The 57,671-nt window shown below is 27.6% G+C and carries 55 protein-coding genes, 1 tRNA gene and 1 pseudogene; 19 read left to right on the top strand and 38 right to left on the bottom strand.

The annotated features are described in order from the left end of the window. Positions 1 to 282 precede the first annotated feature (282 nt). The gene (hmdC, locus tag BM020_RS04360; RefSeq protein ID WP_074798367.1) at positions 283 to 1,791 is read left to right on the top strand and encodes a 5,10-methenyltetrahydromethanopterin hydrogenase cofactor biosynthesis protein HmdC; all 1,509 of its coding nucleotides are present in this window, start codon (positions 283 to 285) and stop codon (positions 1,789 to 1,791) included. A gap of 678 nt (positions 1,792 to 2,469) precedes the next feature. Here the strand turns inward: hmdC and BM020_RS09815 are convergent. From BM020_RS09815 to pth2, 9 genes are all read right to left on the bottom strand, one after another. Next, complete coding sequence (locus tag BM020_RS09815; protein ID WP_067145424.1) at positions 2,470 to 3,729, bottom strand: type II secretion system F family protein; 1,260 nt, start codon at positions 3,727 to 3,729, stop codon at positions 2,470 to 2,472. A gap of 82 nt (positions 3,730 to 3,811) precedes the next feature. After that, on the bottom strand, positions 3,812 to 5,221 hold the full coding sequence (locus tag BM020_RS04350) for a TadA family conjugal transfer-associated ATPase (protein ID WP_067145422.1): 1,410 nt from the start codon (positions 5,219 to 5,221) through the stop codon (positions 3,812 to 3,814). An 86-nt stretch (positions 5,222 to 5,307) separates the two neighbouring features. Then, the gene (locus BM020_RS04345) at positions 5,308 to 6,558 is read right to left on the bottom strand and encodes a tripartite tricarboxylate transporter permease (RefSeq protein ID WP_074798365.1); all 1,251 of its coding nucleotides are present in this window, start codon (positions 6,556 to 6,558) and stop codon (positions 5,308 to 5,310) included. 331 nt (positions 6,559 to 6,889) lie between these two features. After that, complete coding sequence (locus BM020_RS04340) at positions 6,890 to 7,951, bottom strand: NAD(P)-dependent alcohol dehydrogenase (RefSeq protein WP_074798363.1); 1,062 nt, start codon at positions 7,949 to 7,951, stop codon at positions 6,890 to 6,892. 391 nt (positions 7,952 to 8,342) lie between these two features. Next, positions 8,343 to 8,612 (bottom strand): elongation factor 1-beta, encoded by a 270-nt coding sequence (locus tag BM020_RS04335; protein WP_067145418.1) that lies wholly within the window; start codon positions 8,610 to 8,612, stop codon positions 8,343 to 8,345. Between the two features lie 179 nt (positions 8,613 to 8,791). After that, on the bottom strand, positions 8,792 to 8,953 hold the full coding sequence (locus BM020_RS04330; RefSeq protein WP_067145415.1) for a zinc finger domain-containing protein: 162 nt from the start codon (positions 8,951 to 8,953) through the stop codon (positions 8,792 to 8,794). Positions 8,954 to 9,092: 139 nt separating this feature from the next. Beyond that, a complete protein-coding gene (locus tag BM020_RS04325; protein WP_268765970.1) occupies positions 9,093 to 9,731 on the bottom strand; it encodes an amino acid kinase family protein in 639 nt (212 codons plus the stop codon). 222 nt (positions 9,732 to 9,953) lie between these two features. Then, complete coding sequence (locus BM020_RS04320) at positions 9,954 to 10,865, bottom strand: bile acid:sodium symporter family protein (RefSeq protein ID WP_234970513.1); 912 nt, start codon at positions 10,863 to 10,865, stop codon at positions 9,954 to 9,956. Positions 10,866 to 11,082: 217 nt separating this feature from the next. Then, positions 11,083 to 11,421 (bottom strand): aminoacyl-tRNA hydrolase, encoded by a 339-nt coding sequence (pth2, locus tag BM020_RS04315; RefSeq protein WP_074798357.1) that lies wholly within the window; start codon positions 11,419 to 11,421, stop codon positions 11,083 to 11,085. A gap of 383 nt (positions 11,422 to 11,804) precedes the next feature. Between pth2 and BM020_RS04310 the strand changes: the two genes are divergently transcribed. After that, a complete protein-coding gene (locus BM020_RS04310) occupies positions 11,805 to 13,580 on the top strand; it encodes a ribosome biogenesis/translation initiation ATPase RLI (RefSeq protein ID WP_067145407.1) in 1,776 nt (591 codons plus the stop codon). Positions 13,581 to 13,881: 301 nt separating this feature from the next. Here BM020_RS04310 and BM020_RS04305 read toward each other — a convergent pair whose 3' ends face one another. From BM020_RS04305 to BM020_RS04295, 3 genes are all read right to left on the bottom strand, one after another. After that, the gene (locus BM020_RS04305; protein WP_067145405.1) at positions 13,882 to 15,042 is read right to left on the bottom strand and encodes a pyridoxal phosphate-dependent aminotransferase; all 1,161 of its coding nucleotides are present in this window, start codon (positions 15,040 to 15,042) and stop codon (positions 13,882 to 13,884) included. A gap of 310 nt (positions 15,043 to 15,352) precedes the next feature. Then, positions 15,353 to 16,051 carry a DNA repair and recombination protein RadB gene (gene radB / locus BM020_RS04300; RefSeq protein ID WP_067145403.1) on the bottom strand — a complete coding sequence of 233 codons (699 nt, stop codon included), beginning with the start codon at positions 16,049 to 16,051 and terminating at the stop codon, positions 15,353 to 15,355. Positions 16,052 to 16,371: 320 nt separating this feature from the next. After that, on the bottom strand, positions 16,372 to 17,007 hold the full coding sequence (locus BM020_RS04295; protein ID WP_074798355.1) for an L-threonylcarbamoyladenylate synthase: 636 nt from the start codon (positions 17,005 to 17,007) through the stop codon (positions 16,372 to 16,374). Positions 17,008 to 17,255: 248 nt separating this feature from the next. Here BM020_RS04295 and pgsA point away from each other — a divergent pair, with 248 nt between their 5' ends. The 4 genes from pgsA to BM020_RS04275 all read left to right on the top strand — a co-directional run bounded on the left by pgsA (position 17,256) and on the right by BM020_RS04275 (position 19,402). Continuing rightward, positions 17,256 to 17,852: an archaetidylinositol phosphate synthase gene (gene pgsA, locus BM020_RS04290; RefSeq protein ID WP_074798353.1), complete on the top strand. Its 597-nt coding sequence runs from the start codon at positions 17,256 to 17,258 to the stop codon at positions 17,850 to 17,852. Positions 17,853 to 17,874: 22 nt separating this feature from the next. Further along, positions 17,875 to 18,117 (top strand): DUF357 domain-containing protein, encoded by a 243-nt coding sequence (locus BM020_RS04285; RefSeq protein ID WP_067145398.1) that lies wholly within the window; start codon positions 17,875 to 17,877, stop codon positions 18,115 to 18,117. Between the two features lie 319 nt (positions 18,118 to 18,436). Continuing rightward, on the top strand, positions 18,437 to 18,634 hold the full coding sequence (locus tag BM020_RS04280; RefSeq protein WP_143743953.1) for a hypothetical protein: 198 nt from the start codon (positions 18,437 to 18,439) through the stop codon (positions 18,632 to 18,634). A gap of 252 nt (positions 18,635 to 18,886) precedes the next feature. Continuing rightward, complete coding sequence (locus BM020_RS04275) at positions 18,887 to 19,402, top strand: GNAT family N-acetyltransferase (protein ID WP_074798351.1); 516 nt, start codon at positions 18,887 to 18,889, stop codon at positions 19,400 to 19,402. 165 nt (positions 19,403 to 19,567) lie between these two features. On the opposite strand, the gene fbp is transcribed toward BM020_RS04275, so the two are convergent. The 3 genes from fbp to BM020_RS09315 all read right to left on the bottom strand — a co-directional run bounded on the left by fbp (position 19,568) and on the right by BM020_RS09315 (position 22,574). After that, entirely contained in the window at positions 19,568 to 20,668 is a 1,101-nt protein-coding gene (fbp, locus tag BM020_RS04270) for a fructose-1,6-bisphosphate aldolase/phosphatase (protein ID WP_067145387.1), read from the bottom strand. Positions 20,669 to 21,084: 416 nt separating this feature from the next. Next, positions 21,085 to 21,303 carry a hypothetical protein gene (locus tag BM020_RS04265; RefSeq protein WP_074798349.1) on the bottom strand — a complete coding sequence of 73 codons (219 nt, stop codon included), beginning with the start codon at positions 21,301 to 21,303 and terminating at the stop codon, positions 21,085 to 21,087. Positions 21,304 to 21,434: 131 nt separating this feature from the next. Then, positions 21,435 to 22,574 (bottom strand): TMEM175 family protein, encoded by a 1,140-nt coding sequence (locus tag BM020_RS09315; protein ID WP_083405370.1) that lies wholly within the window; start codon positions 22,572 to 22,574, stop codon positions 21,435 to 21,437. Positions 22,575 to 22,974: 400 nt separating this feature from the next. On the opposite strand from BM020_RS09315, the gene BM020_RS04250 reads away from it, so the two are divergent. Then, positions 22,975 to 23,940 carry a DUF2156 domain-containing protein gene (locus tag BM020_RS04250; RefSeq protein ID WP_074798347.1) on the top strand — a complete coding sequence of 322 codons (966 nt, stop codon included), beginning with the start codon at positions 22,975 to 22,977 and terminating at the stop codon, positions 23,938 to 23,940. An 88-nt stretch (positions 23,941 to 24,028) separates the two neighbouring features. Beyond that, entirely contained in the window at positions 24,029 to 24,574 is a 546-nt protein-coding gene (locus BM020_RS04245; RefSeq protein ID WP_074798345.1) for a GNAT family N-acetyltransferase, read from the top strand. Between the two features lie 103 nt (positions 24,575 to 24,677). On the opposite strand, the gene BM020_RS04240 is transcribed toward BM020_RS04245, so the two are convergent. From BM020_RS04240 to BM020_RS04180, 13 genes are all read right to left on the bottom strand, one after another. Next, complete coding sequence (locus tag BM020_RS04240) at positions 24,678 to 25,277, bottom strand: DUF998 domain-containing protein (RefSeq protein WP_074798343.1); 600 nt, start codon at positions 25,275 to 25,277, stop codon at positions 24,678 to 24,680. Positions 25,278 to 25,385: 108 nt separating this feature from the next. Further along, on the bottom strand, positions 25,386 to 26,534 hold the full coding sequence (gene thiI, locus BM020_RS04235; protein ID WP_074798340.1) for a tRNA uracil 4-sulfurtransferase ThiI: 1,149 nt from the start codon (positions 26,532 to 26,534) through the stop codon (positions 25,386 to 25,388). 281 nt (positions 26,535 to 26,815) lie between these two features. Continuing rightward, a complete protein-coding gene (alaS, locus tag BM020_RS04230; protein WP_200781243.1) occupies positions 26,816 to 29,542 on the bottom strand; it encodes an alanine--tRNA ligase in 2,727 nt (908 codons plus the stop codon). Between the two features lie 363 nt (positions 29,543 to 29,905). After that, the gene (locus tag BM020_RS04225) at positions 29,906 to 30,661 is read right to left on the bottom strand and encodes a zinc ribbon domain-containing protein (RefSeq protein ID WP_074798336.1); all 756 of its coding nucleotides are present in this window, start codon (positions 30,659 to 30,661) and stop codon (positions 29,906 to 29,908) included. A 242-nt stretch (positions 30,662 to 30,903) separates the two neighbouring features. After that, positions 30,904 to 31,848: an Ig-like domain-containing protein gene (locus tag BM020_RS04220; RefSeq protein ID WP_074798334.1), complete on the bottom strand. Its 945-nt coding sequence runs from the start codon at positions 31,846 to 31,848 to the stop codon at positions 30,904 to 30,906. A gap of 311 nt (positions 31,849 to 32,159) precedes the next feature. Beyond that, a complete protein-coding gene (gene rpl12p, locus BM020_RS04215) occupies positions 32,160 to 32,477 on the bottom strand; it encodes a 50S ribosomal protein P1 (protein WP_074798332.1) in 318 nt (105 codons plus the stop codon). 142 nt (positions 32,478 to 32,619) lie between these two features. Then, positions 32,620 to 33,624: a 50S ribosomal protein L10 gene (locus tag BM020_RS04210; RefSeq protein ID WP_067145370.1), complete on the bottom strand. Its 1,005-nt coding sequence runs from the start codon at positions 33,622 to 33,624 to the stop codon at positions 32,620 to 32,622. 1 nt (position 33,625) lies between these two features. Next, entirely contained in the window at positions 33,626 to 34,264 is a 639-nt protein-coding gene (locus BM020_RS04205) for a 50S ribosomal protein L1 (RefSeq protein WP_067145368.1), read from the bottom strand. A gap of 364 nt (positions 34,265 to 34,628) precedes the next feature. Then, positions 34,629 to 35,111 (bottom strand): 50S ribosomal protein L11, encoded by a 483-nt coding sequence (locus tag BM020_RS04200; RefSeq protein WP_067145366.1) that lies wholly within the window; start codon positions 35,109 to 35,111, stop codon positions 34,629 to 34,631. Then, a complete protein-coding gene (locus tag BM020_RS04195) occupies positions 35,111 to 35,602 on the bottom strand; it encodes a transcription elongation factor Spt5 (protein ID WP_074798330.1) in 492 nt (163 codons plus the stop codon). The genes BM020_RS04200 and BM020_RS04195 overlap by 1 nt, the downstream gene beginning before the upstream one ends. A gap of 534 nt (positions 35,603 to 36,136) precedes the next feature. Continuing rightward, a complete protein-coding gene (locus BM020_RS04190) occupies positions 36,137 to 36,316 on the bottom strand; it encodes a protein translocase SEC61 complex subunit gamma (protein ID WP_067145361.1) in 180 nt (59 codons plus the stop codon). A gap of 463 nt (positions 36,317 to 36,779) precedes the next feature. Continuing rightward, positions 36,780 to 37,946 (bottom strand): cell division protein FtsZ, encoded by a 1,167-nt coding sequence (ftsZ, locus tag BM020_RS04185; RefSeq protein WP_067145359.1) that lies wholly within the window; start codon positions 37,944 to 37,946, stop codon positions 36,780 to 36,782. 454 nt (positions 37,947 to 38,400) lie between these two features. Continuing rightward, entirely contained in the window at positions 38,401 to 38,970 is a 570-nt protein-coding gene (locus tag BM020_RS04180; protein WP_067145357.1) for a pyruvate kinase alpha/beta domain-containing protein, read from the bottom strand. A 261-nt stretch (positions 38,971 to 39,231) separates the two neighbouring features. On the opposite strand from BM020_RS04180, the gene BM020_RS04175 reads away from it, so the two are divergent. Next, positions 39,232 to 40,137 (top strand): coenzyme F420-0:L-glutamate ligase, encoded by a 906-nt coding sequence (locus BM020_RS04175; protein WP_074798328.1) that lies wholly within the window; start codon positions 39,232 to 39,234, stop codon positions 40,135 to 40,137. A gap of 157 nt (positions 40,138 to 40,294) precedes the next feature. On the opposite strand, the gene BM020_RS09310 is transcribed toward BM020_RS04175, so the two are convergent. The 7 genes from BM020_RS09310 to BM020_RS04140 form a co-directional block, all read right to left on the bottom strand. Continuing rightward, entirely contained in the window at positions 40,295 to 41,440 is a 1,146-nt protein-coding gene (locus BM020_RS09310; protein ID WP_234970512.1) for a hypothetical protein, read from the bottom strand. 411 nt (positions 41,441 to 41,851) lie between these two features. Further along, positions 41,852 to 42,355: a TrpY family transcription regulator gene (locus tag BM020_RS04165; protein ID WP_067145351.1), complete on the bottom strand. Its 504-nt coding sequence runs from the start codon at positions 42,353 to 42,355 to the stop codon at positions 41,852 to 41,854. Between the two features lie 288 nt (positions 42,356 to 42,643). Next, positions 42,644 to 42,718 (bottom strand) — tRNA-Ile (locus BM020_RS04160). Positions 42,719 to 42,847: 129 nt separating this feature from the next. After that, positions 42,848 to 43,138 (bottom strand): iron-sulfur cluster assembly protein, encoded by a 291-nt coding sequence (locus BM020_RS04155; RefSeq protein ID WP_067145350.1) that lies wholly within the window; start codon positions 43,136 to 43,138, stop codon positions 42,848 to 42,850. Positions 43,139 to 43,473: 335 nt separating this feature from the next. Beyond that, positions 43,474 to 44,385 carry a DUF5591 domain-containing protein gene (locus BM020_RS04150; protein ID WP_074798326.1) on the bottom strand — a complete coding sequence of 304 codons (912 nt, stop codon included), beginning with the start codon at positions 44,383 to 44,385 and terminating at the stop codon, positions 43,474 to 43,476. A 234-nt stretch (positions 44,386 to 44,619) separates the two neighbouring features. Further along, positions 44,620 to 45,114, bottom strand: coding sequence for a TIGR00295 family protein (locus tag BM020_RS04145; RefSeq protein ID WP_067145347.1), 495 nt, complete (start codon positions 45,112 to 45,114; stop codon positions 44,620 to 44,622). A 174-nt stretch (positions 45,115 to 45,288) separates the two neighbouring features. After that, positions 45,289 to 45,537, bottom strand: coding sequence for a HypC/HybG/HupF family hydrogenase formation chaperone (locus BM020_RS04140; protein WP_067145345.1), 249 nt, complete (start codon positions 45,535 to 45,537; stop codon positions 45,289 to 45,291). Between the two features lie 431 nt (positions 45,538 to 45,968). Between BM020_RS04140 and BM020_RS04135 the strand changes: the two genes are divergently transcribed. The 5 genes from BM020_RS04135 (at position 45,969) to BM020_RS04115 (ending at position 50,187) form a co-directional block, all read left to right on the top strand. Then, the gene (locus BM020_RS04135) at positions 45,969 to 46,634 is read left to right on the top strand and encodes an energy-coupling factor ABC transporter permease (protein ID WP_067145343.1); all 666 of its coding nucleotides are present in this window, start codon (positions 45,969 to 45,971) and stop codon (positions 46,632 to 46,634) included. Between the two features lie 10 nt (positions 46,635 to 46,644). Beyond that, positions 46,645 to 46,932 (top strand): energy-coupling factor ABC transporter substrate-binding protein, encoded by a 288-nt coding sequence (locus BM020_RS04130; protein ID WP_067145341.1) that lies wholly within the window; start codon positions 46,645 to 46,647, stop codon positions 46,930 to 46,932. 35 nt (positions 46,933 to 46,967) lie between these two features. After that, positions 46,968 to 47,663, top strand: coding sequence for a cobalt ECF transporter T component CbiQ (cbiQ, locus tag BM020_RS04125; protein WP_067145339.1), 696 nt, complete (start codon positions 46,968 to 46,970; stop codon positions 47,661 to 47,663). A gap of 1 nt (position 47,664) precedes the next feature. Further along, positions 47,665 to 48,498 (top strand): ATP-binding cassette domain-containing protein, encoded by an 834-nt coding sequence (locus BM020_RS04120; protein ID WP_067145337.1) that lies wholly within the window; start codon positions 47,665 to 47,667, stop codon positions 48,496 to 48,498. Between the two features lie 306 nt (positions 48,499 to 48,804). Continuing rightward, positions 48,805 to 50,187 carry an FAD-dependent oxidoreductase gene (locus BM020_RS04115; RefSeq protein ID WP_234970511.1) on the top strand — a complete coding sequence of 461 codons (1,383 nt, stop codon included), beginning with the start codon at positions 48,805 to 48,807 and terminating at the stop codon, positions 50,185 to 50,187. A 179-nt stretch (positions 50,188 to 50,366) separates the two neighbouring features. Here the strand turns inward: BM020_RS04115 and BM020_RS04110 are convergent, their stop codons facing one another. The 3 genes from BM020_RS04110 to BM020_RS04100 all read right to left on the bottom strand — a co-directional run bounded on the left by BM020_RS04110 (position 50,367) and on the right by BM020_RS04100 (position 53,228). After that, a complete protein-coding gene (locus BM020_RS04110; RefSeq protein ID WP_067145335.1) occupies positions 50,367 to 50,912 on the bottom strand; it encodes a nitroreductase family protein in 546 nt (181 codons plus the stop codon). 146 nt (positions 50,913 to 51,058) lie between these two features. Next, the gene (locus BM020_RS04105) at positions 51,059 to 52,015 is read right to left on the bottom strand and encodes a cell wall biosynthesis protein (RefSeq protein ID WP_067145333.1); all 957 of its coding nucleotides are present in this window, start codon (positions 52,013 to 52,015) and stop codon (positions 51,059 to 51,061) included. Between the two features lie 151 nt (positions 52,016 to 52,166). Continuing rightward, on the bottom strand, positions 52,167 to 53,228 hold the full coding sequence (locus BM020_RS04100; protein ID WP_067145331.1) for an mRNA surveillance protein pelota: 1,062 nt from the start codon (positions 53,226 to 53,228) through the stop codon (positions 52,167 to 52,169). Between the two features lie 278 nt (positions 53,229 to 53,506). Here BM020_RS04100 and BM020_RS04095 point away from each other — a divergent pair, with 278 nt between their 5' ends. The 5 genes and pseudogenes from BM020_RS04095 to BM020_RS10015 form a co-directional block, all read left to right on the top strand. Beyond that, positions 53,507 to 54,814, top strand: a complete 1,308-nt coding sequence (locus tag BM020_RS04095; RefSeq protein WP_067145330.1) for a prephenate dehydrogenase — start codon at positions 53,507 to 53,509, stop codon at positions 54,812 to 54,814. Between the two features lie 195 nt (positions 54,815 to 55,009). Further along, complete coding sequence (locus BM020_RS04090; protein WP_067145328.1) at positions 55,010 to 56,590, top strand: ClC family H(+)/Cl(-) exchange transporter; 1,581 nt, start codon at positions 55,010 to 55,012, stop codon at positions 56,588 to 56,590. 55 nt (positions 56,591 to 56,645) lie between these two features. Then, positions 56,646 to 56,984: a NifB/NifX family molybdenum-iron cluster-binding protein gene (locus BM020_RS04085; RefSeq protein WP_074798324.1), complete on the top strand. Its 339-nt coding sequence runs from the start codon at positions 56,646 to 56,648 to the stop codon at positions 56,982 to 56,984. A gap of 144 nt (positions 56,985 to 57,128) precedes the next feature. After that, positions 57,129 to 57,416 carry a flavin reductase gene (locus tag BM020_RS04080; protein ID WP_074798322.1) on the top strand — a complete coding sequence of 96 codons (288 nt, stop codon included), beginning with the start codon at positions 57,129 to 57,131 and terminating at the stop codon, positions 57,414 to 57,416. 89 nt (positions 57,417 to 57,505) lie between these two features. Then, a pseudogene (locus BM020_RS10015) lies at positions 57,506 to 57,671 on the top strand (ISNCY-like element ISM1 family transposase); the annotation flags it as partial.

Raw genomic sequence — 57,671 nt, 5'->3', positions numbered from 1 at the left:
ATTTTTTAAATTTAAACTAATATTTCAACTATAACTAAATTTAAATCCTTTTTAAAACTTTATATTTTTTAGCAGATATCTAATTTCATGCTAAAAAGGATTTCAACAAAGTGAAAAATTAAAAAAAATAGTTAAAAAATAGCAAAATTTTTATATCATATAAAAATTAAATAGAAAAATAGAAATAGTAATAAAATTTTATAAAAAAATATTACTTTTTTATGGATTTTTTGATTATAGTAATAATTTTTAAATAATCATAAAAAAAATATGAGGGAGAAAATGTACGAACTTATTAAAGAATCAATTAACAGTGATGAAAGTGCTCTAGAATTAGCAAAATCAAAAAAAGATGTAGAATCTGTTGTAGATGCTATATCTGAGCTAAGCTTTAAAGAAACCATGAAACTTGGAACACGTTTTAAAAAATTTCCAATTGGATGCGATTTAACTGAAATAGTAGTTGGAACCTGTGCATCAGATTTAGAGAAGATGGATTTATTTGGCAACTGCTTACTTGCTAATATGATTGGAGCACCAATACACATTTGTGCATATGCATTCTCAGACATTGCAGAAAAATATGGCCAAAGAGGTGTTGAAATAATGGAAGAGGTTTATAATATCACGGATGTTCCATTAGATCTCGACCACTTTGGAAAATACGGTGCAATGAGATTCCCAAAGCATATAGTGGGATGTGGAGGAGACTGTTATAATCAAGGCCCTAACTTTACAGAATGTCCTAGAGGAAGAATACATGAAAGATTGATTGATAAAGAAAAATCTGAAGAGCTAGATAAAGAAACTTGGGTTAAGCTATCATCTTCTGTTGCAATTAATCTAAGTAGCGAACAAGGAAACGATGGACATGCTGCACCTCTAGAGGAAGCTAAAGATTTGGCAGCCCTTGCTAAAAAATATGGAAAAGGTTTAGAGGCTATAATGTTTGTTGGTGATGGATACGATGAGCTAATCACTGGATTTAAAAGAGCAATTGAAATGGAGGTAGATGTTTTTGTTATTGAAGGGGGGCCATTTAACCGTTGTGAAAATACTAACGAAGGTTTTGCAAAAGCAATAGCTATGAGCAGAATCCTATGTCCTGGAAAGGTTGTTGCTACTAATGGAGCTTATGAAAGTGAATGTAGAGCAGGGCTTAAATCTGGATTAAATGTAATAATTACCGGTTTTCCAAAAAACCACCATGGATATATGTGTGGCTTTGAACCTAAAACTGCAAGAAGAGGGAAATTTGGATTGCCTAGAGTAATTAAAATTATGAATGAAGAAAGTAAAGCAGGTCCTACAAGAGTCCCTATTCAAAGAGAAGAACTATTAGCTTTAACTCATGCAGTTAAACTTGCAGGTTCTGAAAATATATACCCAAAAACAATCGGCTCATTTGCAATAGGTGATGCACATTGGGTAACAATACAAAACTCTAAAATGTATAAAGAGATGAATATACCTATAAGTTTAGAAGAAATATCAAATAAGATTAATGGAGATTCAGTTTCATTACATGGAGGAAGATTCATTTCATGGCTTGTTGCAAAAGAATTAGATAAAAAAGGAGTTGAAGAGATTATAATTACTGACAGTGATCCATGGGTTGAAAAAGTTAGTGTTAACAATTTACAAGAGGAATTAAATGCAACAATCATCCCTGGACATAAAGATGATAAGAGTGTAGGGCTTATAGCTAAAGAATCCGTTATAACCACAACAATTCCTAAAATACATAATGCTATAAAGTCTAAAATTCCCCATGCAATAAATATTATCTAAAAAGATGAAAACTATTATAGAGAAATTAGATGAAAAAGATGAAAAGTATTTAAAAAAATAGTTTTATAGTTAGATGAAAAAGATGAAAAAAGCTAAAAAATAATACTAAAAAAGAAAAAATTATTAAAAAAGTAATACTTTTTTATATAAAAGTAATAAAGTTTTTATATGAAAAATTATAAAGTAAAATATGTGTTTAAAGAGAGCTATTTTTTAAACTTTATCGCTCAAATTAAAAAAAAAAAAAAATTACTCTTTAAACCTATAAGAACAATGTGTCACCTAAAACAAACATTGTTCTTACCCTTTTTAATAATACATAATAAAAATAATATTGAAAAAATATTAAAAAACCTATAAAAAAAATAATTAATTTATAATTAAATTACTAAATCAAACAAGCCAATTGCCCTCCATCGCTTTATTTTAAAATTTTAAGCTCATAGTTTTAATAAATCCCTAAAACTATTAATTAAATGTTTTTTAATTAAAATTTTGACTTTGTTGAAATCCTATTTTTTAGATTTATTTAGATGGATAAAATTCTTTTAACTTATAAAATAATAATTTTTATTTTAAAATTTTAAAGGACTTCAACAGAATCAAAATTTTTTAAATAATCTAACTTTTTTTAAACTATAACCTAAGCTATTTTTAATCATTTGATTTAAATACACATCAGATTTTAGGTTCTAATTTTTTAATAGCAAATCCTAAAAATACAATTATCATAGGGAAAAATAGAGAATAAAGAATTAAAATTAAGTCACTTGGTACTAAATCACCTATAATAACAGAAGATGCCAATAAGATTGTTAAAAGAATTACAGGTGCTAGAATAGCTAAAAAAGTATAAATCATAATAAATGCATTTAATTTTTCACCATGCTCTTTTAATTTCATCCTAATATCAAAATTAATATCTTCAGCAATTATACTTAAAGAACTTGATAAATTAGCACCAACCCTTAAGCTTGTTAAAATTTCATATATCACTCTTGATAAAGCTTGTGAATTAACTCTCTTTTCTAAGTTTAAAAATGCATTTTCTGTACTTTCACCGTATTTTATCTCTTCCAAGACCCTTGAAAACTCTAAAGACAGTACTTCATAATCTGAACTTGCAATAGAATCTAGAGAATCAAATAAGCTTTTTCCAGATCTTAACTCAGTAACTAATTGCCTTAAAGCGTAAGGTAGTTCTTTAGAAAATGAAGAGTGATCATTTTGTTTTTTAATCTTTGGATAATATAATATTCCAAAGGCAATCAAAGCAAATAAAAGAAGGATAGCTAATCCTAATTCTAATGATATGAAATAGCTGATTAAAGCTGCAATCATGGTTAGAATTGAAAATATTATTAGAATTATTCTTAAAATAAAGCTATAAAAATTAAATTCATTTATATTATTATATTGCTTATTTAGTAACTTATCATATCCATTATTTACTAAAAAACGAATAGTTTTTTCTTTAATATTTACAAAGAACTTATTTTGATAATTGTCAATATTTTCATTGGAATTGTTATCATTAATTTCTTTATTTAGATTATTTAGATTACTTACATTATTTATGCTTGAAAATATATTTTTAGACTTTTTAGGTGAGTTAGATATAGTTGAAGAAGAATTGCTGAAATATTTATTTTCTAATTCTTCAAAAATACTATCATTTTTAAAGAAATTATTAATTCTTGATTTAAATGATAAGTTAGCTAAATCATTTTTAGGGTAGTCTAAGTTGTTTTTATTATTTTCCCCAAAGACTACTTTAGAATCCTCTTTAAAGTCACCTTCATAATTCTCTTTATTTACAAAATTGTCTCCATCATTAAATTTATTTAAACATAAAAGAATTAAATCAATGATTTTTAAGAAAAGACCTATTAATAAATCACTAATTTGAATAAAAAATTCATCAAAAATAATAATCACCTAAACTCAAAAATACCTAGATAAATTAACTATTAAAATATAAAAAATACAGATAAATAAAATTAAAATTTTATATAAACTATCAATTTAATTTAAGGCAAATCTCATTTAACACATAGTCTGGATTGAGATAATAATTTTCAAGAATATTAGATATATCTTTTTGTGAAGAAATATCATTTTCAACTAAATAATTCAAAACTAATTGTCTATTTTCCCACTCTTTATTGAGAACTGTAATATTAACTCCTTTTAAATTAGCTATTTCTTCTAATGTTTTGCTAACTATAGTTAGATTTTGAAACTCATCCTTTTCACTATCCCACTGAAACAGTTTGCTTAACTGAATAGTTCCTTCTTCAATGCCAACAAGCTCTGCAATTTCTGTAATTCTCCTAAAAGAAATTCCATCCGAGCGATAAATTCTCCTTTCCATAATTATAAAATCAATTGAAGAAATCATTATTTTAGGAACATTCATTGGAGCATTTGTGAGCCTTGTAATAGTTTCACGAGAGTTATTTGCATGTAAAGTCCCAAAACCAGAATGCCCAGTATTTAATGCTGTAAACAATGTAATAGCTTCCTTTCCCCTAACTTCCCCAACGATGATTCTATCTGGCCTTTGTCTTAGAGAGTTTTTAACCAAATCTTCAATAGTTATTTCACCTTGATTTTCAATATTTACAGTGCGTGCTTCCATTCTTAATATATGTTTATGTGGAATTTGAAGCTCTAAAGTATCTTCAATTGTAATAATACGTTCTTTTGGATTAATAAATATTGATAAAGCATTTAATAAAGTTGTTTTACCAGAACTTGTTCCACCAGAGACTATAATATTTGCAGGTTTTACACCAAGCCCATCAACACACAGCCATAAAAATGCAGCAATTTCACTATTTAAAGTGTTGTATTTAATTAAATCAACAATAGTTAAAGGATTTTTTTTAAATTTGCGAATTGTAATAGTTGGGCCATTAGCAGATAAAGGAGGAATAGTTGCATTTACCCTTGAGCCATTAGATAGTCTTGCATCTAAAATAGGTGATTGCTGATCTATTCTCCGATTAGTTTCACGAGCTATTGAATCGATAATATTCATTATCTTTTCTTCATCTTCAAAGAATAAGTCTGTTTCCATCATACCATAATTTCTATGATAGACAAAAACAGGTTTATTTACACCGATAACCATTATTTCCTCTAAATTATCATCATTTATTAGAGAGCTAATTTCCCCATAGCCAATAAGCTCTTTAAGCATATTTTTAGCTAAATTTTCTTTATACCCATAGTCAAATCTATTTTCTAATCGATTATCTAAAAAACGAATTATATCTTTTAATATTAATTCTTCATTAAAAGAAGACATCTGCTGTGAAATAGCTAAATCAATCAAATCCTCTCTTAAGTCTTCTAATATGAGTTCCTCTTCATCTGAAAAGTTAAATTTTAAAACCTTATAAAGTGGAATGAAATTATTTTCCATAAAACCACCAAACCATCTAAAAACAAAATCTCACTAAAAACCACCAAACCATCTAAAAACCAAATAAAAGTGTTAAATCTTTTCTATTAAATGTACATTTGCATATAAACTATAATGGCAGGTAAAATTAAAACTCCCATTAAATGTGATTTGCTTAGTCCTAAATAATGAGGAACTAAACCCATAGCAGTTGTAGTTATTAAAGCAAGGGTAAGGTATAATATTGGTCCTTCGTAAATTACAGCAAAAGAATACAGTATTAAAATCATTAGTAAAATTACTACAATTGAAAGCTTTTTATAATCTATTCCCTCCATGAGATTTGAAAAAATATCTCCTAATCTTAAACAAATCATCAAAGATATTGAAACTGCAATTAAAGAAGCAAAAGTGAAAATCAATAAATGAGATAAAGTGAATTCTGATATTAAATAAGACATATAAACAGCAATTCCGCTCCTAGGATTACCAATTAAATAAATAGCTATTAGTGAGAAGAGAGTATCTGAAGTATTTAATCCACTATTAGCTAAAAGGAAATTTTTTGTATCATCACTTTCATCACTTCTTCCACATGCTCCTTGAGCTATAATACTTCCTTGAGCAGGACCGAATCCTGGTAAAAATCCTAAAATAGCTCCAGCTGTTCCTCCTGCAAAAATACTTTTAATAGCATCTTTATCTATAACTAAATCATAGAATCTATTTTGATGAGGAATTGAAGAGCTATCATTTAAACTAAATAAAATTGTACTAATCCCGAACAATCCGCTGAAGAGGAACATTAGAGAGATTCCAGAAGATATGGGGGTTTGAAGCATTAGCCAACCTAATATACCAGATAAGACAAAAAGGAGGAGTGACCATAGAAAGGCAATATTACCTGAACTAAGCCTATGAATCATATATATTGATACTATGGTTAAAATAATCCAAGTATATGGTTTAGATATTCCCTGTAGAAAAGGCAGTGCCAATGCAAAAATAGGCATCATTATAATTACTACAAGAATAGCACCAAACCCTCCAACTGAAACTATGCGAATAGCTTCCTTAGATCTTCCTTCTAAAACCATCCTATGTCCTGGAAGAATGGATGTAGCGGTTCCTTCCTCAGGAACACCAAGTAACATTGATGGAACAAATTCGATTAAAGCATGAGCTATTGACATCGAAACAAAAACAACACATAAAAATTCTGCAGATATGTAGCTTAATAAAAGTGCAGAAGATGCAAACATGATAGCACCTGCAGTATTAACATGTATTCCTGGAATCATCCCAGTGCAAGTTCCTATTACTATGCCAATGAAAGATGCTATAATCAAATCGAACATTTAAACACCAAATTTATTTTGCTAATTTAAGCAGTTCCAATACAATAAGTAATTTATACGAACTTATATTTAAATTAAACGGTTAAAAATGACTTAAATATTAAAATAACATTAGAAAATTAATATTATTTTAAAAAAATGATTTTTAGTTATTAAATTTATTAAAAAATAGAAATTATAATGAATCAGCTAAATTGTTTTAATATTAAAACAATACGACTAAGAAAATGAAAATCACATTTAAATAGAAAATTATATGAAACTATAAAAATATAGAAAAGAAATTATTAAAAAAAGAGAATGAAATAAAAAAAGAAAAAGAATAAATTAATTATTCTAAAATAACAGCTGGTTTAATTAAATCACGTGGTTTATCTCTCATGATAATCATTGCTTCATAAATATCATCAAAGTTAGTAAATCTGTGAGTAATTAATTTACTTGAATCAAAACGGCCGTATTCTACTAATTTTACGAGCTGTTCCATTCTAGCACGTCCACCAGGACATACTCCACCACGGATTGTTTTATCAGCAAGTCCAGCACCCCATGCAAGTGCAGGTAATGGAATAGATTCAACACCATCATAGTGGTTTACATTACCAATGATACCACCAACTTTTAAAACTTCTAAAGCTTCTCCAATAGTATTTGCATTTCCACCTGCTACAATTACTTTATCTACACCTTCACCATCAGTTAAATCCATAATTTGCTCTACGGTATCTCCATCATGATAGTCAACAATTTCAGATGCACCATATTCTTTTGCAACTTTAACTGATACTGGCCTACTTCCTACAGCAAGAATCCTTGATGCACCCATAAAGTGTGCTCCTGCTACACCCATAAGTCCTACAGGTCCAATACCAAATACAGCAACAGTTTCTCCAGGTTTAATTTCTGCAAGTTCTGCACCATAGAAACCAGTAGTCATCATATCGGAAATCATTACTGCTTGATCAAGAGAAACATTATCTGGCAAGTGTGCTAAGTTACCATCTGCACCATTAACATTAAAGTATTCTGCAAATGTTCCATCTTTAAATGTAATAAAGCTCATTCCAGTACCCATTCCATAACAATGCTGACCAAATCCTTTTTGTGCAGGGCTAGTATTCCAATCAGGAGTAATTGCCGGTACAATTACACGGTCTCCAGGCTTGAAATCTTTTACATATTCACCTACTTCTTCAACAACACCTGTTGATTCATGTCCAAGAATACGGTTTGGAGCATCACTCATGTATGCATTTCCCCAAACGATATGTACATCTGATGTACAAGGTGCAAGTGCGATTGGTCTTACAATTGCATCATAAGGTCCACATTTTGGTTTATCTTTTTCAACCCAATCCATTTCATCTTGAGCTATTCTTGCTAATCCTTTCATTTTTATCTCTCCTAAATAGTTATTTAAGAGTTGATTTATTTCTGGAATAAGCTGGAAATATATCAGCTCTAATAATAGTTTAGTTATTTAGTTATTTAAATCTTTATATTTAAATGAATATTTTTCAGTTAAATATTAAAAAAACTAGAAATAAGCCTAAATAAAAAAATCTTAAATGAATATAATTCAATATATTAGGATAAATATATCAATCATTTAATTAAAATAGAAAAAATATAACAATATTATAAAATAAAAAATTATTTTAAAACAGTTAAAAAAGAATAAATTAACAATAAAAATAGCAAAATAAAAGAACCTTAAAAAAGGACTATAATAAAATATAATATTTAAAAAGAGAATAGAAAATAAAATAAGTAATTCAAATGAATTACATTAATCTTCTAGAATCAGTGATTTCTGCACTAGCTACATCAGCTAAAGCAATGATAGCTTCTTCAGTAGGTCCAGTTCCACCTTCACCGTCTTCTACGATAAATACAACATTTAAAGCTACTAAACCAAATGCAATAGGTTCTTCAGTAATTTCATGTAATTCTGCATCTTCAGGTATTGCACCAGTAATTGCTACTTTTAATGCTTCTAAATCTACTTCAGGATTTTCTGGCATTACTTTTAAAGTATTTACAACTTCTCCCATAATCATTCCTCCAATGATTTAATAAATTCATAAATATAATTTTTCTAAATTTTAATATTTAAATAATTTAAATAGCTAAAATAAACTAAATAACTATTAATTTAGCTATATAATTTAAATAGCTAAAATAAGCTAAATAAATTATTAATTTAAATTATTTTTAAATATAACCACTAATCCTATGGCCCTTCAAATCCACATTCGCATTTGTAAGAGTGACCGAAAGTACGGCAACTTTCACATCTTGCGATAGGTTTACCACATTCTGGACAGTTGAATTGAACATAAGGCTCAATTAATGGTATTTCTTGTTTACAAGACTGACAGTTTACTTTTTCCATATATATCACCAAATATATTATAAATCTTTAATTTATTAATTTATAAATTTAACCATTAATTAAATCCATAATTAAATAAATATAAATCTAATATTCTTTACCTCTAAAAAAGATAGTTTGATTGTTATATGTTCATTAATTATTTATTATGTATAAAAGTACAATCAAATGAACCATCTGAAGTTTTATTATTCATTATGGATAAAACTCTTTGAGGGTATTCACCATTAACAACATAACAATCTAATCCATAGTCAATTAATAAAGTAGGCAACATTAAATCAATTGATGATTCATCAAAAGTTAGTAGTTTATTTACATCAATTTCTTTAATTAGTTCTGCTCCACTTAAAGATGGATCTTTAGTATATATACCATTTACATTTGTTGCTATTAAAAGTTTTGCATTTAAAAGATTTGCAATATAAGCTGCAATTGAATCAGAGCTAATATCCCATGAATGTCTAAAAGGTTCATGCTCTTTTAGAATCTCTGAACAAATCATAATTGGTATTTTATTAGAATTAGATATACTATTGGCTTTTTTTATTGTATAACTAATTTCTGTAAATGCTAATTTATCATTCAGCAATTTAGCTAAGATATCCATTGAATCGATTGCTGTCTCATGAGTTACATCCTCTGAAAATTCCATTTCAGAATCATATTTTCTAATAAGATTAGCAAATTCCCCTCCACCAATAAGAAATAAACAATTTTGGCCTTTAAGTGCATCGGCTAATTCAATAGCTTTTTTTGGGAATAAGCTTCCACCAATCTTAATAACCCATTCAATAATAATATCACAACTGAATGTTAAATAATTTATAAAAATTAAATTAAAAAATACTTATAAAAATAGCATCTATTAATTATTTATTTTTTGCATTATATATATCTTAGTATTTTTTAAGAAAGCTTTAAAATAATCTTGTAAAAGAAGCTAAAAAAATAAAAATTAAACATTATTGAATTTAAAAAAAAATTAAAAAAATAAAAACTAAACATCATTATTAAAATATCTAGTAAAAATGTATGCGAGTATTGAACCTGCGAAGTTTTGCCACACTGAATATAAAGCTCCAGGAACCGTTGCTAAAGTTAAATCTGGAAAATGTGTTTTTGCAAGACTTGTAGATAATCCAGAATTTTGGAAAGCTATTTCAATAGCTATGGTAATCATTTGTTTGGTATTCACACCAGATAAATATGCAAGAACAAAACCTAACAATGTTCCTAAAGAGTATTGTAAAATAATAACTACAATTATTATAAGAGATGAACTGATGATAGCCTCTTTATTTGCTCCAATTACACCTGCAACAATTGTTGCAATTACAATAGAAGATAAAGCAGGTAAAAAGTCATTCAATTTCTCACAGAACTTAGGGAATCTATAGTTAAGGAATAAGCCCATAGCAATTGGAATGATTACAATCTGGAAAATTGAAATAAACATATCAACTGGGCTAAATGAAATAGTGCTACCAATCAATAGCAAAGTAATTATTGGAGTTAAAATCGGTGAAATTAAAGTAGATACAGCAGTTAAAGAGACAGATAATGCTAGATCCCCTTTAGCAAGAAAAGTTATAAGATCTGATGCCGTTCCTCCTGGAACCGTTCCAACAAGAATTAAGCCAACAGTTAAGCCTAAATCCAATGAGAAGAGAGTGGCAAGTGCAAAAGATATTAGAGGCATTATAAAATATTGTATAGAAACACCGATTAAAATCTCCTTAGGGCTTTTAAAAACATTTAGAAAATTATCTAATTTTAATGTAGTACCCATAGCAAAAATAATTAGGCCTAAAAGTATATTTATTAGATTTACTCCCATAAACTCATCTAAAACCCAATTAAATGAACTTGGATAAATTAGGGAAATAAGTATTGCTATTAGTATAACCATAAAAAAATATTTTTCAATAAATTTAAAGACCTTTTTCATAAGTTTAATATTTGTTAATAATATAAATAAAATTTTTTTATTCTAATGTTTTTAAAAGAGAATTAAAAATAAGTAAAAAAATACTTAAAAAGTGAAAATAACTAAAAATAAATAAAAAAAAATACTAAAAAAGTAAAAATAAGTGAAAATAAGTAAAGAAATGCTAAAATATAAAAAATTATAATAGCTTTAATTCACCAGTAATTTCCTCTAAAACATCATCTTCATCAGGACCTAATCCTAAAACAGTTATGGTTGATTCTGGAATTTGAGTTCTTCCAGCATCTGTAACTAAATAATAGGCAATCCCTTTAGCTTGAGCCATATTTCTAATTTCTAAGAGACATTCTAAGGAAGGTACTTTTAAAACCACTTTTGCATAAGCTTCATTTTCCCATTTTCTTATCTTATCTTTATCAGCTCTTTTATAAGCACCTATAGCTGCATGGCAACATTGAGCAGCCATTTTACCTTTGCCCATCTTTAAGTCTGTTCTTATAATCATTACCTGTTTCATTTAAATCCCAAAATAGCTAAATTTCAATTAATTAATAAATTAATTATTAAAAAAAGTTAGTTAATTAATCATATATTAAACTCAAAATTATTTAAATTTAACTTTAAAGTGATTAAAAAAGATTAGGGAAATGATTTTTCAATAAAATTAAATAAAAAATTAAATAATGCAAAATTATTATAAACTATTAAAAACAAATTATATCTATTATAAATTATTAACAATTAATTTAAAAAATTTTAATTTTATATTAAAAAAATTTTATATTATTAAAAAATTTTATATTATTAAAAAATTTTATATTAAAAAAATTTTATATTATTAAAAAATTTTATATTGAAAAATAAAACTTATCAATTATTATTAGAATATATGGAGATAAAATGAGTAGAATTTCTATTTTAGACAAGGACAAGTGTCAGCCTAAAAAATGTAACTATGTATGTATGCACTATTGTCCTGGTGTGCGTATGGAAGAAGATACAATTGTAATCGATGAAAAGACTAAAAAGCCACTTATCTCAGAAGAGTTATGTTCTGGATGTGGTATTTGTACCAACAGATGCCCATTTGGTGCAGTTAGTGTTATTAACTTACCAGAAGCTCTTGATGAGCCGGTTCACAGATATGGGCAAAACAGTTTTGAATTATTTGGCCTGCCAAGCTTAAAAGAAGGAACTGTCTTAGGTCTGCTTGGGCAGAATGGTATTGGTAAATCCACCATTATGAGAATATTATCTGGAGAATTGATTCCGAACTTAGGAAACTATGAAGAAGAAGCTTCTTGGGATAAAGTAATTGATTACTATAAAGGCTCAACATTGCAGAATTACTTTAAATCACTAGAAGCTGGTGAAATAAAAACCATCCATAAACCACAAATGGTAGATCAACTTTCAAAGGTCATAAAGGGTAATGTAAAAACCTTACTTTCAAATGTTGATGAAAGAGCTAAATTAGGTGAAATAGTAGATGACCTTGACTTAAAAAATGTGCTTGAAAGAGATATGCAAAATTTAAGTGGTGGGGAACTTCAAAGAGTAGCTATTGCCGCTACAGTTCTTCGTGAAGGTGATTTCTACTACTTCGATGAACCAACATCTTGGTTAGATGTACGCCAAAGACTTAATGCTGTAAAAGTAATCCGTTCTCTTGCTGAAGCAGGTAAATCTGTACTTGTAATTGAGCATGACTTAGCTACCTTAGATGCTATGAGCGATAATGTTCATTTATTGTATGGTGAGCCTGGAGGATACGGTGTGGTATCTGGTAATAAAGGTGTAAGAGTAGGAATAAATGCATACATTAACGGCTTCTTACAGGAAGAAAATGTTAGAATTAGAAAGCAAGCCATTGAATTCAGTATCCGTCCACCTACACCTGAAGAGGATGGTGAAGTTTTAAGTGAATATAGCAAGCTTAGAAAGGAATATGATGGATTTACATTAGAAGCAGAAGCAGGAAAAATCTATCATGATGAAATTGTTACAGCATTCGGTTCAAATGGTATTGGAAAAACAACCTTTGCTAAAATATTAGCCGGAGTTGAAAAAGCAAGTGAAGGAGACATTATAGAAAAGGTAGATATTGCATACAAACCACAGTACATTGAATCTGACTTTGATGGAACTGCACAAGAGTTCTTATATGCAAATGCCCCTAACTATGGCTCTAATATCTTTAATAGTGAAATAGCTAAGCCACTTGCCTTAGATAATTTACTTGATAAAAAGATTAAAAAATTAAGCGGAGGGGAGCTTCAAAGGCTAGCACTTGCTGTTACATTATCAAAAGATGCAGACATTTATCTTTTCGACGAACCTACTGCATTTTTAGATGTGGAACAAAGATTAATAGCAGCTCGTGTTATTAGAAAAATAGTTGAAAGTAGAAATGCCGCATCTTTAATTGTAGATCACGATATTGTGTTTATTGATTATATTTCAGATAGAGCCATGGTATTTAGTGGAGAACCTGGATTAAATGGTATCGCTTCTAAACCCTCAGATTTAAGAACTTCTATGAATCAATTCCTAGGAGATCTAGATATTACATTTAGAAGAGATAAAGAAACTAAACGCCCAAGAGTGAATAAATATGATTCTTACCTTGATAGGGAACAAAAAGAACAAGGTGAGTATTACTACTTAAAAGACTAGAAAGAGAAGATTGTATAAAAGTTTTTAGATTAAATCTAAAAGCCATTATACTTTTTTAAAACTATTTTAGTCTTTTTAAAGGTTTTATAATATGTGAATTATATTTCATGTAATTACATGAAAATTATAAAAAAATAGCTTAAAAAAGTTAAAATAAAAAATAGGAATAAGTTATAAAAATTATGAAAAAATCTGAAAACAATAAACTAGTAATCTATTAAAAAAAAAAATAGAAAAAAATTGAAAACAATAAACTAGTAATCTATTAAAAAAAAAAGAAAAAATAAACCAAATAATAAAATCATTTAGTTCTTAAAGCTTCAACAGCTAATACAAATTCACGAGCAAATACTTTTACCTTTTCAGGGTCAATTGAATAGCTTACCCTCAAATATCTGTCTCCAAAAGTATTACTTGTATAAGAGCCTTGCCTTGTAAATACCTTTTTCTCAATTAAGTATGAAGACATATCTTCAGGGTCAATTCCTGCACCAGATAAATCAATAACCATCATGTTTGCACTTGATGGATAAACTGGCAAGAAAACACCTTCACATTTATCAACCGCTTCTTTAATGATTTTTTGGTTTTCAAATGTAGTTTCCTTAACCCTTTCAGCCCATTGGTCTTTAGATTTTAAAGCAGCTAATGCAGCAGCTTGTGCAACTATACTGGTACCTACATCATTTATAATAATGCTTTTTACAACATCAATAAACTCTTTTGAGGATATAACAGCACCTAATCTTAAGCCTGCCATACCAAATATTTTAGAGAAGCTATAAGTGGTTATAGTATTATTTGGAGCATATTTAGCAGCAATAGTATGCTTTTGAGCAAAGTCCCTATAAGTTACATCATGTAATAGGAATAAGTCATTTTCTATAGCGATTTCTGCAAATTCCTTAATTTCTTCTTCAGTGTAAGAACTTCCAAGTGGGTTTAATGGATCAATTAAAAGAATAACTTTAGTATTTTCATCCATGTTTTCACGTACAAGTTTAGGAGTTAATTTATAGTTGTTTTCTTCACTATAAATTTTCACTGCCCTTACTTCAGAAGCAAATCTACTTGCAAAATTATCAATAATAAGATATCCCGGATCTGGAGTTATTACATTATCTCCTTTAGATAAAACAGCATTCATGGCAAGGTATAATGATTCAGTTGCACCTGCATTAATATATATACTTAAATCTTCTAATTCTAAATCCTTTAAAATCAGAGATTGCAGTTCTGTAAATCCTTCTGGAGGTGGGTACTTACAGTATTCATCACTTTCAATACATTCAATCATCGCTTTATGAACATCTTCATTGTGACCAATATGTAATTCATTTGTATTTTGACCCATCCAAATCATTTCTTTATCACCAAAAACAGCTTCAAAAAAATGGTTTGCAGATTCATAGCCATCTGGAATAATTTTAGCTGCTTTTGCATACTTTTTCTTTTGGATCATCCTATCACAAATCCTATATTTCAATAATTAAAAAAATTTAAAAATAATTTAACAATATCATTTATTTAGTTAAGTAACCAAGTTTTTAATATAATTAAACTGATTATGTTTTCAAAAGAACATATAACATTATATTATCTATTAAAAGTTACATATAAAATTATTTATAAAAATTAGGCAGATTAAAGGAAATTATTAAGAAAAATAAAAAAAGTAATAAAAATGAGCAAAATAAAAAGGAATAAATAAAAATGAGCAAAATAAAAAGAATCAAAAAGGATCAAATAAAAAAAGTTAAGAAAATTGTTAATCATTCAATTCCATTATTGGTAATTAAGAAATGAACAGCTAAACCCTCCCTTTTTGATTTATGTCTTTTTAAAAGAGCTATTCTTTGATTAGTTCCTTCCTCACGCTTTAATTCAATGATAATCTTACTTCTATATTGAATGATAGTTCCACCAACAGGACTGAAATCTTCCTCACTTTCTTCATCAAATGAAGCGTATATTTGATTTGTTACTAAAACAGCCAAATCATAAGTTATAGCAAGTGTTGAAAGTATTTGCATTTGCTTTCCCAAAAAGTGAGATTTGGATTTATCTTCTTCAACCCTAAATAGTGCAACTGCCGAATCAAGTATGATCAATTCTACATCTGCACTATTAGAAGATATCCATGATTCAATTAAAGATAAGTCCTCTTCTTGCTCTTTAAATGAAGTTGGTTCAAACACTATTATATTTTTTGCAACAGCATCAAAGTCTTCACCAGATATTTGCCTTATTCTATCAACTGATATTCCACCTTCAGTATCAATGTAAACTACTTTTTTTCCTCTTTTAGCAACACCAATAGCTATATTTAAACAAATATTGGTTTTACCTACACCCGGAGGACCATAAATTTGTGTAATAGTTCTTTTATCAATTCCCCCATCTAATAATTCATCTAAAGGAGAATTAGTAGATATCTTTTCTTGATTTTGCATATTGGATAATATTTTCATATCTTTCCCTACATAGATTTTTTAATAAATTATGATAATTATAATAAGCCCATTAAATAACTATTATTTTTTATATCTATAAATACTATTTAATTAAAGCTATTTAAAGTTAATTTTTTATGAGCTTTTAAATAATAAATTAAAATCAATATTAAAATGTCGAAGCTAAATTATAGGCAAAATAGAATATTAGTTTAAATTAAAAAACTTAAATGACTATTAAAAAATATTAAAAAAAGATTTTTTAAGTATCTATAAATAATTTCAACAATTATATAATATTTCAATAATAATTAAAATTATCATATTAAATAGAAATATTAAAGTTTAAGATTCTCGACATCCTCTTTTATTGATTTAATTTTATCTGAAATAAATCCATTTCTAACTAAAGATGGTTTTGGATATGTTAAATCAATAACAGTTGATGGTTCATTTCCCTCTAAAGATCCAACATCGATAACTAAATCTACAACATCCCCAATCTGTTTTAAGATATCTTGTGGATTTGATAAAGTCTTCTCATTAGTTAAATTTGCACTTGTAGTTGTAATTGGAAACAAGCTTGCAAGTAATCTAGCTATTTTATAATCTGGAACTCTCACTCCCACCTTAGAGCTTGGACTAACATAAGGAGATACAATTTCTTTTTTATTTAAAATAAAAGTAAATGGACCAGGTAAGCATTTATTAATAATTTCAGCTGAATTTTTATCTAAATCAGCAATCAGTTCCATACTTGACCTATCTTGAACTAAAACAGATAATGGTTTTGATGGGTCTCTTTTTTTAATTGTATAAATCCTTTTAACTGCATCATCATTGAAAATATCAGCACCTAATCCATAAACTGTATCTGTAGGATAAAGAATGATTCCTCCATTAGCCATTATATCAATAGCTTCATTTATTAAGTCTATATCTGGATTTTCAGGACTCATTTTAAATATTTTCATTAAATTCACCATTAAAAAAATTACCATAAAACAGCTGAAATCTTAAAATTTAATTAAAACCTAATCAACTATTATAAAACAACTGAAATCTTAAAATTTAGTTAAAACCTAATCAACTATTATAAAACAACTGAAATCTTAAAATTTAGTTAAAACCTAATTAACTATACATCAATAAATCAATAAAATTTTAAAATTTAGTTAAAACCTAATTAACTATATATTAGTAAATCAATATAATTAAAATTATGCTTAATAATTTACGACCTTTACTTACAAAAATTTTAGAACCTTTAGCTAGTCGATTGAATATGAATCCAAATATTTTTACAATTATCTCTCCTTTTATTGCAATAATATCTGCATATTTCTTTGCAGGAGGAGACTTGCTTGTTGGAGCTTTATTTATATTGTTGAGCGGATTTTTAGATGTTGTTGATGGAGCTGTAGCAAGATATCACAATAGAGCAAGCCCATTTGGTGCATTTCTAGATTCCACAATGGATCGTTTTGCAGATGCAATTATTTTCATAGGAATCATATTCGGAGGATACTGCCATTGGTTTGTTGGTATTTTAGCTATTCACTCATCAATTACAGTTAGTTATGTAAGAGCAAGGGCAGAGTCTCAAGGGATAGAATGTAATATAGGAATAGCTGAACGTGCAGTTAGATTGATAATCCTCATATTAGCTGCAGTAATTGCATCAATATTTAATTCAAATATTATATTTACATACTGTATATACATACTTGTGATTCTTTCATATTTTACAGTAGCTCAAAGAGTTTTACATGTATTCAAATCATTAAATAGTCAAGCAGTTCAAAGAAGAAGATTATAACTAAAATTGTTCGAGGAATAAGATGAAAGACTTAGAAAGTGAAGAGAAAATCAGAATTGATATTAGAAAACTTGAGAGAAATTTAAAAGAAGTTGAAGAGATTAAGTTTGAAGCTAAAGAGAAAGAAGTTTATGATAGGGCAATTGATTATTGGAATGATTCAAAATATTACCTAGAGAAAAAAGATCTAAGAACTGCCTTTGGTTGCATTGAATATAGCCACGGCTTACTGGATGCACTAAGAATGATTCATGGATTAATTTAATTAAAAGTTTGATTAATTAAATGATAGCTAAATGATGAATCATATAAAATAATCAAAGTTCATATCCAAGATATCCATCAATTGGAATAAATGAAAACTTGATAAGTTTTGAACTAAAGATTTTAAAAAATATCAAAAGATCTTCATATAACTTTGAGCTAAGATTTTAAAAAAGTAGTTAAAGATGTTCATATGTATACAAACTATTTAATAAGATAAAAACTAAAAATTTAAATACTTTCATAGATAAATAATTTATTCAAGTGATTGGGAACAATTTTTAAAATTTTAAAAAGTAAAATCCAATTAAAAATGGGAGATGGCTATTATGGCAGATATTGATGTAACTGAAATTAGAATTATTTTAGAAGATCTTTCTAAAGAACAATTAACTAATATCTTAGAGAAAAATGGTTGGGATTATAAAGGTAGTGAGAAGGTATTAATAAAAGAGATTATGACTAAAATTTCTCACGACATTATTATTGAAGAGCTAGAAGCACTTGGTGCAATCTAGTTTTAAACTTTTTTTACTTTTTTACTTTCTTTTTTATTTTTAATCTTTTTTAATATTTCACTTATTTTACCTTTTAATATCAATTAGTTTAATCTTTTAAGCTACTTATTTTATATTTAATAATTTGCTTACTTAATTAATATAAAAAAAGTCCATTTAACTATTTTTAAATATAAAAACAAAACTATGAAAAAATCATCCATTAAAGATTAAACCCCATATTTAAATAATTAATTAAATAAACTTTTAAATATGATTTTAAAAACAAAAAGACTAATTCTAAGACCATGGATAGAAAGTGATGCAGAATCTTTATATCATTTTGCAAAAAATCCTAAAATTGGACCTATAGCCGGTTGGCCAGTACATAAAAGTGTTGAAGACAGTTTAGAAATTATAAAAACTGTTCTTTCTAAAAAAGAAACCTATGCAATTACAATAAATAACAAAGCAATAGGCAGTATAGGATTATTGTTTTATCCTGATACTAATCATCATTGGGAAGGCGAAGGTGCTGAATTAGGTTATTGGATTGGAGAAGAATATTGGGGTCAAGGATTAGCTGTAGAAGCCTCAAATAGATTAATAAAACATGCCTTTGAAGATTTAAATATAAATAAAATTTATGCTGGTTTTAGATATGACAATCACCAATCCAAAAGAGTTTTAGAGAAATTAGGATTTAGGTATTATCGTGATTTAAAAAATATAGATTTTTCTGGAAAAGAAATCTATGAAGTAGCTATGGTTTTAGAAAAAAATAAGTAAAGATTTGTTTGAATATATAAACCAATGAAAAATAAATAAATAAATAAAAAAAGAAAAAGAATAGATGAACTATTCACCATCCATATTGATGAACTATTCACCATCCATGCCAATGAACTATTCACCATCCATGCCAATGAACTATTCACCATACATGTTGATGAACTATTCTTCATCCATGTCTTCAAATCTAGGTTCTAGTTTTTCCATTACACCAGGTAATGAAGTGTATTCCATTTCCTCAGATGGTAATCTGTGTGGTTCAAATGGACCATGTCTTCTGATGTAAGAAGCAAGGTTTGCAGATTGTCTTCTAGTTTCATCAAATGCAGGATCATCAAATAAGTCTACAGGGCCAACTAATTTAGCATCTGTAACTTGGAAACCTAAACCAACAACTCTAGGAGGTCCATCAAATCTGATTGGATTAGCTTCTTCCTGACTAGTTGGCATCATAGGACCATTGTGGGAACCTCTCATCCATCCACTTACCATGTGTGGGAATGCAAATGGTTCTACACATTCACCATTAGCTGGAAAACCAGATTGAGCCCTTACAATAGCTACCGGATCATCTTTACCTACATATTCACCAGCTAATAGATTTAACTTATCAGTACTTACTGCAGCTGCAATTTCACCGTTTTTCTTAAATACTCTTTTAATTACATATCTGCCAGTTGAACCAATCAATGCAAGTAAATCATACATTTCTTCAGGACAATCTAAAACAACTTTTTTGTGTTCCATTACATCAAAAACTTCAAAGCTGAATCCTTCATGTAAGCTTGGATCGATTACAAGCCCTGCAGTGTTAAATGGATCTGCAAAGATTTTAAAGATCGGTAAGTTAAATGCGCCTGGTTCGGTTTTATCCATACAGTAGACAATTACAGGGTCACTTGGCCTTTCCTTAAACTCCATTTCTGCACAACCTGGACCCATACCCTTAACATTTCCAGAGAAAGTGTCAGATAATAAGTCTTGACCTGCACCATATAATTTTAAATCCCTTGCAATTTCAGTTGCTTGAATGAAAGCATCATATGCAGTTCTGTGAACCTCTTCGTTTAGTTCGCCGTTTCTGTGAGTCATGATTAAATCAATGTCATCCCCACAACGAGTTATATAATAATCTTCAAGAATTCCAGTTTCTAAAGCACCTGCCAATACTTCATCACATTTTTCCATTAATGCTGGATGAGATACACAGTGTCCAGAAACACTTCCGATATCCGCTTTGATTACGCTAACAGTAGTTTTCACTTAAAACACCTCAGTAATATAAATCACTATTAACTATAATACTTTTAGTTAAATAGCAGTATATATTTAGCTTTAATTCATAATATAATAACAATAATTAACTATCATAGCAATTAACCATTAAAAAATAATTATATCATTAATAACTAATTGTTATAATAATTAATTACTTGAATTAATAGCTAATATAAAAATTATTAATCAAGCTAAATACTTTAAAAAACTTAAATTTTTTTCTTAAGTTATTTAATATACATTATTATCTTTGATTTATATTATATATAATAATTATGATTTAAGAAATAGTTTATTAATAAATATTGGTGATAAAAAAGACCAGAAATCTTAAAAAATAGAGAAAAATAGAAAGAATGTAAAAAAAAGAAAAGAATAAAAAAATTAATTAAAAGTTTTATTTATTCTTGAGCCATACCATAAGCATCATAAGCAGCATAAATAGCATAAATAAATTGTATAATATTTACTACCCAAGATCTGAATATAAATACTGCTATACAACCAATAACTAATGCAACAACAAAGAATATAATACCTTTTTTAATATCACCAGCTACAGCTTGACCTAAACCTGGAATAATAAAAGATAAAATAGCTGCAATAATAGCATTTACCATAATTTTTCCCTCCATAATTTAATTAAGGATATTTTTATTTTTAAAGTTAATAAATATTTTGTTTCAATTTTTAAGTCTAAATATAAAGTTAATAAATATTCTGTTTCAATTTTTAAGTTTAAAAACATCAATTATCTGTTTTTAGTTGAATAAGAAATTATCCACAATGTAATTATTGAAGCTAAGCATGCAATAACAATAGCTAATGGATAGGCAAAATAGCCAATGACCATACCGATTAATACCAATACTATTGTTACCATAAAGGGTTTATTATTATCTAATGTTAATTGTAATGCAATATTCGCTTCATCCGAACTTTTTAAGGCATTGGAAGTGATGATTAACAAGATAGCTACAACAATAAAATCCAGGCCATATAAAAAACAAGGAACAAATGAATTAGGATTTAAACCAACAAAGGTGGTTAAATAAGGAATCAATGATAAGAAAAACAATGATACCCCAGTTGACCAAATTACTTTAGAATTTACCTTATTTACAATGTGAAAAATATTATTACCATAATTCCAGAAGTTAAAGCATACAAGGAAACTTACTGCATAAACTATGAAATCTAATTTTATATCTAAAAATGCCTCCCAAGATCCATTTGTTAGCATTGGAATCTCGATAACAAGTATTGTAATTATAATGGCAATGATTGCATCAACGAATGCCTCGAACCTATCGGTTGTACCTTTATCTGGCCTTTGAAGTCTTGCAAAGAAAAGCCAAAATACTGATGAAACTAAAACACATACATAGATTCCAGGAGTGAAAACAGTATAAGTAATTAAAAATCCCAAAATGCTAATTAACAATGGAATATACTTATAAACACTTCTAAAGTTTGCCTCACATAAGCCGCAGTTATATGGATTTGCTCTAAAAACGGCATATATAGAGAGGATGTATGAAATAGATATTATAATAAAGTCAATTCCAAACATTGTCTCTGCTACAACAGAATTTGTATCTAAAACCACCCATGTTGAAAAGTAAGGTAGGAGAGTTATTGCAAATATTTGAATAGCATATATGACTAATACCTTATTATCTATCTCATCTACCACTTGAAATAAATTATGATTATCATACCAAAGAATAAAAATAACTAAAAAGCAGATAGCATATGTAATAAAGTTAGTATTCAATAATAGAATAGCCTCAAATGTAGGGGCAATAGGCTGTGCTAATTTTAAAACTAAAACTGTAATGATGATTGCTAAAACTGCATCAAAAAATGTTTCAAATCGGTTTGTATTCATAAATATACTTTGTATTTTTTAATATATAAATTAAGGATTAAGACAATGATTAAAAGACTTTGTATTTTTTAATATATAAATTAAAGATTAAGACAATGATTAAAAGAATTATTAAATCATCCGAAAGTCAAGAAAATCATTATTAAAAAACAATTTATCACCGGTAATAGCTGGTGATTTTAATGAATATAATTTTATTAAAATATTTTTCTAACAAAAAGTATATATAAGATTAAATATAATTGTTTAATAGTATACAAATAATTATAACATGAGTTATAATTAACTCATTTAACTACTAAAATGATTTAAGGGCTTTAGAAGAAAGGCTTATTAAATCATCCATTAATTCAATTTATGAAAAATTTATAAATAAAACTAAAAATAAAAGGGATGGAATATGATAGAATTTAAGAAAATAGAACTTGAAGATAAGGAGATTATAAACAAGTACTTCTTTAAAACTAAGTTCAATAATGCAGAAAAGAATTTTTCTAACCTATTCATGTGGAGGCATACCTACGAATATGAATATATAGAGCTAGATGGATGTCTCTGTATCAGAGGAAAAACAAGAGATACCAAAGAAACATTTTATCACTTCCCTTATGGGAACTGCAAAGAACAATTAATTGAGAAAATATTAGAAAAGATAGCTCTTAGTGAAAAATTAAATGAAAATAATGAAGATGATAAATTAAATAAAGAAAATAAGAATGAAAATAAATATAATAAACTTTTAATAAAGCCGGTTTTACCTGAAATGAAAGAATGTCTGGAAAAGCAAGTTAATATCGAAAAATTTGAAATTGTAGAAGATAGAAATTCATTTGATTATATCTACACAACTACAAAACTAATTGAGCTTAAAGGTAAAAAATTTAGAACTAAACGTAGATGGGTTAAGAAGTTTATAGAAAATTACAATTATACTTATGAAAACATTACAAAAGAAAACCTCAAAGAAGCTAAGGAATTCACCTTAAACATTATAAAAGATTCAAATAATGATAAAGATGAGCTAATGGCTATGACTGAAATGTTTGATAATCTATTTGCACTTAATATAACTGGATGTATTATAAGGGTGGATGGTGAAATAGTAGGGGTTTCAGCAGGAGAAGCTATTACTGATGATACAATACTTATCCATTGTGAAAGAGCAAATAGGGATTATGAAGGTATTTATAACTTTATAAACCAGGAATTCATTAAAAGAGAATGGTCCGATTATAAATATGTTAATAGGGAAGAAGATCTAGGTATTGAAGGATTAAGATATGCAAAAATGAAATACCAGCCAGACAATCTTTTAACAAAATATATAGCTGTTTTAAAAGAAGATAAATGTTTGAGTTTCGATTAAAAACATTATATAAAAATTATTAAAAGAATTAATAATAATTAAAATATTATTAAAATCAGCGAAAATTAATTTAGGAAGGAGTTTAATTATGAAATATATTAAAAAAGTAGAAGGAGAGAATGTTTACTTAAGTTTAAGCATTAAAGAAGATCTTGAACTTTATACTAAATGGTTAAATGACCCTAAATTAAATTTAAGCTTTGGAAAAAGCCATGATGCTTTGACTCTTCAAAGGCAAGAAGCATATATCAATGACTATAATGATAGTGATGACAAGTTCTTTTTTGTAATAGTATCTAAGAAAACAAAAGAAGCAATTGGAATCGGCATTCTTTATGATATCTCATATGTTCATGGAAAATCAACTATGGGGATTCTTATAGATGAAAAATACCAATCAAAAGGATATGGAAAGGAAGCATCTAAACTTCTTCTTGAATTTGCATTCAATATACTGAATTTAAATAATATGATGTTATATGCAATAGAATTTAATGAAAAAGCTATTGAAATGTATAAAAGCATTGGATTTAAAGTGATTGGAAAGAGAAGAAATGCATATCCAATAAATAATCAAACATACGATGAAATTTATTTAGATATTCTAAAGGAAGAGTACAATGCTTTAAAATAAAAAATCTAAATAAATACTGATAAATAAAAAATAATGAATTAAAAATGATAAATGAAAATAATAAATTAAAAGTAATAAACTAAAAATGATAAATTAAAAAAATTTATTCAATTGAATTATTTTTTAATAAACAAACACCGCTAATAAAACTCCATAGAATCAAAGTATAAACAGACAATCTTTCAAATATTGGCATGTAAATACTTCCCATATTGAAAAACATCACCAAAAATGCCATTAAACCAATAATCCCTAAGATTAAACTTATCTTTTGATAAGTCTCAAATTTATCCATAACTCTTGAAATAAGAATAAGCAATATATTTCCACCAAGAATTGCCATTACAGCACCTAAACTATGGTAACTTGCTGTTAAAGGATTACCTCCATGTATTAAAGCTACAATTATCACTCCTATTGAAGTTATCAGTGTTAGAATATAAAAAATAGTTTTATCTTTAATAATGAAGTTTTTAAACTTATAGAAATTAGCAAATAGTAAAGTTAATCCGACTGCAATGAATGCAGAATTCATTAAATAAAATAATGGTGAATTTAATCCAGGAATCCCAAGTTCAGAAATTGTATGAAAAAGATAGCTATTAATAACTGTATCATTAAAAGCAAATACGCTAATAGCTTCAGCTATCATGTAGTATAAACTACCTAAAATAAAAACAATCCCTGCAATTTTAGATTTCATATTTAAACCTCGCTGAATAAAAAAAAAGCCTCACTAAATAAAATAAAAAAAATTAAAAACCTCTTTGAATAAAAAATTAAAAGTTATAATTATTTAAAGTAAGTTAAATTAATATTCAATAGTTTCAAAAGCTTCTTTAAGTTTTTCATCTTGACCTATATCATTTTTTACCTTTTTAACCAATTCTAAGTCTGCATTAGTCTCAGGATATTTAGGAACTGCCTTACATCCACCATCATCCCTTTTAGAGATTTCATAAGTTCCTATCTTTTCAGCTATTTTGCTTATCTCCACTTTATCAAGGCCAATTAAAGGGGATAAAACTGGAACATCCAAATCTTCACGAGTTGCAAGTATATTTGGAAGGGTTTGAGAAGCTACCTGACCTAAGCTACTGCCATCAATAACTGCATCAGCATGAATTTTTTGAGCTAGTTTACCTGCAAGTTTATACATTCCAGATTTACATAAGATACAGGTCATCTTATCAGGAGCTTCAGATTTGCACATACTTAAGTAGTCTCCATATTTAACAACCCTTTTCTTAATTGGAGCTCCACTTGCATAAAGGTTTAGCTGATCAACAAGATCTTCAAAGTTTTTAAGTGCATCAGAGCTGGTATAAGGTTGATTATCACAGTAAAGTGCAATTACTTGACATCCTCGTTTCATCATTAGATATGTTGCAACAGGAGAATCAATGCCGCTTGAAAGAAGAGATACAACTTTTCCTTGAGTTCCAAGAGGTAATCCTCCAGGACCTTCTATTTTCTCATGAAAGATATAAGTATCTTCTTCCCTTACTTCAAGATAAATAGTAAGTTCTGGATTAGTTAAATCAACTGAAGAAGAATATTTACCTACTACAACTGCACCTGCAAAAGCCGCCATTTCTTGAGATGAAAATTCATGCTTACCTACTCTCCTACAGCTTATAGCAAACTTAGTATTTTCATCTAAAAGGCCCATTTCATGAAGTTTATCTGCATATTCTGATACAGCTCTTTCTACATCATCGAAGGTAGATTTAGCAGAAACCGCTGGAGAATAAGATACAATACCAAAGACTCTCTTTAGTTTTTCTATCGCATCATCAAAATCTTTTGGAAAGATATAAATTCTTGCTTGATTAATATTTACATCTGCATCAATCGATGCTTTAATATTATTTTTTAAACGATTCTCAAATCTCTTTCTAACTCGATTGCTTTTTAATCCTACTTCACCATAACGAGCTATAATTAAATCAGGTTTCATAAAATACCTCATAAAAATAAAAATAATAAATTGTCCAAATATTCCATAATAAAAATAAAATAAAATAAAATAAAATAAAAATTAACAATATCTAATAATAATTAATAAAAATTAATAAAAATTAATAATAATTAATAAAAATTAATAATAATTAATAAAAATTAATAATAATTAATAAAAATTAATAAAAATTAATAAAAATTAATAAAAATTAATAAAAATTAATAAAAATTAATAATAATTAATAAAAATTAATAATAATTATAAAAACAATTGAAGAACTAATTTTTACTTAAAAAATCAATAGCTAAATCTAAGGCTTCAGCCATTTTATCTGCATTTGGACCTGCACCTTGAGCTAAATTAGGACGGCCTCCACCTCCACCTCCAAGTACTGTTGCTGCTTCTTTTATAATATCATTTACTTTAACTCCAGATTCTTTAGTAGCTGCTCCCACGATTTTACCATCATTATTACCGATAAATACAATATCTACTTTATTATTGTCAGTAAAGTCAATAGCTATTTTTTGAAGCTCTTTAATATCACCATCAATGATTTCCTTTAAAACTTTTAAGCCATTAATTTCAATTGCATTATCTGATAAACTGGAAACCTTTAAATTAGCTATTTCTTTTTGTAACTTTTTAATTTCGTTTCTCTGAGCTTTCCATTCACTAAAGAATCTATCACAAGTTTTAGGCAACTGATCATTAGTGACGCTAAATATATCTGAACTTTCTTTTAAAATTTCCTTATCATATTGAATAGAGTCAATTGCTGCAAGACCTGCAGAAAAGTCAATTCTCTCTACACCATCTTGAACCCTTTCAGTTTTATTGATTTTAATTGGACCAACTTCACCAGTCCTATCAAGGTGAGTACCTGCACAAGCCTGTACATCAATTCCTGGAATCTTTACAACTCTAATTCGTGACCCCGGAACTACACCTCCCTGGTATAAGGTAAATCCATATTCTCTCTCTGCATCATCACGACTTAGCCAATCAATATCTAAAGCAATATTCATCATTACATACTCATTAGCTAATTTTTCTATTTCATTTAATTCTTCCTGTGTGATACGTTTGTAATGAGATAGGTCTATACGTGAACGGCTAAGGCCTTTTTGTGCACCTGCCTGCCAAATGTATTGCCCTAAAACTTTTCTAGCAGCTGCAATAACTAAATGAGTTCCTGTGTGATGTCTTGCTAAAGTAATTCTCCTATTCCAATTAATAGCCATATGTACTTCAGTTCCAATGGATTCCTTAAGAGCTTTAACTAAACTTTCTTTATCTTTATCTTTAGGAATAGCTATTTGATGCAGTACAATCTTGTCTAATTTTTCAGCATAAAGAACTTCATAAATTTTACCATCAATAGAAATGATACCTATATCAGAGGGTTGGCCTCCTCCTTCAGGATAGAAAATTGTCCTATCAAGAATTATATTAACTGTATCTCCTTTTTCAAGAACTTCAATAATTTTTCCATCAGATTCCTTTTGATAAATATCTTTATAGAAGTCAAGTTCTGTTTCTGGAACATCTAATTCAAATACTTCTTTCTTAGCAATCTTATCTTCCTCATGGATATCTGCTACAATTGTAAAGAAATTGTCTGGAACATTAACTTCAAAGTCTTTATCTCCACTTGCCATTTCTTCAACAGTTTCAGGAGGCATACCTTGAGTGTCGTATAAATCTATTAAAGTCTCTAAAGGCATTGAAGATTTTCCTTCTTTTATAAGGCGTTTAATTGTTCTTTTAACAGTTTTTTTACCTTTTTCAATTGTTTTTGCATATCTCTCTTCTTCAAGATTGATAATATTCATAATATGATTTTGAGATGCTTCAATTTCAGGATAGAACTCTCTTAAGAAGTCCAGTTGAATTTCCATTATATCAGATAATGACTCTTTCATATTTAATTCTTTCATAAAACGAATTGTTCTTCTTAGAACAAGCCTTGCAAGATAACCTTCCTTTACATTAGATGGGATAATACCATCAGCTAACATAAATGCTAAACATCTTGTATGATCTGCAATGATATAAATAGCTTCCATTGGCTCTGCATTTTTCAAGTACTCATCAAGGGAAATATCCAAGCTATCTGCTACCTGTTGGCGGAGCTCTCTAATATCACCAATATCTTCAATATCCATCATACCTGCGATTTCTGCATTGCAAGCCAATATTTCTTCATTAACTTCAACATTAGTAATTTCCTTAAGTTTATCTACAACAGGAGCAAAGCAAGCATCATATGCAGTTGGAGTACCTTGAGAAATCCAAGCAATTCTTTCAAGGCCATAACCAGTATCCACTACCTTAATTGGAATTTCTTCTTTCTCTCCATTTTCAAGGGTTTTGTATTGCATGAAAACAAGTGTAGCAAGCTCTACACCACGGCAACACACTTCATAACATGGCCCTTCATTACCTCCACCTTTCCACCATGATTTAATAAAGCTAATTTCTTCACTATCAATTCCAATTGATTTAAAGAACTCATGACAAAGGCGGATTGTTTCATCTTCCCAATAGATAAAGTTATCTGGCTTATTGATTACAGTGTGGGAACCCATAGTAAAGCAAGTCATATGCCTACCAGTCCTTCCTACATTATCTACATCGTTTAAACGGATAGAGGGCTGTTCAACTTCAAGAGGATTAGCTGGAGGTTCCACTAAACCAGAGGTTACCCATGGTTGGAAACAAAATATTGAAGCGCCAACCAAAAATACATCATCCCTCCACCTTTTAGCTAAAGTTGGATAGCGAGATATATGTTCGTGACCTTCTTTTTCTAAGAAAGTTCTAAAAGTTTCTTGAATTTCATATAGATCATATGGCTTATCAGTTGCTGGATTTCCAATAAATCCATATTCATCACAGGGAGCATCTCCACAAGTATCCCTATCTATTTGAGAGTAAAACTCATTACCACATTTTTCACATCTTTGTTTTTTATATCCTAAATCTTCAAATATTTTAAGCATAATAATCAGTTTTAATTGTTTTTTTAAAATATTTTTGCTTTAATTGTTTTTTTAAAAATATTTTTTTAAAGTTTATTTTAAGTAATAAGTATTAGTAGAATAAATAGTTGAAATATTTATTTCATAATAAAAATATATATGTATTTTAATCTATTAAATAGTTTGTATAAAAATAGAAATAAAATTAAAAAATTAATTAAATTATTAAAAAGCAAGACAGAAATATAAAATAGATATAAAAAGTAAAGATTTGATAATTGAAAAATATAGGATATCTTAACTTAAAATGCTAAATTGGATTGCATTTCCACCATAATATTAATGGCATTTCTACCATATACCCCCAATTAATATTAATTCTTTTTAAAATCTTTGTATTCCGCTATCTTCATATAAATAAACTTCTTTTCTATCAAGAATGTTTCCATCACTATCATATAAAGTAATATATGCATCATCTGGATAGTAATCAAATGCACTTGCACTTGCTAGTTTAACATATCCATCACTATTGACCGTTTTACTTACAATTTTACCTTGATTTAATGCATGGCCATTATTGCTGTATAATACACTGATTTTAACCTTTTTACCACCATGTTCAGATCCCAGATAAAGATTACAATAAGTTTTATCTGATGATGAACTTCCTGTTGAGAAGCTACCACTTAAGATTCGTGGAGAACTAGAATGAGTGGTTTGAGTACTTGTTTCAACTGGATTGGAATCAGTGCTTCTAGAGTCATTTAGATTATTTAGAGAATTATCAGCAGAACCAGTGGCATTTAATGATGCTGAATCTGAAAGAAGATTAGAATCACCATTAGAGTTATCATCATTTGAAAACAATGTTAAAGCACCTGCAATTAAAATTGCACAAATAACAATTGTCAAACAGATAATAATTAAATTTTTATTGATTGATTTTGAACTATCAGAGTTAATAGACTTATTTGAATTGTTTAAATTTGAATTATCATTTATTCCAGCAGATGGAGCATTTCCAGTAGTAATATAATTGTTTTTAATTGAACCGCTAGTATTTAATGGATTGCCACATTCTTTACAAAACTTTGCAGAATCATTATTTTCTGCACTACAATTAGAACAAAATACCACAATTACACCTCCCTATTTACTAAATAATAATTTATTAATAATAAAGATATATATTGAAAAATAATTAAATAGTGAAAGTGAAATGAAAATAATTAAATAATAAAATTAAAATGAAAATAATTAAATAGTTAAAGTGAAGCGAAATAATAAAAAAATTAAAAACAGCTAAAAAAATAAAAGTAGCTAAAAAAATAGAAAATAAAAGAAAAAAGGATTAATTAAAAATTAAATTTTAATAGAAATCATCTTCTAAAAACCACTATTTTTCCTTTTAAATTAAATTTGAAAAGTTTATATGGGGAAGAGATCTTTACAATATGAGTTCCAACAGATAATTTTTTAGTAGACCATTTGATTATACCTTTAGAGTTAGATTTTAAAGTATAAGTCTTCCAATTTTTCTTATTGATTTTAACTTTAAATTTCATTTTAAACTTTTTTAAAGGTTTGTTAGTATAATAATTGGTTAAAGACATTTTATAATATTTTTTAGCCCCTTTTTTAACAGCTAAAGTTTTATAATAAAGATATTTAATTCTTAAATCAGAAAGCAATATAAAACTAGAACTGCTAGATTTGTAAGCACCAACACCATCATATTTTACTTTGACCTTATGAATTCCTACAAATGGGGATGTGATAACTTTTAATGCTATTCCATTTTTAACATTCACCCTATAATTTTTACCCTTTACAGTAAATGTTACTGTACCGCCATTAACTCTTAAACCATAAGCATCATAGACATTAGCTACAAGAATAACTTTTTTGCCCATTTTACCTAAAATATTTCTTGTAAGAACAGTTGTGGAACCATCAAAAGATGAATCATTAATATTGCTACCTTCAAGAGCATTAGAACCAGAGTTATAGGGGACTGCTTCATTAAGTTCTGATTCACTGGAAGATGAAATAATATCATCACTTTCTTCATTAGCATAATCATCAGAAGAGCTTTCAGAATGACTTAGTTCAGAATCAGAATCAATATACTCTTCAGAATCGCTTTCTGTATATTCTAAATTTAAATTATTATCATTTCCCTCATTTATACCATCAGAATCATCTAACGAATTTAAATCAGCTGAATCTGAAGAGATTTCTTCAGCTGAAACCATAGCCAAAGAAATTAATAAAATAAATAATAAGGAAAACATAATACTTATTTTTTTATAATTTAATCTCATAATTACAACTCAGTATTAATTATATAATATATATTATTAAATTGATTTTATATAAAATTAACTTAAATAATAACACAAAAAACACAAAAAAAATTAAAAATATTTTAAAAGTTAATGATAAAAAAATAGTAAAATAAAAATAGAAAAACTAAAAGTTTAAAAATATGAAAATATTTTAAAAGTTAATGATAAAAAAATAGTAAAATAAGAATAGAAAAACTAAAAGCTAAAAAATAAGTATAATAATAAAAATAATAAAAAAAGCATTACTAAAATTTTTAAAAAAAAAGAAAATGAAGGATAGAGAGAATCTATCCGAATAAAGCACCTAAACCAGCGGTTGCTGCTGCAGCTGCTTCTTCTTCGTTTTCTTCTTCTTCCTCTTCATCTGCTCCAGAATCTGCAGGAGTTGCTACAGTGTCTGCAGGAGCTGCTGCTGCAGGAGCTGCTGCCATAGCAGTTGTTTCCATAGCTTCTTCAATATCAACATCTTCTAATGCTGCGATTAAAGCTTTAACTCTAGATTCATTTACATCAGCGCCAGCTGCTTCTAAGATTTTAGTTACATTTTCTTCATTAATATCTTGTTCTGTAGTGTGCAAAATCATTGCCGCATATATATATTCCATGTTATCACCGTTTTTTCTTATGATAAATTATTTTCTTTTAAAAATCCAATACATATAAGTTTTTTATATTGAATTTACTGTGTTTTCATTATAAAACACAGGTGTTTTTAAAATAATAAAAAGTATAAAGTTTAAATTTTATCTAACCGAATAAGGCACCTAATCCAAGTGCTGCAGTTTCTTCACCTTTATCTTCTTCTTCCTCTTCAATTTCCTCTTCTTCTTCAGCTTCTTCAACGACAGGAGCCTCAGCAACTGTGGCATTTGCTAATTTATTAGCAATTTCATCATCAATAGCATCAGAAGATAATTCACTAGCTAAAGCTAACATCTTAGAATTTACAAGTGCAATTAATACATCAGAGGTTTTATCAGTAGGAATAGCTGCTTCAATAGCAACATTGTATGCTTTAGTATGAGCAGTAGATATAATAGTTGAGATAGTTTCGCTAGTTGGGAAAGTACTGTATACAGATAAATTAAATGCTTTAGTAAATGCAGTTTGAATATCTGCAAGAGTTTCTTCTTCATCAATAGCTAATAAATCTGCTTTAAATATAGAACCGTCTTCATATACAGCTTTAAGATCCATACCTACTTCCATAGGTTTGATATCCATTCTGGTTAAAGCAGAAGCTACTTGTTTAGAAACTTCTTCTCCAGCTTCTACAACAACAGTATCTTTAGAAACTACAATTTTACCTTTGTCGATTTTAGCAGGTACACCTATTTGCTGTAAGTCACCGAGGAAAGGACCTGGTGGGAAACCAGTATCTCCAGCAGGTATAACAATATCATCAGAAGCAATTGATCCCGCTTTAGCAGGAGCAGAGGTTTTACTATCTTCCAATATTTTATACAATCTGAAAGGATTCATGTCAGTGCAAACAAGTGCAGGTTGACCTTCCATATAATCTGAAAGCTCAGTTATCTTAGCTTTCTCATTATCACAATCTTTTAAAGCTAATTTCATAAGGTTAATTTTAGATAATCTGATAGTTGCCTTACCTGCAAGAGTTTTTCTCATTTCTTGCAATTGTCTAGCAGGAATGTTTAATAAGTTTACAATACCTACAACTTCTGCAGAATCAATTAAACCTTTAAGTTCATTAACTTCCTCTTTTTTCCATTCAGCAACGTGAGCCATCTTAAATCACCCTCACTACTGAACCCATAGTCGCTTTAATATACATGGACTTTATTTGGTTTCTTCCTTTTTCTAAATTGCGGTCTAAAACTGCAAGAACAGCTTCAATGTTTTCAGCTAACTTCTCGTCTTCCATGTCTTGAGTTCCAACTAAAATTTGGATAGAAGGTTGTTGTTTTACACCTACTTTAATAGTAGCTTCTATTCTTTCAAGTAATGGTTCAATTCTAGCACTAGCTGGCACTGGCTTAGGCATTTTATTACGAGGCCCAAGTATAGGACCTAAGAATCTACCTACAAGTGGCATAATATCAGCTTGAGCTATAAATGAATCAACAGAATTTACTACCTTTTTAGCAGCTTTTCTGTCTTTACCAAATTCTTGTAAATCTTCTTTGGAAATCACAACATCGACACCAGCATTTTTAGCTCCAAGAGCTAGTTCCCCATCAGCGATAACACCTATTTTAATCGGCTTACCACGTCCATTAGGAAGAGCTACTTCTTCACTAAATCTGTTTTCTGGCTTTTTGACATCTAAATCCTTGAGGTTAATGATAACATCAATGGATTGAGTGAAGTTTCTCGGCTTAGCTTGTTCTTTTGCCTCCTTCACCGCATCAATAATTTCTTGTGTCATATAAATCCTCCATGAACTTTTGTTCATTGGATATTTTTTTATTTAGGAGAAATCTTCAAATTAAATAAAATCTTTAAAAAGCATTTATAAAATCCTTAGATTCTCATCAATATATCAATTACAATCATATCATCCTAGAACAAGTAAAATGATACAATTATAATATCACTTACATTTAAGTGAATAAATATTATCTATTTATCATAATAAGCTATGAGATTAAATTAATTCAATCATGCAAATTAATCACTTAAATAAATAATATATAGTATAAATTAGTTTTATATTTAAATTTTAAACATATAGTAAGTAATTAAATAATACAATTCAATAGAATAAAAATAAATAAATCAATATTATTGATCTATTCTACTAAAATATCATCATACTCTCCAGCATCAACTGCTTTTTGAGCATCTCTAGGATCTTTACCATCAACGGTAATTCCCATACTTACACAAGTACCCATTACTTCCTTAGTTGCATGTTTGTAATCATTTGCAAGTAAAGAATCAAATTTCATTCTTCCGATTTTAAATGCTTGTTCTACAGATAAATCAGCTGCAACTTCAGCACCAGGTTCATGAGCACCTTTTTCAATTCCAAGTTCATCCATAATAAGTGCAGTTGTTGGAGGGGTACCAATTTCAATTTCAAATTCTTTAGTATTACTATCAATAGTAATTATTACAGGTACTTTCATACCTTTGAAATCAGCACTTTTTTTATTGATTTCTTCAACTACTTGCATCATATTAACACCGAAAGGCCCAATTGCAGGACCTAATGGTGGTCCAGGAGTAGCTGTTCCACCTTCGAGAAGAACTTCAACTGTATCTTTAGCCATTAGTCAGCCTCCTTTTTAATAATTCTAATTTGATCAGCTTTAACAGTAACAGGAATTGGAACTGCTGCTTCAATTAACTCGAGAACTACTTCTTCACGAGATTCATCTAAACGAACAACTTTAGATTTTTCACCTTTGAAAGGACCTGAAACAAGTTCAACAATACTTCCTTTTTGTATAGAAGATATAATTGGTTGTGGCTTTAAGAATTTTTTAACTTCTTCTAAGGTTATTTGACTACTTGGATCAATAGTTCCATCTTTATTTGCACCTACAATACCTCTTAAATGACGAACTTTCATATCAGGGTTCTTCATATCAAGGTTAGTTGCAGATTCAACTATAATATAACCTTTTAATGATTCCGGCACAACGATTGATTTAATATCTACTCCAGGTTTGTCCGCTTTCATCGCTAAAAGTCTTGCAACATTTCTTTCTTGACCTGCTGATGTTTTAAGAGCAAATATGGAATTTTTAGCATCTTCCATTTAAATTCACCTATATAATTAATATTTATCAATCATTAATAAATTTATAGATTAAATTAAAAGTTATATAAAGTAAAATTTTATTATTCTTCTTTAATCGACAAAAAAATAACCTATAACGTAAAATTCTTTAAAAATAAACTAAAATAGATAGTTTAATGAATAGAATCTATTTTATAAGTAAGAAGATATGAATGTTAAAGTAAAATAAATAAAATTAGATTCATATAATAAGAATATATATGTAATATCTTATATATAAATGTTTCAAATTTAGGATTTTAAAAAATAAAAAGAGTAAAAAATTAATAACCCTAATCAGTTATTATAAAGATTAATTAAAAATTTGAATAAAAATATTTAAAAAATATTTTAAAATATATGCTTATAAAAATTTGAATAAAAATATTTAAAAAAATATTTTAAAATATATGCTTATAAAAATTTGAATAAAAATATTTAAAAAAATATTTTAAAATATATGCTTATAAAAATTTGAATAAAAATAATAAGTTAAATTAATATTTTTATTAATTATAAACCTAATAATTGACCAATTAAAACCATGACAAAGCCAATTACTCCAATAATAGCAATACCTATTGCAGTAACTTTAGAAAAATCAAAAAATTCTTCACGATCTGGTTTTTTAGCTACTTTTAAAACTCTTTTACTTTGTTTTATAAAATCATTAGTAGTTTCTTTAATATTCATTGAAAATCCCTACATATATAAAAGATAAGTTGATAAGTTAAGTTAATAATTAATTTAATAAATTTTAATTAAAATCCTTTAATTTATTAATCATATAAAGTTTTAATAAATTTTAATTAAAATCCTTTAATTTATTAATCATATAAAGTTTTAATAAAATTTACTTTAATAGTAAGACTTAATTTTAATCTTAATTTATAATAATATAATAAGTTTTATTTAATTACATTAATAAATCTTTGCATAAAAATATTAAAAAATAAAAGAATTAATAAATTTATAAAAAACTGGTAAAAATAGAATTTTTCAAATATATGAATAAATTAAAATAAAAAAAATCTTTAAGTATTAACTTAAAGAAATTTAAAAAAAATTGGCCGATTTTTTTAAAGTGTATGGTTTTTTAAAAAAAAATTTTAGTCAATATTTATGGGCCAATCCATAAGCTTAGGCTAAAACTTGACTAAAATATGCCATCTAAGAACTCATCTAAAGGGTCTGTAGGAGCATCTTCATTATTTGCTAAAGCAGTACCTTCAAATTCTTCATTGAAATCGATTTCTTCGAATTCATCATTTTCAGGTTCTATAGTATATTGAGACTTTACACCAGAAACAACGATAGTAGTTCTTATCATATTTTGTAACTCTTCATCGATTTGAGCTCCCCAAATGATGTTAGCTTCTGGATCTAATCTGTCACCGACAATTTGTACGATTTTTTCAGCTTCATTTAAGGTCAAGTCAGAACCACCTGAAATGTTAATTAAAGCACCTTTAGCATTGGAAATATCAATGTCTAATAAAGGACTGCTTAATGCTTCATGTACAGATTCAATAGCTCTATCACCAGATTCTGATTCTCCCATACCAATCATAGCCATACCAGAACCTTTCATAATGGAACTGATATCTGCAAAGTCTAAACTAATAAGTCCTGGTTTGGTAATTAATTCAGTGATTCCTTTAACAGCTCTTCCTAAGATTTCATCTGAAACCATGAAAGCTTTGTTTATAGGAAGGTTAGGAGCAACTTCCAATAACTTATCATTAGGAATAACAATTACAGTATCTGCATTTTCTTGAAGTTTTTCTAAACCAATTTCTGCATTTTCTCTTCTTTTTACACCTTCAGCAGAGAATGGCATGGTAGCTACAGCAACAGTTAAAGCACCAGATTTTTTAGCTACTTTAGAAATTATCGGAGCAGAACCAGTACCGGTTCCACCACCAAGACCGCAGGTAACAAAGACCATGTCAGCTCCTTCTAATTCTTCTCTAATATCTTCTTCACTTTCTTCAGCAGATTCTTCACCTACGGTAGGTTCTCCACCAGCACCGAGACCACCACAAGTTTGTCTACCTAAAAGTAATTTTTTATCAGCACTGCTGTAGAATAAATCTTGAGCATCAGTATTTACAGTAATAGTTTTTGCACCTTCAATACCAATTTCATTTAATCTTGAAATAGTATTATTTCCAGCTCCACCAGAACCAACTACAATAATGTCAGCACGACTTCCTTCAATGATTTTTAATAATTCTTCGTCTAAATTATCATTTGAATTTTTAGGAACAGAATTTTCAATAGTTTCTTCTGACCCTTTAATTGCTTCATCTATAAATTTCACGAGTAAACCCCACAATTATTGATTATTTGAAATTATTTATAATAAGTATAAATTATTTATTAATTATGTTAAAAGTAATATTTAAATGTAAATGGAAAAATTCATAAAAAAAATAAAATAAATATAGGATAAAAAACTAGTTTATAATACAAAAAACTGTTTGATATTTGAGAAACATAACAATAAAATTCTATTAAACTGTTTTAAAAAATTAAAAATTTTTAAAATAATATTATAAATTTGTATTCATATTATAAATTTTAAAGTATATAACTATTTTCAATTAAATTTAAAAATAATAAGAAAAAATAATAGATTCCAGTGGTTTTAAAAATCTTAATTTCTAGAACCTTAATTTCTATAAATACTAATTGATAATTCTAAAAAAATAAATCTAAAAAATAAAAATGGTATCCTAAAAAAATAAAAAAATTTTTAAAATAAAATCAAAAATTTAAGGTCTTGGCATAGCTATGATTTCATGGAATTTCATATCAAAGGCATTAGTCATATTAGCTGCAGTCATAACAACAGCAGTATCTAATCCACTACCAGTTCCACCAATAGCTACTACCTCTTCACCAACAGGAATTAATCCTGCATCAGCAAGCATAATAGTAATCTCAGCACATACTTTAAAACCTTGAGAAATTGTTCTATAAGTTGAAGCAATGATTTCTACAGGAGTAATCCCTCCAAATTTTTTAGAAATACTTTTACCAACACCACTTAAAGCATGAGACCCTATAAAAGTGACTATTCCTTCATCTTCAAGTTGAGCTCTAGTTTCAGCTGATATTCTTGTTTTATTTACTTCTTTAAAGCCTGCATGATGAGAACAGTTTACAATAGTTATATCTAAATCTTTTAATGCCTGATTGAGTTTTAAAGCACTCACACCAGTAGAAGAGGCAACTGCTACATATTTAATATCTGATTCTCTCAATCTTTCCTTTACAAGTCCTATAATAGCATCAGTATTAATAGGACCTGGTTTTTCAAAATAAGTAATTGATTTTTCCATAATAATTCCCCTATAAAAACTCTAATTTTGTTATATAAATATATACGATAATACCTATAAAAACTCTATAAATATATACGATAATACCTATAAAAACTCTAATTTTGTTATATAAATATATACGATAATAGTTATATATTTACTAATATAAAATTATTTTATTTATTAATGATAATTATTTATTATTTATTAATGGTAACTATTCATTTACCTTTGATTTATTTTTTATCTACTTTTTATTAAAGAACAATTTAAGATACTATGACAACTAATCCAAATTATAGAGAATCAGAAACTAAAGAAGGGCAAAGATATAAATATGTTGAAATTAAAGGATATCAAGTTATTCCGATTGAAACACATTATATAAAACCTAATGAAAGTATAAATTTTATGATAGAGGAGATTTCTAAATTATCTGAAGAAAATGATTATTTAGTTATTGCAGAAACACCTATTTCTGTATCTCAAGGAAGGTTAGTTGATGAAGCTAATTATACAGCATCTTATAAAGCTAAATTTTTAGCTAAATATTGGAGTAAATACTTCTGGGGATACATTTTAGGACCTATTCTTGGAATAAAAGAAAGAACTATTAAAAATTTAAGAAAACTTCCTGAAGAAGAATCTGAAAGACATAAAGAGCTTGTTTTAGATTTATATGGTTGGAAACATGCATTAAAACCTGCTTCAGAAGCTGGAATCGATTTAAGTAATGCACCAGGAACATATGTATCTTTACTTCCAGAGAATCCTGAAAAAGTAGCTAAGGAAATTACAGAAAATATAAAAAATAAAACAGAAAATACAATAATCACTTTAATTATAGATACCGATGCGACATATAAGAAAGGAAATAAATATTTCACAGGTCTTCCAATAGCTATTCCAGGTATTGAAGCAAATAAAGGTGTTTTTGGATACACATTAGGCCAGTTATCTGAAAATTTAGGATCAACTCCCCTTGCTTGTTCAAGAGAAATAGATGTTGATGAAGCTATTAAGATAGCAAATATTGCAGAAGATTATCAAAAATCATTATCTACAGCAATGGAAACTATTTATAGTGTGAAAAAGGTTTTAAATTCTGATACTAATGAAATTAGTCTTAAATCATTAGATTCTATTATTCATACACCTGCAGTTTTAATTAGAAAAATAGAATAAATGATTAAATTGATTTTAAAAAAAAAGTTATGAATTATATAAAGATTAAATTGATTTTAAAAAAAAGTTATAAATTATATAATGATAAAAATGATTTAAAAAAAAAGTTATGAATCATATATAAAAATAAAAAATAAAAAAGATAGAAATAAAGAGATTAACTGGAAATTATATCTTCAAGAACTTTAATTTCTTCTTTTTTCTTATCTATTTTTTCCTGATTGTCTTCGAATTCTAAGTCAACATCACATTCTGGACATAAGAATTCAACAGTTGAAGCATCCTCAAAGTCAAGACGGTAATGGCCAAATGGGCAAACAAAGAACATATTGTTTTCTTCATATGTCAATTCAGCATTTAATCTCTTAAGTTCTGAACTTGCTAAATTAAATTCTAATTTCTTATACTCATTTTCACTAAATTTCCAATCATAAGTATACCATTGAGTTTCTTTATCTTTATCTCTCTTATAACTTGCTAAGCGCATATCATATAGTTTATAAAGAATTTTTCTCACTATATTTAACTTACAACTGATTTCTTCAGAGATTTCTTCATCTGTTGTATATCCATTTTTAAGGCATTCAATTGTCTCATCGAAAGTAAGATACCAAAATTTTTGATTAACTGCTCTTTTTCTAGTAGTTTTCTCTTTTTTAGATTTTCCAGCTTTAGGCTTTTTAGTAGCTTTTTCTTTTTCTTCAAATTCTTCTGAAACATCAACAGCTTCTTTAATTACTAGTTCTTCAGATTCTTTATCTTCATTGATAACTTTTTTATCATCCTCAGAAGATTCATCTCCAACTACATCGTCCTTTTCATCTTCTTTTTTATTGTCTTCAGAAGATTTTCCTTTTTTATCCTTTTTATCTCTTTCGTCCTTTTTTTCTCCTTTAATTAAAGAATTTAAATTGTCATTTAAAGTTTTTAAGGTTTTTTGACAGTATGTTTTTTTAGTTTCTTCTAAAAGAGATTCGTTCTCTTCAATGAATTGATCTACAATTTTTACATCTAATTTAACTTTTTTAGCCATCTCTTCATGAGAAAGTTTACCAGATCTAAAATGTTTAATTAACTTTATACAAACCTCATTAACTTTTACAGGATAAACAAAATTATTATTTTCAAGCAATTTAAGAACATCTTTAACTGTTTTAATATCTATTTTAGTTTTTCTAGCAATATCCTTATCAGCACATAATCTACTTTTAGGCCATTCTTTAAGACATCCGATAATATCTACAGCCTCTTCAAATTCAAATATTTCCGGAAATAAATTTTGAATAATAGGATCTCTTAACATAATATAGTCTTCCTTATAGAATCTTAAATTTTATAATAAAAATCTTTAAAAAACTTAAATTAATATTTAAAATCTGAAAATAAGCAATTTAATAGAAAATTAAAATTTAATAAAAATTACTCATTATGGTAAATAATTTAATAAATTACATTATATCTATATTTATATACACACTATATTAATAAATGTAATGTTTTTATAGAAATATCTATTCTGATGTTGAAATACCATATTGATTTAGCCAAATTTATTTATAAATCTTATAAATTAAGATTAAAATTAGTTTTCTTTATTTAAGAAGGGTATAATTTTACTAGCATTTAATTTTACTGAATGGTCTTTATATAAGAACAAATCATACTTTCAAGCTTATTGCCGATTGTATATAATCTATCTAAAAAAATGAATGAATTACAGAATAGAAACTTTTAAAACTCCTTCCACTTTAATGAATTCACTTAAAAGTTCTCCAGGAATAGGGTCTTCTGTAATGATTGTTAAGACAGGATTTGTCTTCAGTTGAATGTCTCCGGCATATGCTTGACGGATACTTATATTATGCTTACTCATTATCCAAGCTACATTAGCTAAGACACCATCACTTTTTTCACCAGCTTCTATCTCAATAACACCCAAATCTAAATTCTTTGCAATATTTTTTATTAATGTTCCTGCTGGAATAATATTTGAAAATATTTCATACAATTCATCATCTGCAATAATAACATCTACAGTAGATTTAATTACTCTGCGATCAACATTTGCTGCAGCTGCTAATGCAGAATCACTGATTTTTAAATCCCCACAATATATTTTTCCGTCATCCGCTATTCTTAAACCTAATTCAAACATTTTTTGAGCTACAGTCATTCTTGCAGGATATTTACTAAACTTTAAATTTAAATTTCCCCACATAGTACCACCAATATATTCTCTATTAATATATTGTACTTTTAAGTATATAAATGTATACCAATACATAAAAATGTACATTTAAAATATGTGCAATTCAATAATAAAGTTAAATTGTAAAAAATATAAAAACCTTTTAAATAAAAAAATAGCCTAGATTCTAATAAAATAAGATAAAATTGACTAAAAGGTAAAATTATCTAAAAAATAAATAAAATTAGCAAGTAAATAAAATTAGCAAGTAAATAAAATTAGTAAATAAATAAAATTAGTGAATAAAATTAGTAAAAGTAGGCTAGCTGGGATTCGAACCCAGGACCTCACGGTTATCAGCCGTGCGCGCTGACCAGGCTGTGCCACTAGCCTATACGAAATAAAATACAACTATTATAAGATATATGTTAAGTAATATATAAATCTTTTGATTATAAATATTCTAAAGATTAGAAAACAATGAAAATATTAAAAAAAATAGAGTAATTAAGTTTAAAAAACTTAATTATCTTTATTAAGCATCTCATTAAGAGAATCAGCCATTACATGACCTTCAATAATGAGTTTAACTTTGTCAATTCCTTCAACTTTTAAAGCTTCAGCTTTAGCTTGAGCAGCCATACGAGTAACACTCATACAACCAGGGTTAGTAGGTTTAATAACTAATTCTGCAGTTGAACCATCAATTGCAATAGATTGTACAATACCCATTTCTACAATACTTATGCCCATGTGAGGGTCGTTTACAACAGAAACTGCATCTTTAACAGCAAGTGCTAATTCTTCAGACATTTTATCTCCTCGATATTTTTAAATAACATTTAAATAATTTTTTATAAAAATTTTTAAATAAAATTGATAACATTAATGCATAGAATAAAATAACTAAGAGCTATATTTTTCTTATAAATTTTATACTAACAAAAAGTTAATAATATAACTATTGTTCTAATTATATTTATAGCTTATCAATTAAGATAATAAAAATTAATATAAAAATATTAAAAAATTAAATAAAATTAGAAAATTAATAGAATAAACAATGAAAAATAGGAAAAATAGGAAAAATAGAAAAAATTTATTTAAAAAATGAAAAAAATAGAATAAATAGAAAAATTTATTTAATTCTAATTTTTCTTCCTATGTCTTATTTTTACTCCAATTCCATTTCTAGATTCCATCATTTCCTTACCGGTTAAAACAGCTTTACCAACTGCTACAATTTCATCATTTCTAACAACAGCAACTTCATCTTTCGGAAGAATAGTTAAATCTGCATTTACAATACCTGGAGCAAATAATGAATTTGTTTTTAAGTCAAAATCAATTTCAACTATATGAATACCTAGCTCAGCTAATCTTCTAGCTCCTTCAAGGTTAAGAGTATATAAACCAATATCCCTATTAAGAAGGGCTAATTGCTTACCTTTTGAATAAATATTTCTATGATATCTCCCTTTAGTAACAACATCATCAGTGATTATTTTTTCAGCTTCTAGTCCGAACTGATATTTAGCAATTGATTTAAGTTCATTAAGAACTCTATCCTTATGTTTAGTTTTTGGATATTTTTTAAGTTCTTCTCTTAAATTAAAAATTGACTCTGGAGATGTAGGCCTACCATCTACACAAACATAGGTACAATTATCTAAATACTCACGACAAACCTCTTCATAGCCTCCATCAACATTAGCAATTACTGCTTTATCCCCAACATAATCTCTAAGAAGCTCTCCAGCCAATCGTATTTCCTCTTCATTCCAATCACCAGAAACTGCAACATCATAAGATTGGATTGGAAATGTATTTTCCATTTCTCTTGGACAAATACCAAATGGGGAAGTTACAATTAGTTCTTGATAACCTTTAGTAGCTCTTCTAAATTTTTGATGAGATTGGGAATTAGAATATGGCTTTTTCATACTACAGGGGAGAACTACAACTACATCACCTATAGGTGTCATCATAGACATCCTTTCTCTCCATCTAACTACTTCAGGCCTAAATAATGACTCATCACTTGAACAAATAACTTTCATTCTTTTCCTCGTATAAAATTATAAAATTAATAACTAATTATAAAAATCAATAATCAATTAAAAATAATTAAATAAATAAAAAATTGGATAAATAATTAAATAAATAAAAAATTGGATTAATAATTAAATAAATAAGAAATTGAATAAATAATTAAATAAATGAAAAATTGAATAAATAATTAAATAAACATATTAAATATTTAAATTTCATTTATAAAATAGTTTTTATAAAGACTATTCAAATCTTAAAACAAGCTCTTCATGAATTTCTTTAATTTTTTCAATAGATGGATGATTTTCACCTAATTTTCTTTTCCACTTTTTAATAGTAAAATCAATACCAACTTCCTCAACACCATTAAAAAGATTATCTGCATGGGAAACTATTTTTTCTTCTAAAGTTTGAGGAATATAAGATTTTATAGGTAATCCTAATTCTTTTGAATCCTCTTCAGAAAGGCCAGTTCCAATATGTCTTTCAACAATATTAACTATTTCATCAGAAAATCCTCTCTTTTTAAGTATTTGAGCACCGATTACTGCATGTTCAATAGAATTAGTTTTAGATCTGCCAATATCATGTAATAAGCCACCAACTCTTACAAGCTCCATATCTACATCATCAAAGTTAGATGCAATTTCACAAGCCTTTCTTGAAACTCCTTTAGAATGCTCAATTACCCATTCAGGACAATCAAATTCCTTTAATAATTTTATTTCTTCATCCATATAATCACAAATTCAATAAAATAATCGAATCTTGAAAATTTTTAATAAATTAAAATAAAAATAGTATAAAAATAGTTAAAATCATCTAAAGAATAAATCCATAAGAAAATAAAAGATTAAAAATAGAAAATTAAAAAAAAACAAAAAATAAAGAATTTTATAACTCTTATTTCATCATTGTTTCATCTTGTCTTCTTCTTCTAGCATCTCTAACAATTCATCCCAAGATTCTAAAGATTCCTTTGCAGCTTCCTCAGATAATTTTTCAATAGCATATCCTGCATGAATAAGAACATAATCTCCAATTTTTACATCTGGAAGAAGATCTAATTTTGCATTTTGTCTTACTCCTCCAAAGTCTGCAGCACAAATATTAGATTCACTGTCAATTTCTACAATTTTAGCTGGTGCAGCAATACACATAACAACAACTCCTTCTGGTTTTATTTAAATGAATTAAATCAATTTGAAAAATTTATTTTAATTCAAAATCACTTTCTTAATAGTTTTATTATTAGTTTTTACATTATATAAATATTTTTATTTTATAGAACAAATTGAATAGACAAAATCTAGAGCTAAAAAATAAATCAAGTAAAACTTAAAAATCCATTAGTTCTTTTTATTTTATAAAAATTTTAGATTTAACTAAATCCATTTGTAAAACTACTAAATAAGCTTATATATAATAAAACATATAATATTATTATCAATATAACTTTAATAAAAATAAAATATAGTTAAATCTTGTTAAATTTATCAAATTACAAATATAGCTTTAATAAAAATAAAATATAGTTAAATATTGTTAAATTTATCAGATTATATTGATAGCAATTTGGAGGAACGTGATTATGCATATTATGGAAGGATATTTACCATTAACATGGTGTATTATATGGTTCATCATATCATTCATCGTTGTTGCTTTTGGTATTTATCAAATTAGAAAAATCGTAGATGAAAATCCTGAATCAAAGGCTTTACTTGCTGTAAGTGGAGCGTTCATGTTCATATTATCATCTTTAAAATTACCATCTGTTACTGGAAGTTGTTCTCACCCTTGTGGTAATGGATTAGCTGCAGCTTTATTCGGCCCTGCTGTAACAGCAGTATTAGCAACTATCGTGCTTATTTTCCAGGCATTATTACTTGCACATGGTGGATTAACCACTTTAGGTGCAAACATTTTCTCAATGGGTATTGTAGGCCCATTTGTAGCTTGGATTGTATACAAAGGTTTAACCAAAGCTAATATTTCATCAACCATTGCAATTTTCTTTGCAGCATTTTTAGGTGACTTATTAACTTACGTAGCGACTTCATTCCAGTTAGCTTTTGCATTCCCTGCACCAACATTCGGCACAGCATTAGGTACTTTCTTAACTATCTTTGCAGTTACCCAAATACCACTAGCTATTGGTGAAGGTATTTTAACCGTGATTATCTGGGACAGATTAAAAGCTTACAAACCAAAATTATTAGATAAACTCGATGCATTAACTCCTAATGAAGCATAAGGTGATAGATATGGAAAGATCAACATTAATAATTTTAGCAGTCATTTGTATTGTAATCTTCATTGCACCATTAGTAATGTTTAGTGGTCTTGGAGAAGATGACGGATACTTTGGCGGAGCTGATGATGCAGCTAGTGAAGCTATTGAAGCATCAGATTATGAACCATGGTTTTCATCAATATGGGAACCACCTAGTGGCGAAATAGAAAGTTTATTATTTGCTCTTCAAGCATCTATTGGAGCAATCATTATAGGTTACTTCTTTGGTTACTGGAGAGGGCAAGGTAAAGAAGAATAATTCTTCTTTATCCCTTTTTCTTTTTTTGTGATTTTATGAAATTTGATATAGATTATATTGCCCATAATAATAAGTTAACTGAAGCAAATCCTTATTTTAAATTGTTTTTAACAATAATCCTATTAATTGCTACATTAGCACTAGATAACCTATATTTCGATATTTTTATATTTATTCTAATGTCTATTGTAATATTAGCTATAGCAAAGATCAACTATAAATCCTATTTAAAATTTTTAACAATCCCCCTTGCATTTCTTATTATAACATGTCTCTTTTTAATATTTTTCTTTGGAAAGGGTGATGTTATCTATGAAACAGGAATATTTGGCATTGTAGTTACTAGAAACTCATGGCATTATGGTCTGTATACATTCTTTAGAGTTATTGGATGTTTACCTTCTTTAGGTTTTCTTGCTTTAACAACACCAATTGCAAAAATTTTCCATTGCTTAGAAACAATGAAAGTACCTAAAATTCTTATTGAAATCGGACTTTTAATGTATAATACAATATTCATATTTTTAAATGAAATTGATACAATGCAAAAAGCACAAGAAACTAGATTAGGTTATCATTCCTACTGGAGTTCATTACGATCTTTAGGTGCTCTTATAAGTACTATATTTTTAAGATCTTTAGATAAAAGTGAAACATTACAACATGCTTTAGATTCTAGAGGCTATACTGGAGAGCTTCCAGTGTACATACCTCCAAAAAAGGAGGAATAAAATGTTAGAAGTGAAAAATATTAAATACTCTTATAATAATAAGTATCAAGCACTTAAAGGAGTTAGCTTAAAAGTTGAAAAGGGAGAAATGATTGCTCTTTTAGGTAAGAATGGTGCTGGAAAATCTACATTGTTTCTTCATTTAAACGGTATCTTTGAGCCTGATGAAGGTAAAGTATTTATTGAAGGTGAAGAATTAAAATATGATAAAAAATCTCTAGTTAAATTTAGGCAAAAAGTAGGAATTGTTTTTCAAAATCCTGATGATCAGATATTTGCACCTACAGTAGAGGAGGATGTTGCTTTTGGACCTTTAAATCTAGGTTTGCCTATGGAAGAAGTTCAAAAAAGAGTAACAGAAGCATTAGCTCGTGTAGGAATGAGCGGATTTGAGAAAAAAGCGCCTCATCACCTAAGTGGCGGTCAGAAGAAAAGGGTTGCTATTGCAGGTATTCTTGCAATGAAACCTAAAATAATGGTTTTAGATGAACCTACTGCAGGTCTTGACCCTCAAGGAGTAACAGACTTAACTAGATTATTAAAGGAACTTAATGAAGAAGGAATTACAATTATTATTTCAACTCATGAAGTTGACCTAGTTCCTAACTATGCAAAAAAGGTATTTGTTTTAGTGGATGGTTTATTAATTGCAGAAGGAAGCACTAAAGAAATTTTTGCACAACCAGAAATTCTTGAAAAAGCAAATCTAAAAGTACCAATTGTCACAGAGCTTTTCCAAAGATTAGAAAGTGAAGGGATTGATATGGAAAATGATTATCCTTTGACAATTGAAGAGGCAAGTGATAAGTTTTTAAACTTATTAAATAAAAACTAATTTTTTTAAAAATCATAAAACAACCTTCATAATATAGTTAATAAAGTATTAGTATAAATAAAAATTAATAATACTTTTTAAAATTTTATATCAATTAAACTCTTTTTCTATAACTTACTAATATAAATAATACTTTTTAAAATTTTATATCAATTAAACTCTTTTTCTATAATGTGCTAATAGAATTTTTATAAATAATTCTATGAATAATTAATAAAAACTTTATAATAAAATAAACAAACTAAAAATAATGAAAATTAATTTAATAAACACCAAAATAAATTTAAAAATAGTTTAAGGGATAATATGGAAAACATTGAAAAAATTAAAAATATTGTTATTGGAGCAGGTCCTGCAGGAAGACTTGGATCATTTGAACTTGGAAAATTAGGTGAAGAAACCTTAATTATAGAAAAGAACTACATTGCAGGAACCTGTCTTAATGAAGGATGTATGGTTGTTTGTGCATTAACTGATATTAGTCGTTTTTTAAGAGATTATAAAAGATTTGGTGAAATTGGATTTATCAATGGAGATATAAGCCTTGACTTTAAATCTGCATGTGATAATATTAAAAAGACTCAAAAAATCCTCCGTAAACTTAACCAGGAAGAAAATGAAAGTGTGAATAATAAAGTCCTCTATGGCCAAGCAAGTGTAGAAATAAATGAAGATGAAAAAATCATAGTTACAGTTAAATTAGACAACAATAATGAGCTTCAAAATCAAGAATATAAAAATAAAGAATATTTAAGCTTTGAAGCTGAAAATTTATTAATAGCTACTGGTGCTAGACCATTTATTCCAAATATCCTAGGGGCAGAACATGCCTTAACAAGTAGTGATGTACTTAATCTAGAGGAAATTCCAAGTAAATTAAATATAATAGGTGGAGGAATAATAGCTACTGAGCTTTCCAATTTATTTTCAAGCTTTGGAAGTGAAGTAAAGATCATTGCAAGAAGTGAAATCTTAAAAGATTTAGATTTAGAAATTAAAGATTATGTAGTTAGTAAACTTATTGATGAAGTGGAAATTTATGAAAATACAAATGTTTTAGAAATAAGTGAAAACTCTATTAAAACAGATAAAGGAGAGTTTCTTGGTAAAACTTTAATAGCTACTGGAAGAGTTCCTAATTCTGAAATTGTAGCAGATATTGTAGACTTAAATGATGATGGCTCAATTAAAGTAAATGAATTTTTCCAAACCTCAAATCCAAATATCTATTCTGCAGGTGATGTTACAGGAGGAATAACCTTAACCCCTTATGCAAGAAAAGAGGGAATTTCCGCAGGAAGGAACATGGCAGGTTATTTAAATAAATTTGATGATCTTATCGTTCCACAATCATTAACATTAGATATGGATGTTAGTTTTGCTAAAAAACAAAATAGAGGTATTGATGGTAAAGATAATGAAAACATTAAAGATGTTGTTATTCCAGGTCTTGCAGGGCCTCATGCCTTTTGGAGAATCTTAAGTGGAGGAACAGGACTTACTAAAGTTTCATTGAATAAGCAGACCGAAGAAGTTGAAAAAGTAAGCTCAATTTCACCATCTTCAATTGATGATACTGCATATCTCGCATTCTTAATGAATATGGGAATAGAAAAAGAAGCATTTGATGATTTTTTAGAAATTCATCCATCAACAGATGCTTATTATAAAATTTTAAAAATCATGTAAATGATTAAAAAAAAATAGAAAAAATAATAGATAAAAAATAGAAAAAATAATAGATAAAAATAAAAAATAATGATTAAAAAAGGATAAGATAAAGATTTATTTTATCCAAATATTCTTTAAAAATAGAAATAATTTAAAAAATAGAAGAATTGATTAAAATAATTATTTTAAGCAATTACTTATTTTAACCAATTAATTAAAACATCATCACGTGGATTTGGTTCGTTTTCATTAACTTTATAACCTAAAGAAACCCCATATAATGGAGTGTAGCCTTCAGGAATGTGTAAGTTTTTCAAGTTTTCTTCAATGCTGAAGTAAGCTGCAATTAAACCTAGCCAACAAGACCCAATGTCTAAACCTTCAGCAGCAAGAAGCATATTTTCAATAGCTGCAGAAACATCTGCTTGCATATTGGTTGCAGAAGATTTAGCAGAAACTATTACAACAGTTGGGGCATTATGCATTATATGTTTTCCAGATTTTGCAATAGCTTCAAGAAGTTCATCCCCAGAATTTCTTAAGATATTATTAACAGATTCATTAATATCATCAAGAAGTTCTTTATTTTGGATTACAGTAAAATGCCATGGAGCCTCTCCTCTTGCAGTAGGTGCTAAAATAGCTGCATGTAATATTTTTTCAATATCTTCATCATCAATTTGTTCTTGCTTATATTCTCTTACACTTCTACGATTTTTAATAACTTCAAAAATATCAGCCATAAATATCACCATGATTTTAATTGTTTAAATAAAGCCTATAATATCTTTATAATAATTTAAATAATATATAATAACCTTTAATAAATCAATAATATATATAATCTTTAATAAAAATTAACTCTTTAAATGCCTAAATTTAATAAACCTTAATATAGCTTTCTTAAATCTGCAGGTTTTGTTCTAACATCTTTTTCAACTACTCTTTCAAGATTATGAGAGTATGGATTATAAATTAACCTTCTAAATCCAAGTGCAATTAATAAATTATCACTAATTTCTTTTTGACTCTCCCTAAGAATGATTTTTCTAAATAAATCACCTAAACCTCCACCAGTTAAAACATCCATAAATAAATCACCAAAAGTTGGATTGTTTATATGTAATTTATTAATAAGGAATCTAGATAAGTTTCCTCTTCTAATATATGCAATTAATCCAGTAGTTACAATGAATAATATTAAAGTTCCTACAAATCCTCCAAGAATATAAAAACCAATTCCTAAAGCAATGGCAAAACTATGATTACCTACTTCACCTAACATGATCTTTCCAGAATAATCTAAAGGAGCATAACCTAAACAAGTAATTAAAGTAAGCAAGGGTACATAATATGCAGGAATCTGTGCTACAGGTGCTACACCTATAATAACAACTGCAAGGATGGTGAATAAACTCATAATAGAAACTACACTTACTGCAGTTCCTGGTTGCATATCTGCAATATTTAATGGCTGAATCATTAAAGCAACTAAAATAGAAGAGACACCCATAAGAGGATAGCCCAATCCAATAACACATAACATACCTATTCCTCTAGCAAGCTGGCCTATTTCAATAGGTAAATTAGCTATTCTTCTTCTACCCATTATATCATCAACTAGAGCACATAGTCCCATTACTAAAACAAGATTGTTATATCCTGCAGGTAAAAATAAACTAATTAAAATAAATGGAACTATGCCAATCCCACGAGGAGTTCCTCCACGTACTGATTCATATAGATTACCTATGTAGCCTCTTTTACCTAAGAAACGGAATATAATATTTAAAGCTCCAGTTCCAATTAATGATAATATAAATACAATAAATAATTCTAAATACATCTTTAAAATCCTTTTATTTTCTAATATAATAACAATGTTTTTATAATTTTTAAAATATTATTATTTTATAATCTTTAATATAATATTAATATTTTTATAATTTTTAATATATAACGTTTATTTTAGAGAATCTGAAAAAGTACTTAAAAAACTAAGAAATAGAATACCTTAAAGTAGCAGCCATACCACCTAATCCTTCAAGTTGTTTTCCACCTTCATGTTGACTGCTTATAACTAACACTTCACCAGACATCCTTTCTACCATATCCATAGATTCCTCTAAATCTTCACTTCTAATTAAATTATCTAAAACAAGTAATTTTTCAATAGCCCCTATATTAATAGCTTCTTTTACTTGTTTTTTACCATAAACCACTAAATTAGAAGATTTAGCTATTTCTTGAAGTATTTCATTAATAGCTGAAATTTCAAATGCAACTCTATTTTCTGCAGCTAATTTTTCAACTGTACCTTTTTTAAGAACCTCATTAATACCTACACGACCACCAGAGCCAGTAGACTCAATTATGGACTTTTTAGCTAAATCGGCATGTTTTGATTCTAAATATTTTAAAAAATCATTTTTAAAGAACCCCGGACCTGCTAAAACAATAGTTTGGATATTATCAAATTTAAGGATATAATCTACAATTTTTTGATAAAATTTTTCAATATTTTTAGCTCTATTTTTATCAATAATTTGTTTTCCAGAAACATTTCCCATAACTGGACCATAATACTCAATTCCAAGTTGCCTCATCAAACCAAAATCAGCTACATCATCTTCTAACACTACAATAATTGCAGATAATTTTTTAGAAGCCTCAATTGCCTGATTGATTCTTTTTAAAACATATTGTGACCATTGTTCTTTAAAAATCTTAATAGGTGTATTTAACTTAGCTTCAATTGTATGGTGAGATCCAAGAGGAATCAAGTCTTCAGGACCTTTAATTATAGAACCGATTATTCTAAGTTTTCCTGTAAAAATATGGAAACTTAAATCTTCTACAGAAACACCTAGTGTAAATGTTTTTTTAACTCCTCTGTCACTTCTTAACTTATCTCCTGTATTATCTTGAATTCTTCTTGTTGTTTTAGAATATACAGTATCTCCTTCAGCAATTATATGAGACAAATGCCATAAATCATCTAATGTTTCAGGAAGAAGTTCAATAATCCCTTTCTTTTTATCTTGATAAGTTATCTTCATAGAATTTCCTCAGCTATAACATAAATTAAAATAACAGATTTCTTTAGTAAATCTAGTTCAAAAATTATAAAAAATTCAATAATTATATAATTATTATAAAACAATATAAAATATAATTATCGATAATATATAAAACTAAGTGATTATAAATTAAGGTTTTTATAAAAACTAAGTGATTATAAATTAAGATTCTTATAAAAACTAAGTGATTATAAATTAAGATTCTTATAAAAATTATCTAATTTAAAATTTTTTAATAAACTAATGGAAATAATAAAATGAAAGTTGGAATTATTGGAGGAACAAGGGGTTTAGGAAAAACCTTAGCTTGGTATTTTAAAGACCTTAACTTTGAAGTTACAATTACTGGAAGAGATACTAGAGTAGGAGCTAAAGTAAGTGAAGAGCTTAAAGTTAAATATTCTAATAATAATAAAAAAATAGTTCAAAACAGTGATATTGTAATTATTTCTGTACCTATTTCACATACTGAAGAAATTATTGAAGAATTAGCTCCATTTATGAAAGATGGATCATTAATGTTAGATGTTACTTCTGTTAAAGAAGGTCCAAGTAATAAAATGAAAGAATGCTTAAATGAAGGGGTTGAATTTATCCCTACACACCCTGTTTTTGGTCCTAGAACAACTGATTTGAAAGGGCAAATTATAGTGCTTACACCAATAGAAAAAGGAAAATGGTATCCTAAAGTCTACAAATTCCTAGAAGAGAAAGGTATGAGAATAATTGAAACCACAGCTGAACATCATGACGATATGATGGCTGTTGTACAAGTCTTAACTCATTTTTCTTATATTTCAACTGCTTCCGCAATTGAAAAATTAAAAATAAACCTTAAGGATACAGAAGATTATGAAAGTCCAATTTATAATTTAATGATTGATACAATAGCAAGAATTGTATCTCAAAATCCATATCTTACCTACTCAATCCAACATGAAAATAAACGTGGAGAAAAAATTAGACAAGCTCTATTTGACTCAATTGTAGAATTAAAAGATGCTTTAACAAATGAAGATGAAGATAAATTCGTTGAAATTGCACTAAAGGCAACTAAACATATGGGAGACATTCAAGCAGCATTAGGTAGAAGTGATAAAGCAATAAATTCACTTACACAAGAATACAATATACTCCAACAATCTATTGGATGTGAAATAGGGCTAAAGCATATTTACTCTGGAAAAATACATGTAGGAACACTTAAAAAAATTGATTTAGACTTCGCACATTTAGAAGATGCAAATAAAAAACTTAAAAAATTAAAAATAGCTAATATAGAAATTTTAAATGAAGAAGAATTATTCCAATGGAAAATTAACAATCAAAAAATTTACACAATGGATATTAGCTCTATCTTTAGTAGAGCTTCAAATCCACATATCATTAAAGATACTTTAAAAAGAATTGAAGATATTATTGATGTAGAAATAATTGATGTTTACAAAGGAAGCCCTATAAAAGAAAATGAGATTAGTTATACTTTTAAAATTAAATCATTAAGCAAAGAGTCAACTAAAGAGTGTAAAAAAGTATTAAAAGGATTTGGTGGAATTAGCAGATAAAAATTATCAAATAAAACCAAATAAAAATATTTTCTAATAAACTAATAGTAAAATAATAAGATTAATACTATAAAATAATAATATTATTATAAAATAATAAGACTGATACTATAAAATAATAATATTATTATAAAATAATAAGACTGATACTATAAAATAATAAGATACTAATAAAATAAAGTCGGAGATTAAGCTATGAAAATGATTAAACAAACATTAGGTTTGAATGTGGAAAACCCAAAATATTATATCAAACTAATTATAGAAGCTATATTAATCGGTTTATTCTCAGGTTTTGTAGTGTCTCTTTATAGATTTGGATTAGATAATTCTGAAAATATCTTATTTTCTACTTTAAAATATATACAGGGAGATTTTTTACTAACAATTGCATGGTTCTCCATACTTGCACTTATGGGGCTAATAACAGCACTTCTTATTAAATGGAGTCCAGACAGTTCTGGAAGTGGTATACCTCAAGTTATGGGAGAGGTAAAAGGATACTTTGATGTTTGCTGGTGGAAAACATTAATAGCTAAATTTATTGCAGGGACCCTTACTGCACTTGGAGGGCTTTCCTTAGGAAGAGAAGGCCCATCTGTACAACTAGGAGCTATGGCTGCAAAGGGAGTGTCAAAATATTTGCCAAACAGTAAAACTGATGAAAAACGTCTTTTAGTATGTGGAAGTGGAGCAGGACTTGCAGCTACTTTCAGCGCACCTCTTGCAGGATTTATCTTTACATTAGAAGAAATTAACAAAGGTTTTGACAGATCAATTGTTATTGTAGGTTTAGTTTCAGCACTTGTAGCAGATTTAGTATCTAAATTGTTCTTTGGACAAAGCCCGATATTCCCATTTACATCATTAAATCTTCCATTAAACTATTACTGGTTATTAATAGTTTTAGGAATTCTTATTGGAATCTTAGGATATATTTACAATGTTGGAATGATTAAAACCTCCAAAATGTGGGATAAGTTAAGTTTCCTGCCATTGGAGGTGAAATTTATAATAGTGTTCCTTGTAACTGGACTTGTAGGTCTCTTTTTACCTGAAATACTTGGCGGAGGATACTCAATGATGAGTTTAATTGAGCTAAGTTTACCTCCATTATCTGTTTTAATCGTTCTTTTAATTGGAAAATATTTGCTTTTAATCTTTTGTTTTGGTTCTAGTGCCCCAGGAGGAATATTCTACCCAGTTCTTGTAATTGGAGCTTATATTGGTGCAATATTCAGTGCAATTGTAATCCCCCTCTTTGGATTAAATCCTCTTATAGCATATAAATTTATTATGATTTCAATGGCAGCGATGTTTGCAAGTTCTGTTAGAACTCCAATAACAGCAGTTATTCTCATTGCTGAGATGACTGGAGTTACAAATTCTCTAGTTGCAATGATTGTTGTAGTTGTACTTGCATATATCATACCAACCATTTTAGGTAATGATCCGATTTATGAAACTTTACTTATGAGATTACTTAAAAAGAATAAAGGAATTGACTTCGATAAAACAAAAAGCGTATTAGAAGAGTATGTTGTCCCAATGGACTGTGCATTAATTGGAGAGAAGGTTTGGGAACTTCCAATACCTAAATCTGCAATGGTCGTATCTGTTGTAAGAAGCGGGAATACTTTAATTCCAGATGAATATTTAAGATTAAAGTATGCTGATGAATTATTCATTATTATGAATCAAAATACCTACTTAGATGATAATCAAGAAATCGAATCTTTAATCTATAAGAACTGGAAAAAAGAACAAGTTAAATAAGATAACTATTAAAAAACCAATTTAATACTTATTAAATATCATAAAAGGTGAAAATATGAGAATAGCTGTTGCTTCATCAAATGGAGAAGATTTAGATTTACATTTTGGAAAAGCACATTCATTATATGTTTATGAATACCATGAAGAAAAAGATGAATTTGAATTTATAGATAAAAGAACTGTTGAAATTGAATCATATACCAAGCATCAAAACCCAAAAATTATTGATGCTATAAAAGATTGTGAAGTTGCGATTTGTCAACAATTTGGTGTAAAGGCTCAAATGCATGCAGGAGATTTTGGCTTAAAATTAGTAAAAGATGAAGGTACTGTTGAAGAAGCATTGAGAAACTATATAGACCATGTAAATTTTATGAAGAATATTAAAATCTAGAAATAGAGCTAGATAAGAATCCAAACATTAAATTATTCTCAATAGGTGAAAAATGTCTATTAAATTATTCTAAATATGTGAAAAATAATAGGTGAAAAATGTCTATTAAATTATTCTAAATATATGAAAAATAATAGGTGAAAAATGTCTAAAAAAATAAATTTAAAACCAAGGTCTATGATGTATCCTGCCCCTGCAGTAATAGCTTCAGCTTATGATAGTGATGGAAAAGCAGATGCATGTACTCTTGCATTTGCTACTATGTCTAGCCACTTGCCACCATGTTTAATGATAGCAATTAACTCAACTAAAAAAAGAAAAACACTTGATGACATTTTAGAAACTAAAGAATTTGTTATTGGATTTCCAACAATAAATGAGACTGTAAAATTTTATAGGCTTTTTTTATTTTTTTATTTTTTTCTTCGTTAAATAAAAATAGGTTATTTTTTTCTTTAATTTTGAAATAAAGGATTTAAAAATAGTAAATTACTTAAATAAGTGAGGACAAATAATATTTTATGACTAAACAAAACAAATTTGTCCTCAATACTAATATAAACTTCATACAACTTAAACTTTTTGATTTTAAAAATGAAAAAATAAATCCCAATGAAATTATTGAGAAAAGGCTCAATAAAAGACCAAAAATTAAAAATAATAATCAAAAACTATTTTTAGATGAAA

The organism is Methanobrevibacter olleyae, from assembly GCF_900114585.1.
Lineage (GTDB): Archaea > Methanobacteriota > Methanobacteria > Methanobacteriales > Methanobacteriaceae > Methanobrevibacter > Methanobrevibacter olleyae.
Note: the sequence above shows the minus strand (reverse complement) of the source record. Positions and strands in the feature narration are given on the sequence as shown.

Bases quoted from the DNA above. Each gene is read 5' to 3' on its own strand.
- BM020_RS04345 (WP_074798365.1), bottom strand. From the start codon at position 6,558: ATGTTCGATTTGATTATAGCATCTTTCATTGGCATAGTAATAGGAACT.
- BM020_RS04090 (WP_067145328.1), top strand. From the start codon at position 55,010: ATGAAAATGATTAAACAAACATTAGGTTTGAATGTGGAAAACCCAAAA.
- BM020_RS04150 (WP_074798326.1), bottom strand. From the start codon at position 44,385: ATGAAAGTTATTTGTTCAAGTGATGAGTCATTATTTAGGCCTGAAGTA.
- BM020_RS04250 (WP_074798347.1), top strand. From the start codon at position 22,975: ATGATAGAATTTAAGAAAATAGAACTTGAAGATAAGGAGATTATAAAC.
- BM020_RS04145 (WP_067145347.1), bottom strand. From the start codon at position 45,114: ATGGATGAAGAAATAAAATTATTAAAGGAATTTGATTGTCCTGAATGG.
- BM020_RS04265 (WP_074798349.1), bottom strand. From the start codon at position 21,303: ATGGTAAATGCTATTATTGCAGCTATTTTATCTTTTATTATTCCAGGT.
- BM020_RS04130 (WP_067145341.1), top strand. From the start codon at position 46,645: ATGGAAAGATCAACATTAATAATTTTAGCAGTCATTTGTATTGTAATC.
- BM020_RS04295 (WP_074798355.1), bottom strand. From the start codon at position 17,007: ATGAAAATATTTAAAATGAGTCCTGAAAATCCAGATATAGACTTAATA.
- BM020_RS04180 (WP_067145357.1), bottom strand. From the start codon at position 38,970: ATGGAAAAATCAATTACTTATTTTGAAAAACCAGGTCCTATTAATACT.
- radB (WP_067145403.1), bottom strand. From the start codon at position 16,051: ATGAAAATATTATCCAATATGCAAAATCAAGAAAAGATATCTACTAAT.
- BM020_RS04220 (WP_074798334.1), bottom strand. From the start codon at position 31,848: ATGAGATTAAATTATAAAAAAATAAGTATTATGTTTTCCTTATTATTT.
- BM020_RS04175 (WP_074798328.1), top strand. From the start codon at position 39,232: ATGACAACTAATCCAAATTATAGAGAATCAGAAACTAAAGAAGGGCAA.
- BM020_RS04085 (WP_074798324.1), top strand. From the start codon at position 56,646: ATGAGAATAGCTGTTGCTTCATCAAATGGAGAAGATTTAGATTTACAT.
- BM020_RS04095 (WP_067145330.1), top strand. From the start codon at position 53,507: ATGAAAGTTGGAATTATTGGAGGAACAAGGGGTTTAGGAAAAACCTTA.
- rpl12p (WP_074798332.1), bottom strand. From the start codon at position 32,477: ATGGAATATATATATGCGGCAATGATTTTGCACACTACAGAACAAGAT.
- BM020_RS04135 (WP_067145343.1), top strand. From the start codon at position 45,969: ATGCATATTATGGAAGGATATTTACCATTAACATGGTGTATTATATGG.
- BM020_RS04105 (WP_067145333.1), bottom strand. From the start codon at position 52,015: ATGTATTTAGAATTATTTATTGTATTTATATTATCATTAATTGGAACT.
- BM020_RS04195 (WP_074798330.1), bottom strand. From the start codon at position 35,602: ATGGAAGATGCTAAAAATTCCATATTTGCTCTTAAAACATCAGCAGGT.
- BM020_RS04335 (WP_067145418.1), bottom strand. From the start codon at position 8,612: ATGGGAGAAGTTGTAAATACTTTAAAAGTAATGCCAGAAAATCCTGAA.
- BM020_RS04285 (WP_067145398.1), top strand. From the start codon at position 17,875: ATGAAAGACTTAGAAAGTGAAGAGAAAATCAGAATTGATATTAGAAAA.
- BM020_RS04280 (WP_143743953.1), top strand. From the start codon at position 18,437: ATGGCTATTATGGCAGATATTGATGTAACTGAAATTAGAATTATTTTA.
- BM020_RS04165 (WP_067145351.1), bottom strand. From the start codon at position 42,355: ATGTGGGGAAATTTAAATTTAAAGTTTAGTAAATATCCTGCAAGAATG.
- BM020_RS04155 (WP_067145350.1), bottom strand. From the start codon at position 43,138: ATGTCTGAAGAATTAGCACTTGCTGTTAAAGATGCAGTTTCTGTTGTA.
- BM020_RS04115 (WP_234970511.1), top strand. From the start codon at position 48,805: ATGGAAAACATTGAAAAAATTAAAAATATTGTTATTGGAGCAGGTCCT.
- BM020_RS04320 (WP_234970513.1), bottom strand. From the start codon at position 10,865: ATGGTTATACTAATAGCAATACTTATTTCCCTAATTTATCCAAGTTCA.
- BM020_RS04275 (WP_074798351.1), top strand. From the start codon at position 18,887: ATGATTTTAAAAACAAAAAGACTAATTCTAAGACCATGGATAGAAAGT.
- BM020_RS04210 (WP_067145370.1), bottom strand. From the start codon at position 33,624: ATGGCTCACGTTGCTGAATGGAAAAAAGAGGAAGTTAATGAACTTAAA.
- BM020_RS04080 (WP_074798322.1), top strand. From the start codon at position 57,129: ATGTCTAAAAAAATAAATTTAAAACCAAGGTCTATGATGTATCCTGCC.
- BM020_RS04205 (WP_067145368.1), bottom strand. From the start codon at position 34,264: ATGACACAAGAAATTATTGATGCGGTGAAGGAGGCAAAAGAACAAGCT.
- BM020_RS04100 (WP_067145331.1), bottom strand. From the start codon at position 53,228: ATGAAGATAACTTATCAAGATAAAAAGAAAGGGATTATTGAACTTCTT.
- BM020_RS04140 (WP_067145345.1), bottom strand. From the start codon at position 45,537: ATGTGTATTGCTGCACCAGCTAAAATTGTAGAAATTGACAGTGAATCT.
- BM020_RS04190 (WP_067145361.1), bottom strand. From the start codon at position 36,316: ATGAATATTAAAGAAACTACTAATGATTTTATAAAACAAAGTAAAAGA.
- BM020_RS04200 (WP_067145366.1), bottom strand. From the start codon at position 35,111: ATGGCTAAAGATACAGTTGAAGTTCTTCTCGAAGGTGGAACAGCTACT.
- BM020_RS04120 (WP_067145337.1), top strand. From the start codon at position 47,665: ATGTTAGAAGTGAAAAATATTAAATACTCTTATAATAATAAGTATCAA.
- cbiQ (WP_067145339.1), top strand. From the start codon at position 46,968: ATGAAATTTGATATAGATTATATTGCCCATAATAATAAGTTAACTGAA.
- BM020_RS09310 (WP_234970512.1), bottom strand. From the start codon at position 41,440: ATGTTAAGAGATCCTATTATTCAAAATTTATTTCCGGAAATATTTGAA.
- BM020_RS04340 (WP_074798363.1), bottom strand. From the start codon at position 7,951: ATGAAAGGATTAGCAAGAATAGCTCAAGATGAAATGGATTGGGTTGAA.
- BM020_RS04110 (WP_067145335.1), bottom strand. From the start codon at position 50,912: ATGGCTGATATTTTTGAAGTTATTAAAAATCGTAGAAGTGTAAGAGAA.
- BM020_RS04240 (WP_074798343.1), bottom strand. From the start codon at position 25,277: ATGAAATCTAAAATTGCAGGGATTGTTTTTATTTTAGGTAGTTTATAC.
- thiI (WP_074798340.1), bottom strand. From the start codon at position 26,534: ATGAAACCTGATTTAATTATAGCTCGTTATGGTGAAGTAGGATTAAAA.
- pth2 (WP_074798357.1), bottom strand. From the start codon at position 11,421: ATGAAACAGGTAATGATTATAAGAACAGACTTAAAGATGGGCAAAGGT.
- pgsA (WP_074798353.1), top strand. From the start codon at position 17,256: ATGCTTAATAATTTACGACCTTTACTTACAAAAATTTTAGAACCTTTA.
- BM020_RS04310 (WP_067145407.1), top strand. From the start codon at position 11,805: ATGAGTAGAATTTCTATTTTAGACAAGGACAAGTGTCAGCCTAAAAAA.
- BM020_RS09315 (WP_083405370.1), bottom strand. From the start codon at position 22,574: ATGAATACAAACCGATTTGAAACATTTTTTGATGCAGTTTTAGCAATC.
- BM020_RS04330 (WP_067145415.1), bottom strand. From the start codon at position 8,953: ATGGAAAAAGTAAACTGTCAGTCTTGTAAACAAGAAATACCATTAATT.
- hmdC (WP_074798367.1), top strand. From the start codon at position 283: ATGTACGAACTTATTAAAGAATCAATTAACAGTGATGAAAGTGCTCTA.
- BM020_RS04305 (WP_067145405.1), bottom strand. From the start codon at position 15,042: ATGATCCAAAAGAAAAAGTATGCAAAAGCAGCTAAAATTATTCCAGAT.
- alaS (WP_200781243.1), bottom strand. From the start codon at position 29,542: ATGCTTAAAATATTTGAAGATTTAGGATATAAAAAACAAAGATGTGAA.
- BM020_RS04245 (WP_074798345.1), top strand. From the start codon at position 24,029: ATGAAATATATTAAAAAAGTAGAAGGAGAGAATGTTTACTTAAGTTTA.
- BM020_RS04350 (WP_067145422.1), bottom strand. From the start codon at position 5,221: ATGGAAAATAATTTCATTCCACTTTATAAGGTTTTAAAATTTAACTTT.